Source organism: Pantoea sp., assembly GCF_028283705.1.
GTDB lineage: Bacteria > Pseudomonadota > Gammaproteobacteria > Enterobacterales > Enterobacteriaceae > Pantoea.
Genome location: NZ_JAPWKD010000032.1, coordinates 514634 through 572304, shown reverse-complemented (window position 1 = coordinate 572304; position 57671 = coordinate 514634). Strand labels below are relative to the sequence as shown.

Annotated in this window: 51 protein-coding genes, 2 tRNA genes and 1 pseudogene (2 of these 54 running past the window's edge); 30 read left to right on the top strand and 24 right to left on the bottom strand. The window is 56.1% G+C overall.

The window, feature by feature from the left end:
* The 4 genes in view from dhbA to PW844_RS25605 are tightly spaced (at most 17 nt apart) and all read right to left on the bottom strand, a layout consistent with a single transcriptional unit that may run on beyond the window.
* Positions 1-642 carry the 5' portion of a 2,3-dihydro-2,3-dihydroxybenzoate dehydrogenase gene (gene dhbA, locus PW844_RS25620; RefSeq protein ID WP_299457837.1) on the bottom strand. Its footprint begins 117 nt before the window's first position, so only the first 642 of its 759 coding nucleotides appear in the window; its start codon is at positions 640-642; the stop codon falls past the left edge of the window.
* Entirely contained in the window at positions 642-1493 is an 852-nt protein-coding gene (locus PW844_RS25615; RefSeq protein ID WP_299457834.1) for an isochorismatase family protein, read from the bottom strand. The genes dhbA and PW844_RS25615 overlap by 1 nt, the downstream gene beginning before the upstream one ends.
* 17 nt (positions 1494-1510) lie before the next feature.
* The gene (locus tag PW844_RS25610) at positions 1511-3127 is read right to left on the bottom strand and encodes a (2,3-dihydroxybenzoyl)adenylate synthase (protein ID WP_299457831.1); all 1617 of its coding nucleotides are present in this window, start codon (positions 3125-3127) and stop codon (positions 1511-1513) included.
* Between the two features lie 10 nt (positions 3128-3137).
* Positions 3138-4316 (bottom strand): isochorismate synthase, encoded by a 1179-nt coding sequence (locus PW844_RS25605; RefSeq protein WP_299457828.1) that lies wholly within the window; start codon positions 4314-4316, stop codon positions 3138-3140.
* Positions 4317-4492: 176 nt separating this feature from the next.
* Here PW844_RS25605 and fepB point away from each other — a divergent pair, with 176 nt between their 5' ends.
* Complete coding sequence (gene fepB, locus PW844_RS25600) at positions 4493-5458, top strand: Fe2+-enterobactin ABC transporter substrate-binding protein (RefSeq protein ID WP_299457825.1); 966 nt, start codon at positions 4493-4495, stop codon at positions 5456-5458.
* Here fepB and entS read toward each other — a convergent pair.
* Entirely contained in the window at positions 5453-6703 is a 1251-nt protein-coding gene (gene entS, locus PW844_RS25595) for an enterobactin transporter EntS (protein ID WP_299457822.1), read from the bottom strand. The two genes, fepB and entS, sit on opposite strands and share 6 nt — an antisense overlap.
* 182 nt (positions 6704-6885) lie before the next feature.
* On the opposite strand from entS, the gene fepD reads away from it, so the two are divergent.
* The 3 genes from fepD to PW844_RS25580 are packed head-to-tail and all read left to right on the top strand — an operon-like array spanning position 6886 to position 9601.
* Positions 6886-7842, top strand: coding sequence for a Fe(3+)-siderophore ABC transporter permease (gene fepD, locus PW844_RS25590; protein WP_299457819.1), 957 nt, complete (start codon positions 6886-6888; stop codon positions 7840-7842).
* On the top strand, positions 7839-8810 hold the full coding sequence (gene fepG, locus PW844_RS25585) for an iron-enterobactin ABC transporter permease (protein ID WP_299457816.1): 972 nt from the start codon (positions 7839-7841) through the stop codon (positions 8808-8810). The genes fepD and fepG overlap by 4 nt, the downstream gene beginning before the upstream one ends.
* Positions 8807-9601, top strand: a complete 795-nt coding sequence (locus tag PW844_RS25580; protein WP_299457813.1) for an ATP-binding cassette domain-containing protein — start codon at positions 8807-8809, stop codon at positions 9599-9601. The genes fepG and PW844_RS25580 overlap by 4 nt, the downstream gene beginning before the upstream one ends.
* A gap of 76 nt (positions 9602-9677) precedes the next feature.
* Here PW844_RS25580 and PW844_RS25575 read toward each other — a convergent pair whose 3' ends face one another.
* From PW844_RS25575 to fes, 3 genes are read right to left on the bottom strand one after another with little or no spacing between them, the layout of a single operon-like run.
* Positions 9678-13595 (bottom strand): enterobactin synthase subunit F, encoded by a 3918-nt coding sequence (locus tag PW844_RS25575; RefSeq protein WP_299457810.1) that lies wholly within the window; start codon positions 13593-13595, stop codon positions 9678-9680.
* Positions 13588-13809, bottom strand: coding sequence for an MbtH family protein (locus PW844_RS25570; protein ID WP_299457806.1), 222 nt, complete (start codon positions 13807-13809; stop codon positions 13588-13590). Before PW844_RS25570 ends, PW844_RS25575 begins: the two co-directional genes overlap by 8 nt.
* Before the next feature lie 16 nt (positions 13810-13825).
* On the bottom strand, positions 13826-15043 hold the full coding sequence (gene fes, locus PW844_RS25565) for an enterochelin esterase (RefSeq protein ID WP_299457803.1): 1218 nt from the start codon (positions 15041-15043) through the stop codon (positions 13826-13828).
* Positions 15044-15297: 254 nt separating this feature from the next.
* Here fes and PW844_RS25560 point away from each other — a divergent pair, with 254 nt between their 5' ends.
* A complete protein-coding gene (locus PW844_RS25560; protein WP_299457800.1) occupies positions 15298-17550 on the top strand; it encodes a TonB-dependent siderophore receptor in 2253 nt (750 codons plus the stop codon).
* On the opposite strand, the gene pmrB is transcribed toward PW844_RS25560, so the two are convergent.
* The 3 genes from pmrB to dacB are packed head-to-tail and all read right to left on the bottom strand — an operon-like array spanning position 17547 to position 20697.
* Positions 17547-18605 carry a two-component system sensor histidine kinase PmrB gene (gene pmrB / locus PW844_RS25555; protein WP_299457797.1) on the bottom strand — a complete coding sequence of 353 codons (1059 nt, stop codon included), beginning with the start codon at positions 18603-18605 and terminating at the stop codon, positions 17547-17549. The two genes, PW844_RS25560 and pmrB, sit on opposite strands and share 4 nt — an antisense overlap.
* Positions 18602-19264 carry a two-component system response regulator PmrA gene (gene pmrA / locus PW844_RS25550; protein ID WP_084872237.1) on the bottom strand — a complete coding sequence of 221 codons (663 nt, stop codon included), beginning with the start codon at positions 19262-19264 and terminating at the stop codon, positions 18602-18604. Before pmrA ends, pmrB begins: the two co-directional genes overlap by 4 nt.
* Complete coding sequence (dacB, locus tag PW844_RS25545; RefSeq protein WP_299457793.1) at positions 19264-20697, bottom strand: serine-type D-Ala-D-Ala carboxypeptidase; 1434 nt, start codon at positions 20695-20697, stop codon at positions 19264-19266. Before dacB ends, pmrA begins: the two co-directional genes overlap by 1 nt.
* Before the next feature lie 247 nt (positions 20698-20944).
* On the opposite strand from dacB, the gene greA reads away from it, so the two are divergent.
* Positions 20945-21421, top strand: coding sequence for a transcription elongation factor GreA (greA, locus tag PW844_RS25540; RefSeq protein WP_084872242.1), 477 nt, complete (start codon positions 20945-20947; stop codon positions 21419-21421).
* Positions 21422-21529: 108 nt separating this feature from the next.
* On the opposite strand, the gene yhbY is transcribed toward greA, so the two are convergent.
* Positions 21530-21826: a ribosome assembly RNA-binding protein YhbY gene (gene yhbY / locus PW844_RS25535; protein ID WP_208717052.1), complete on the bottom strand. Its 297-nt coding sequence runs from the start codon at positions 21824-21826 to the stop codon at positions 21530-21532.
* A gap of 126 nt (positions 21827-21952) precedes the next feature.
* Here yhbY and rlmE point away from each other — a divergent pair, with 126 nt between their 5' ends.
* From rlmE to PW844_RS25455, 17 genes are all read left to right on the top strand, one after another.
* Positions 21953-22582, top strand: a complete 630-nt coding sequence (gene rlmE, locus PW844_RS25530) for a 23S rRNA (uridine(2552)-2'-O)-methyltransferase RlmE (protein ID WP_084872247.1) — start codon at positions 21953-21955, stop codon at positions 22580-22582.
* 174 nt (positions 22583-22756) lie between these two features.
* Positions 22757-24685 (top strand): ATP-dependent zinc metalloprotease FtsH, encoded by a 1929-nt coding sequence (gene ftsH, locus PW844_RS25525; RefSeq protein WP_036627470.1) that lies wholly within the window; start codon positions 22757-22759, stop codon positions 24683-24685.
* Between the two features lie 85 nt (positions 24686-24770).
* Positions 24771-25604: a dihydropteroate synthase gene (gene folP / locus PW844_RS25520; RefSeq protein ID WP_299457787.1), complete on the top strand. Its 834-nt coding sequence runs from the start codon at positions 24771-24773 to the stop codon at positions 25602-25604.
* A gap of 6 nt (positions 25605-25610) precedes the next feature.
* Complete coding sequence (gene glmM, locus PW844_RS25515; protein ID WP_084872251.1) at positions 25611-26945, top strand: phosphoglucosamine mutase; 1335 nt, start codon at positions 25611-25613, stop codon at positions 26943-26945.
* Positions 26946-27163: 218 nt separating this feature from the next.
* Positions 27164-27496, top strand: coding sequence for a preprotein translocase subunit SecG (gene secG, locus PW844_RS25510; protein WP_013507698.1), 333 nt, complete (start codon positions 27164-27166; stop codon positions 27494-27496).
* A gap of 47 nt (positions 27497-27543) precedes the next feature.
* Positions 27544-27630: transfer RNA gene (locus PW844_RS25505), tRNA-Leu, on the top strand.
* Between the two features lie 59 nt (positions 27631-27689).
* Positions 27690-27766 (top strand) — tRNA-Met (locus PW844_RS25500).
* A gap of 213 nt (positions 27767-27979) precedes the next feature.
* Positions 27980-28432, top strand: a complete 453-nt coding sequence (gene rimP, locus PW844_RS25495) for a ribosome maturation factor RimP (RefSeq protein ID WP_031279732.1) — start codon at positions 27980-27982, stop codon at positions 28430-28432.
* Between the two features lie 24 nt (positions 28433-28456).
* Positions 28457-29944: a transcription termination factor NusA gene (nusA, locus tag PW844_RS25490; RefSeq protein ID WP_084872254.1), complete on the top strand. Its 1488-nt coding sequence runs from the start codon at positions 28457-28459 to the stop codon at positions 29942-29944.
* Between the two features lie 17 nt (positions 29945-29961).
* Positions 29962-32655: a translation initiation factor IF-2 gene (infB, locus tag PW844_RS25485; RefSeq protein WP_299457771.1), complete on the top strand. Its 2694-nt coding sequence runs from the start codon at positions 29962-29964 to the stop codon at positions 32653-32655.
* 65 nt (positions 32656-32720) lie between these two features.
* A complete protein-coding gene (gene rbfA, locus PW844_RS25480) occupies positions 32721-33128 on the top strand; it encodes a 30S ribosome-binding factor RbfA (RefSeq protein ID WP_084872258.1) in 408 nt (135 codons plus the stop codon).
* On the top strand, positions 33128-34072 hold the full coding sequence (gene truB / locus PW844_RS25475; protein ID WP_299457759.1) for a tRNA pseudouridine(55) synthase TruB: 945 nt from the start codon (positions 33128-33130) through the stop codon (positions 34070-34072). Before rbfA ends, truB begins: the two co-directional genes overlap by 1 nt.
* Before the next feature lie 126 nt (positions 34073-34198).
* The gene (gene rpsO, locus PW844_RS25470; RefSeq protein ID WP_299457756.1) at positions 34199-34468 is read left to right on the top strand and encodes a 30S ribosomal protein S15; all 270 of its coding nucleotides are present in this window, start codon (positions 34199-34201) and stop codon (positions 34466-34468) included.
* Between the two features lie 309 nt (positions 34469-34777).
* On the top strand, positions 34778-36916 hold the full coding sequence (gene pnp / locus PW844_RS25465; protein ID WP_299457753.1) for a polyribonucleotide nucleotidyltransferase: 2139 nt from the start codon (positions 34778-34780) through the stop codon (positions 36914-36916).
* 252 nt (positions 36917-37168) lie between these two features.
* Entirely contained in the window at positions 37169-38053 is an 885-nt protein-coding gene (nlpI, locus tag PW844_RS25460) for a lipoprotein NlpI (protein ID WP_084872267.1), read from the top strand.
* Between the two features lie 105 nt (positions 38054-38158).
* Positions 38159-38215, top strand: coding sequence for a protein YrbN (gene yrbN, locus PW844_RS29505; protein WP_100229640.1), 57 nt, complete (start codon positions 38159-38161; stop codon positions 38213-38215).
* Between the two features lie 16 nt (positions 38216-38231).
* A complete protein-coding gene (locus PW844_RS25455; protein WP_299457750.1) occupies positions 38232-40166 on the top strand; it encodes a DEAD/DEAH family ATP-dependent RNA helicase in 1935 nt (644 codons plus the stop codon).
* 68 nt (positions 40167-40234) lie between these two features.
* On the opposite strand, the gene PW844_RS25450 is transcribed toward PW844_RS25455, so the two are convergent.
* Entirely contained in the window at positions 40235-40981 is a 747-nt protein-coding gene (locus PW844_RS25450; protein ID WP_299457748.1) for an SDR family NAD(P)-dependent oxidoreductase, read from the bottom strand.
* A gap of 183 nt (positions 40982-41164) precedes the next feature.
* Between PW844_RS25450 and PW844_RS25445 the strand changes: the two genes are divergently transcribed.
* Positions 41165-42079 (top strand): AraC family transcriptional regulator, encoded by a 915-nt coding sequence (locus tag PW844_RS25445; protein WP_299457746.1) that lies wholly within the window; start codon positions 41165-41167, stop codon positions 42077-42079.
* A 5-nt stretch (positions 42080-42084) separates the two neighbouring features.
* On the opposite strand, the gene PW844_RS25440 is transcribed toward PW844_RS25445, so the two are convergent.
* The 3 genes from PW844_RS25440 to PW844_RS25430 all read right to left on the bottom strand — a co-directional run bounded on the left by PW844_RS25440 (position 42085) and on the right by PW844_RS25430 (position 45103).
* The gene (locus PW844_RS25440) at positions 42085-43095 is read right to left on the bottom strand and encodes a luciferase-like monooxygenase (protein WP_299457745.1); all 1011 of its coding nucleotides are present in this window, start codon (positions 43093-43095) and stop codon (positions 42085-42087) included.
* Positions 43096-43213: 118 nt separating this feature from the next.
* Positions 43214-44098: a U32 family peptidase gene (locus PW844_RS25435; protein WP_299457744.1), complete on the bottom strand. Its 885-nt coding sequence runs from the start codon at positions 44096-44098 to the stop codon at positions 43214-43216.
* A gap of 9 nt (positions 44099-44107) precedes the next feature.
* Positions 44108-45103 carry a peptidase U32 family protein gene (locus PW844_RS25430; protein WP_208713862.1) on the bottom strand — a complete coding sequence of 332 codons (996 nt, stop codon included), beginning with the start codon at positions 45101-45103 and terminating at the stop codon, positions 44108-44110.
* 205 nt (positions 45104-45308) lie between these two features.
* Between PW844_RS25430 and PW844_RS25425 the strand changes: the two genes are divergently transcribed.
* On the top strand, positions 45309-45833 hold the full coding sequence (locus tag PW844_RS25425) for an SCP2 domain-containing protein (protein ID WP_299457741.1): 525 nt from the start codon (positions 45309-45311) through the stop codon (positions 45831-45833).
* A complete protein-coding gene (locus tag PW844_RS25420; protein WP_299457739.1) occupies positions 45827-46333 on the top strand; it encodes a GNAT family N-acetyltransferase in 507 nt (168 codons plus the stop codon). The genes PW844_RS25425 and PW844_RS25420 overlap by 7 nt, the downstream gene beginning before the upstream one ends.
* Here PW844_RS25420 and PW844_RS25415 read toward each other — a convergent pair.
* Positions 46317-46604 carry a GIY-YIG nuclease family protein gene (locus tag PW844_RS25415; protein ID WP_084872293.1) on the bottom strand — a complete coding sequence of 96 codons (288 nt, stop codon included), beginning with the start codon at positions 46602-46604 and terminating at the stop codon, positions 46317-46319. The genes PW844_RS25420 and PW844_RS25415 overlap by 17 nt on opposite strands.
* A gap of 101 nt (positions 46605-46705) precedes the next feature.
* Here PW844_RS25415 and PW844_RS25410 point away from each other — a divergent pair, with 101 nt between their 5' ends.
* Positions 46706-47137, top strand: coding sequence for a YhbP family protein (locus tag PW844_RS25410; RefSeq protein ID WP_299457734.1), 432 nt, complete (start codon positions 46706-46708; stop codon positions 47135-47137).
* 89 nt (positions 47138-47226) lie between these two features.
* On the opposite strand, the gene PW844_RS25405 is transcribed toward PW844_RS25410, so the two are convergent.
* A complete protein-coding gene (locus tag PW844_RS25405) occupies positions 47227-47751 on the bottom strand; it encodes a type 1 glutamine amidotransferase domain-containing protein (RefSeq protein WP_299457732.1) in 525 nt (174 codons plus the stop codon).
* Positions 47752-47881: 130 nt separating this feature from the next.
* On the opposite strand from PW844_RS25405, the gene PW844_RS25400 reads away from it, so the two are divergent.
* On the top strand, positions 47882-48919 hold the full coding sequence (locus PW844_RS25400; RefSeq protein WP_299457730.1) for a permease: 1038 nt from the start codon (positions 47882-47884) through the stop codon (positions 48917-48919).
* Here the strand turns inward: PW844_RS25400 and nrdG are convergent.
* Together nrdG and nrdD are read right to left on the bottom strand one after the other, a co-directional pair.
* The gene (nrdG, locus tag PW844_RS25395; RefSeq protein ID WP_299457728.1) at positions 48812-49378 is read right to left on the bottom strand and encodes an anaerobic ribonucleoside-triphosphate reductase-activating protein; all 567 of its coding nucleotides are present in this window, start codon (positions 49376-49378) and stop codon (positions 48812-48814) included. The two genes, PW844_RS25400 and nrdG, sit on opposite strands and share 108 nt — an antisense overlap.
* Positions 49375-51514 (bottom strand): annotated as a pseudogene (gene nrdD / locus PW844_RS25390) (anaerobic ribonucleoside-triphosphate reductase). Before nrdD ends, nrdG begins: the two are co-directional and overlap by 4 nt.
* A gap of 268 nt (positions 51515-51782) precedes the next feature.
* Between nrdD and PW844_RS25385 the strand changes: the two are divergent.
* Entirely contained in the window at positions 51783-54167 is a 2385-nt protein-coding gene (locus PW844_RS25385; RefSeq protein WP_299457726.1) for a family 20 glycosylhydrolase, read from the top strand.
* A gap of 45 nt (positions 54168-54212) precedes the next feature.
* Here PW844_RS25385 and ridA read toward each other — a convergent pair whose 3' ends face one another.
* The 4 genes from ridA to argF form a co-directional block, all read right to left on the bottom strand.
* Entirely contained in the window at positions 54213-54599 is a 387-nt protein-coding gene (gene ridA / locus PW844_RS25380) for a 2-iminobutanoate/2-iminopropanoate deaminase (protein WP_299457724.1), read from the bottom strand.
* An 81-nt stretch (positions 54600-54680) separates the two neighbouring features.
* Positions 54681-55145: an aspartate carbamoyltransferase regulatory subunit gene (gene pyrI / locus PW844_RS25375; RefSeq protein ID WP_013507722.1), complete on the bottom strand. Its 465-nt coding sequence runs from the start codon at positions 55143-55145 to the stop codon at positions 54681-54683.
* Positions 55146-55158: 13 nt separating this feature from the next.
* Positions 55159-56094, bottom strand: a complete 936-nt coding sequence (gene pyrB, locus PW844_RS25370) for an aspartate carbamoyltransferase (RefSeq protein WP_084872316.1) — start codon at positions 56092-56094, stop codon at positions 55159-55161.
* 243 nt (positions 56095-56337) lie between these two features.
* The gene (argF, locus tag PW844_RS25365; protein WP_299457718.1) at positions 56338-57345 is read right to left on the bottom strand and encodes an ornithine carbamoyltransferase; all 1008 of its coding nucleotides are present in this window, start codon (positions 57343-57345) and stop codon (positions 56338-56340) included.
* Between the two features lie 164 nt (positions 57346-57509).
* On the opposite strand from argF, the gene rraB reads away from it, so the two are divergent.
* Positions 57510-57671, top strand: the 5' end (the start) of a protein-coding gene (gene rraB / locus PW844_RS25360; RefSeq protein WP_084872321.1) for a ribonuclease E inhibitor RraB. It continues 261 nt past the right edge of the window; 162 of the gene's 423 nt are visible here — the first part of the coding sequence; its start codon is at positions 57510-57512; the stop codon falls past the right edge of the window.

The window sequence follows — 57671 nt, the reverse complement described above, 5'->3', positions numbered from 1 at the left end:
GCGCAACGGGATCCCCAGTTTGTATTGATCCTGGAAGCCGTTGATCATTTCCTGTTCCGCTTCCGGCGTATGCCACAGGCTGCGCTGCATATCGGTATCGGTAGAACCGGGTGAAACGATATTGCAGCGTACGCCGAGCGGGGCCATCTCCAGTCCGACAGTCAGGCACAGACTACGTAGTGCGGCTTTTGATGCGCCATAGGCGGACATACCGAGGCGCGGCGCATGGGCGGCATTGGAGGCGATAGTGACAATGGCGCCAGCACGTTGCTGACGGAATACCGGCAGCGTTTGCTGGAACATATTGAATGCCCCGCCTGCATTGACGGCCAGGCACGCCTGCCAGTCCTCAAACGCCAGTTCTTCGGTGCTGCCGATGCGCAGGATCCCGGCACCGTTTACCAGCACATCGAGACGCGGCTGCTCGGCCAGTAGCCGCTGGCACACGGTTTTCACCTCGGCGGCATCAGCCACGTTCATGACCTGGCAGGAGAAGGGATAATCAGCCTGATCAAAATGCAGATCGAAGCCAACTACCTGCGCTCCCGCCTGATGGAAGGCGAGGGCTGTATGGTAGCCGATACCTTTACCGGCACCGGTTACCCAGACAATTTTCCCGCGAAAATCGAAAGGCAGACTCATTACGCACGCTCCCGTGACAGCAGCGCCCACCAGCCATCAATGCTGGGGTTTTTCGCCAGGCTGACGAAATCAATATCGCTATGTACCTGACGCCAGCGAGCGGCCAAAGCCATCACACGTACCGAATCGAGACCATAATCAATCAGGTTCTCATCATCTTCCGGCACATCATCATCTTCCAGCAGCGGCAGAATCAGCGCGCGCAGTTCATCTTTGGAGAGCGGCAGTGGCATCAGATCAGCCGTCATCACCACTTTGCCGCTGCGGCCTGCGGTATAGGTCAGAGCCATCATATGTTCTTCGCGGGTGAAGTCAGCCAGCGCATCGGCCACCATAAATGGCTGGATATTGCGCATAAAGGCATCGGTCGCGGTGGTCAGGCAGCCGATGTGGGCGTACACGCCAGTGATGATCAACTGATCACGGCCCATCTCCTGCAGGATCGACTCCAGCGGCGAACGATGGAATGCGCTATAGCGCCATTTGGTCAGTACCTGATCATCCTGATCCGGGGCCAGAGCATCGACGATCTTCTGTTGATCGGGATGTTTGTTCAGGCCCGGTCCCCACATATCGTTGAGCAGAGCGCGGTCCGCATCGCTCTGCTCATTCGGCTGCGCGGTGTAGAACACCGGAATACCTTGCGCTTTGCAGTACGCACGCAGACGCGCAATGTTTTCGACGATCTGATTCACCAGCGGGCTGTTTTCGCCCCAAAAGTTAAGGAAATAGGCCTGCATATCGTGAATCAGCAGCGCCGCGCGTTGCGGCTCCAGGCTCCACTTCACCTTGTTGGCAGGCAACTCGGTGGCGGTCGGCAGCGGATAAGAGGTCAATTTTGGAATAGCCATACAATCTCCGGAACAGGTCAGGCTTGCGCTTGTTGATCGGCAAGCTGTTGGCGCAAACGTTTTTTATCCACCTTGCCAACCGGGGTCAGCGGCAGGGCGTCTACGCAGGTAATACGGTCGGGTAATTTGAACTCGGCAACGCCCAGTTCGCGCAAATGGCGACGCAGCGCCACCGGTTTAATCGGCTGGCTGGCGACAATAAAGGCGCAGCTTTTTTCACCCATTAGCTCATCGTTCATCGACACCAGCGCGGCGTGGATGACATCCGGGTGACGTTGCAGCAGGTTTTCGATCTCTTCTGCCGCGATCTTCTCGCCGCCGCGGTTGATCTGATCTTTCTCGCGGCCCTGCACGGTGATGTAACCCTGTGGGTTGATCTCAATCAGATCGCCGGAACAGTAAAATCCATCGGCATCAAAGCTGGCAGCGTTGTGCTCCGGACTGCGGTAGTAGCCACGGAAGGTATAAGGTCCGCGCGTCATCAGACGGCCCACTTCACCGCTCGGCAGGGCATTGCCCTCGGCGTCGGCTACCCAGACTTCATCGTCGTCAGAAATCGGGCGTCCCTGGGTGGTGAGGATGGTTTTTACGTCATCGTCGAAGCGGGTGTAATTCACCAGGCCTTCAGCCATGCCGAACACCTGTTGCAGCTGGCAACCGATTTCCTGCTGAATCCGCGCGGCGAGGGTTTCACCCAGCTTGGCTCCGCCCACCTGCATACGTTCGAGCGAGGCCAGCTGTTTATTACTGCCCCATTCCTGAATCGCCTGCAACCACAGGCTTACCGCCGGTGGCACCAGGCCGGTGTCGGTGATTTGGTGTTTTTCGATCAGCGGAAAGCACAGCGTGGCGCTGGGGTCAGCAGCCAGCACCACCTGGCCCCCAGCATAAAAGACGCCGAGTGCGCCCGGCGAACTCATCGGGAAGTTATGTGCAGCGGGCAGCGCCACCAGATAACGGGTGTGCTCAGTCACGGCGCAAATCTCCACGCTGCCGCGAATGCTGTAATAGTAATCATTGTGGGTGCGTGGGATCAGTTTTGGCGTGCCGGTGCTGCCGCCCGAAAGCTGGAAGAATGCCACTTCATCGCCAGCGCTCGGCGTGGGGATGAAGTCACCGGCAGCTTCAGCCAGCAATGCGTCGAGGGTGTTTTCCGGCTGATGATCGTTGCGCAAAATCACCTGTTGTAGTGACGGATGCGAGCGGCACAGCGTATCGATAAAGCTGTCATCGGCAAACAACGCATGGCTGCGATCGGCAATCAGTAGCGCCGGTTCAATCTGCGCGGCATAGGCGGTCAGTTCGGTACGTTGATGGCTGAACAGAGCATTGACCGGCGCCACCCCGATTTTGAACAGGGCAAAAAGCATCAGGTAAAAATCCGCCACGTTGCCGAGCTGTACCAGCGCAGTATCGCCGGTTTTCAGGCCGCGGCGTTGCAGCGCCGCTGCCAGGTTGTCAGTCAGCCGATGCATTTCGCGATAGCTGATTTGACGATCGCCATCGATAACCGCGATCGCCTCATTGTGCTGCTGACGCGCCAGGATGTCGGTCATCGGCACATCGAGCCAGTAGCCTTTCTCGCGGTAACGTGCGGCCAGGTCATCCGGCCAGCGGTTGTAGGGAATACTCATGGTCTTTCCTTTATTGCAGTCCAAAGGCGCGCAGCATGGTATCCAGCTTCACGCCGGTTTCACGCCATTCTGATTCGGGTTGTGAATCGGCAACGATGCCTGCACCGGCGAACAGACGCACATGCGTATCGTGCACTGTGCCGCAGCGAATAGTGACCACCCATTCGCCATTGCCTGCCTCATCGCACCAGCCGACAATGCCGCCGAACAACTGGCGATCAAAGGGCTCCAGCGCCTGAATCAGTTGCTGAGCACGCTGATGCGGGAAACCACTCAGCGCCGGGGTTGGATGCAACAGGCAGGCCAGCGACAGCGCATTGTCGCGCTCGTCCTGCACTTCGCCGTCTATCTGGGTGGCGAGATGCCATAAGGTTGAGGTGGTAATCAGCGTCGGCACCGTCGGCACCGACAACCGGCGACTACGTGGTTGCAGTGTTCCGCGCATCGCATCGGTCACCAGCTGATGTTCGTGCCGATCTTTACCGGAGTTCATCAGGGTGTCGCCTGCGGCACGATCACGCTGGCTATCATTATCCCGGCGCGCAGAACCGGCGAGCGGGCAGGAGCTGAAGTCACGGCCGTGCTTACGCAGCATCAGTTCCGGGCTGGCACCGAGCAGTACGCCGCCTTGCGGCAAGGGCAAATGGAAATGGTAGCTGTTGGGGTTTAACGCAATCACCCGCTGCATCAGCGCAGCGCTATCCACCGGTTGTTCCGTGACAATATCCATCAGGCGCGACAGCACCACTTTGTCGAGATCGCCCCGTTGGGTAGCGGCAACAGCTTCGGCCACCATGTTGAGAAAAACATCGTGATCCGGTACGGCAGCACGGCGACGCACCTCAGGCAGCGCACCGGGTTGGGTGGGCAGCGCGGCCAGCAGATCGGCGCGGTTAAAGGTTTGATAAGATTCAGGAATAAACAAGGCCGCAGGCTGGCTGGCATCAAACGGGATGGCACCCACCAGAATCGGTTTCTCAATACCTTGCTTTTTGGCCGCAGCAAAGTGCTGACGCAGCTGCTGCTGAAAATGGCCCTGTAAATCGGCAGCATCCTGCACTGACTCAGTCAGGGTGGTGTAACAACCCTGCGTCACCAGACTCTGCCAGGGAGAGGTAAACAGGAATCCGCGGCAAAGTGCGGAAAAATCCTGCAGCCAGGCATTTTCAAACGTGGACGATTCCACCATAATTTCCACCTTTAAATGATAAGATTATTAAGAATGATTATCATTTTTATTATGGCCCAGTAACCTACGTCGAACGGGCGAAAGAGTCAATCGATTCGCGGGAGTTCCCTTATCTTTAGGCGTTTTCCGGCGCTGATGCCGGACGCCGAATTAAGCTAAACGGTGGATGAAAACTTATGAATAAATGCGGATTATGGGGCACGTTTGTCCTGTTGTTCATTTTGCAGGCTTTCAGCAGCATGGCGCGCGCTGACCAGGGCTGGCCGCGCAAGATTCAAACCGAACAGGGCATCGTCACGCTCAGCAAAGCGCCGCAGCGCATTGTCTCGACCAGCCTCACGCTGACCGGTTCGCTGCTGGCGATTGATGCCCCGGTCATCGCCTCGGGGGCTACCGCACCCAACAGCCGCCTCTCCGACGATCAAGGTTTTTTCCGTCAGTGGGGCGAGGTGGCGAAACAGCGTGGCGTGAAGCGTCTGTATATCGGTGAACCCAGTGCAGAAGCCGTTGCGGCGGAAGCGCCGGATCTGATTATCGTCAGCGCCACCGGTAATGACTCCGCCATCAAACTGGTGAGCCAGCTGTCTGCCATTGCCCCGACCCTGGTGATCAATTACGACGATAAAAGCTGGCAGGATTTAGTGACGTTGCTTGGCGATGCCACTGGCCACGAAGCGCAGGCGACACAGCGCATTAAGGCTTTCGACGATCGTGAAGCGGCACTGAAAAAAGCCATCACGCTGCCACCGCAGCCAGTTTCTGCCATGGTTTGGAATGGCGACGGGCGTGCTGTGAATCTGTGGACGGCAGAATCAGCCCAGGGCAAATTGTTGCAGCAGCTCGGTTTCACGCTGGCGATGCCCCCGGCCAATATCCAGCAGAGTCACAGCATGGGGCAGCGCAAAGATATTATTCAGCTATCGGGTGAAACCGTCGCCAGCGGCCTGACCGGCCACAGCTTCCTGCTATTTGCTGCCGATGATAAAACCGCGCAATCGGTACTGAGCAATCCATTCCTGGCACAAAACGAGGCGGTCACGCACAAGCAGGTGTATGCGCTGGGGGCGGATACCTTCCGCCTTGATTACTACAGCGCCAGCAATCTGCTGGCGCGTCTGGAAAAATTGTTCGTTAAATCATGATGCGTCTTCCGCCAGCGTGACCGCTGGCGGTTGATAACGGCGTAAGCGCCCCATCAAAAACCACATCAGCACACCCAGCACCGCCGCCGCGAAGCCAAACATCGTTGCGGCCTGCGGTGGCAGCAGCCATGACCCCATCGCGCCAATCATTACCGCCCCCAGCGCATCGCCCGTGACATTCTGTGCCGTCCACAGACTGTTGATACGACCAAGGAGTGCATCCGGCGTTAACGCCTGGATCAGGGTGTACTGCACCAGGCTGGTAATTGAACTGAAGTAGCCAAAAGCCACCAGACACAGCAGGGCGAGGGGGAATGATGGCATCAGGCCAAACAGCCCCAGCGCAACGAAAGCGGCAATCGCGCTGCTGAGAATCAGCAGCCCCGGGCGGCTGGCATGCGCCAGGCGGCCACTGGTTAATGCCCCTACTGCCGCGCCGAGTGGCACCGCGGCAAACATCAATCCCAACCGATCGGCGCTGACCTCCCAATGCGGTGCCAGGGCCGGATACAGCACGCGGATGGCACTGGCCAGCGTCACCAGCGCGCCGATCAGCGCCGCCATTCCCACCAGCGGCGTGCTAAACAGGAACTGCACACCAACGGCGAGTGATTTCAATGGGTTCTCACGCGGCTGCGCCGGTAGCGGCAATGGCGGGAGTTTGAGCAGAGTCAGCACGGTCAGCAGTGTGCCCGCCGCTGCCAGCGCGAAGTTCCACACCACACCGCCGCTGGCAATCACCATACCGGCAATTGCCGGGGAGAGAATCGAGCCGAAGCGCACGGTCAGCATGGTCAGGGCACCGGCCTGCATCAGGTTTTCGCGCCCGACCAGCGCTGGCGTCGCGGCCAGCAGTGCGGTCACGCCAATCGCACCAAAGAAGCCATCCCACAACCCCAGCAGATACACCGCCATCAGTGAGGGTTGTGGTAATGCAGCGTTAATCGCCAGCCCGACAAAGCCAAGGCCACAGGTAGAACGGGCGAATAAAATCAGCTTTTTACGTTCATAGCGATCGGCCAGCACGCCCCCGGTCAGCAAACCGATAAACATGCCGCAGGCCGCCACGGTCACCCCCAGACCGACCAGCCAGGATGACGCCGTCATTTGCTGAATTTGTACCGGTACCGCCACCGCCAGCATGCCGAGGGCGACAATCGAGATAAAACGGGCGATAAACACCGCGCGAAACGCCGGGTGGGATTTAAGCAGGGAGAGATCAATAAAGTGGGAGGGTTTGTTCATTTCTTTGCCTTTTTGCACCAATTTTCCTCATCTTCCGTGAGGCGAGTCATGATAACATAGACAAATACGAGTAATAACGATAACAAATATCATTATCATATTTCCCTTACGCACGCGAAAACGTTGTTAAGTAGAAGGTTCAGAACGCTATGCGCCAGACTCGTGCACTCGCAGGATCAGGGATGCTGCTGGTGCTCCTTATTGTTCTCAGTTTGATGCTGGGAGCAAAATCTATTTCTTTTTCCGATGTTTATCATTCGCTTATTTCAACCTGTTCTGATGCGGATTGCGTGATTGTGCGCGATGCACGTCTGCCACGTACGCTGGCCGGATTGCTGGCAGGCGTTGCGCTGGGGCTGGCGGGTGCGTTGATGCAAAGCCTGACGCGCAACCCACTGGCCGATCCGGGGATTCTGGGGGTGAACGCCGGGGCAGGTTTTGCTGTGGTGCTGGGCATTGCGCTGTTTGGTGCTGACTCACCGGTCGCATGGCTTGGTTTTGCCTTTGGCGGCGCGCTGCTGGCTTCGCTGCTGGTGGCGATGACCGGCGCGATGGGGGGCGGACGCGTGAATCCGGTGCGTCTGACTCTGGCGGGGGTGGCACTGGGGGCGGTGCTGGAAGGGTTAACCTCGGGGATTTCGCTGCTCAATCCTGACATCTACGATCATCTGCGTTTCTGGCACAGCGGTTCGCTGGATATCCGCAATTTCACCATTTTGCGTACCCTGTTTCCGGCGGTGCTGGTGGGCAGCGTGGTGGCCTTTTGCCTGTCGCAGGCGCTTAACAGCCTGAGCATGGGGGGCGATATGGCGACGGCGCTGGGAACCCGCGTGGCGCGTACCCAACTGCTTGGGCTGCTGGCGATAGCGCTGCTGAGCGGCGCGGCAACGGCAGCGGTCGGGCCGATCGCTTTTCTCGGTTTAATGACACCGCATCTGGCACGCTGGCTGGTGGGCAATGATCATCGCTGGTTGCTACCTGCCACCGCGCTGCTGACGCCGATCCTGTTATTAGCCGCAGATATTATCGGCCGCCTGCTGGTGCCTGGTGAGCTGCGGGTGTCCATCGTCACCGCGATGCTCGGCGCGCCAATGTTGATCGTGCTGGTACGACGCAAATTAGGGCGAGGTGCGGTATGACGCGGCGCGCACTGATGAATTCGCTCTGGCTGATGCTGGGATGCGGACTGCTGGCTTTTCTGGCGCTGACACGTGGCACACTGCCGATCAGCGGTGAACAGGTCTGGCAGGTGTTGCGGGGCGAAGGCGCCAGCAACGTGAAACTGATTCTGCTGGAATGGCGCTTGCCGCGCGTGCTGATGGCGTTGCTGATTGGTGCGGCGCTCGGCATCAGTGGCGCGATTTTTCAGTCGCTGCTGCGTAACCCGCTTGGCAGCCCGGACATTCTGGGTTTTAACACCGGTGCCTATAGCGGTGTGCTGGTGGCGCTGGTGCTGTTTAATCAAAATGCTTCGGCGATAACCCTTGCCGCACTGCTGGGCGGCATTATCACCGCAGCGCTGGTGTATCTGTTTGCCTGGCGTCATGGCGTAGAAACCTTTCGTTTGATTATTGTCGGCATCAGCGTGCGTGCCTTGCTGATGGCGCTCAACAGCTGGCTGATTATCAGCGCGTCGCTCGAATCTGCGGTCAGCGCCGGTTTATGGAGTGCCGGGTCGCTCAACGGCATCACCTGGGCGAAGACACCGCCGGTGATTGCCGTGTTATTGCTGAGTCTGCTGCTGGTGGCACTGCTGGCACGCCGGATGCGTTTGCTGGAGATGGGTGATGACACCGCCTGTGCGCTTGGCGTACCGGTGGAGCGCAGCCGCCTGTGGTTAATGTTGCTTGGTGTGGTGCTGACCGCGGCCTCGACCGCGCTGGTCGGACCGATTTCGTTTATCGCCTTACTGGCACCGCAGATAGCCCGTCGTCTCGGCGGCGGCATGCCGCTGACCGCGCTGTGTGGTGCGTTGCTATTGATCGCTGCAGATTTCGCCGCGCAGCATCTGTTCCTGCCTTATCAATTGCCGGTTGGTGTGATTACCGTCAGCCTCGGTGGACTTTATCTGATTGCTTTACTGGTGCGGGAGGCGCGACGCCAATGACCGAAATTCCTTCACGTCTCTATGGCGAAGGGCTGACGCTGGGTTACGACAAAAAAGTGGTGGCGGAAAATTTGTCGGTGGCGATCCCGGAAGGGGAGCTGACGGTGATTATCGGCCCCAATGCCTGTGGAAAATCGACCCTGCTGCGCACCCTGAGCCGCCTTAACGCTCCGCTGAAAGGCCAGGTTTTTCTCGATGGTGAAGCCATCAATCGTTATCCGACGAAAGAAGTGGCGCGCCGTCTCGGCCTGCTGCCGCAAAGTTCCAATGCCCCGGCGGGGATCAGCGTGACTGAGCTGGTAGCGCGTGGGCGTTATCCGCATCAGCAGCTGTTTGGCCGCTGGCGTGCCGAAGATGAAGCGGCGGTGCAGCAGGCGATGCTGGCGACCGGCGTGGCTGATCTGGCCGAGCTGCAGGTGGATACGCTCTCCGGCGGGCAGCGTCAGCGGGTGTGGATTGCGATGGTGCTGGCACAGCAGACGCCGTTATTGCTGCTGGATGAACCCACCACCTGGCTGGATATCACCCATCAAATTGAGCTGCTGGAGTTGATGCAGGATCTTAATCAGCAGCATGGACGTTCGCTGGTGGTGGTGCTGCATGATCTGAATCATGCCTGTCGTTATGCCACGCACCTGATTGCGATGCGCCATGGACGGATCATTGCCGAAGGGAAACCGGCAGAGATTGTCACCCCGGCCTTGATTGAGCAGGTGTATGGCTTGCGCTGCGTGATTGTGGAAGATCCGGTGGCGCATACGCCGATGATCGTGCCGCTGGGACGCCTGTAGCGGCGCGATTCATCGCGCAATTTCGTGCGCGATGCCAGAAAAATCCGCGTGATAAATCGCGCCGCTACATTCTGGATTACAGTTCGCTCAACAACCGCTGCAACAGGGGACCAATCTGCTCGAACATCTGCGGTGAAATGATATCAACGTGGGCACAATCCATCGGCCACACCGCCAGTTCACCAACATACGGTGCCCAGGCGCGTCGCGCGTCCTGCCCTGGTTGTTGCGTTTGCTCAGCAAGGAACAGCGTTGCGCGTCCGGTAAAGTGGGCGCTGCGGGCGGTCGCCAGCAGGCGAACCGAGCTGGCGTAATTGGCTTCGATGGTATCGAACATCGCCTGCATCTCTTCGCCCGCCTGATGACGTTGCGCAGCAATAAACTGCTCACGCTCACGGTTCACTTCTTCCAGCACCGCCGGGTCCAGTACGTTCTCGCCGCGTTTTTCATCCCAGTTCTGCGTCTCCGGCGGCCAGGTATCGAGCAGGCCAAGGAACGCCACCTCTTCTCCGGTAGCTGTCAGCCGTGCGGCAATGCCCTGCGCCAGGGTGCCACCCAGCGAATAGCCAATGAAGTAATAAGGACCGTGCGGCTGCACTTCGCGCAGGGTACGCAGATGGGCGTCACAAACCTCATCCAGATGCGCACTTTGATTCAGCGGGCTATCGGTATCCGGTGACTGAATACCCATCAGCGACCAGCGTGGATCCAGATAGCGTTGCAGGATACTGAACTGCCAGGCAAAACCGGAGGCCGGATGGAAGCAGAACAGCGTGGGTCCATTACCCTGACGCAGTGGCAGCACCGCTTCAAAACCGGCCTGTTGGTGAGATTGTTCATCACTCAGCAGTGCAGCCAGTTTTTCGACGGTGGAAGCAACCATGATCTGGCCCACGGATACCGGCTGTTGCAGCTCACGACGTAGCTGTGCAGCAAGACGCATCGCCAGCAGCGAATGGCCGCCAAGGGCAAAGAAATCATCCTGCGCGCTGATACTGTCGCACGCCAGCAACTGGCAAAACGCCGCAGCCAGCTGGCTTTCCAGCCCCGGATGAGGCGCGCGTCCGGCACTGGCCATGGCGGCCTGCGGCAGCGGTAAGGCTTTGCGATCCAGCTTGCCATTGCTGCTGAGCGGGAACGCTTCCAGCTGCACAATCGACACCGGCACCATATGGGCGGGCAATTGCTGCGCCAGCGCATGGCGTAGCGCTTCGCCATCAACCGCATGATCGGCAATCACATAACCGACCAGTTGGCGGGCATCGCCCTGCGCCGCAGCGCCACCCAGCACCACCGCGTGCGTGACTGCCTGCTCAATGCCAGGCTGCGCGCACAGCACATGATCGATTTCATTGAGTTCGATGCGCTGACCGCGAATTTTTAACTGATCGTCGCTGCGGCCAAGATATTCCACCGCACCATTTTCCAGCCAGCGTGCGACATCGCCGGTGCGGTACATACGTTCCCCGTTGCCCGCCGGATCGGCGACAAAACGGCTGGCAGTAAGGTCAGGACGCCCCAGGTAGCCGTGTGCCAGCTGAATACCGGTAAGATAGAGATCACCTGCTACACCCGGCGGCACCGGTTGCAGGCGGGCATCGAGAATGCGCAGGCCGGTGTTCCACACCGGATAACCGATGGGCACGCTGGCCCCTGCAACCGCCGCCAGCGCCTCGCCAAACGCCGGATACCAGCTGACATCCACTGCCGCTTCCGTCGGACCATACAAATTGTGCAGCGGGACTTGAGTCAGCTGTTCCCACTCGCGCGACAGATCGGTTGGCAGTGCTTCGCCGCTACAGAAGACGCGGCGCAGGCTGGTGCAGCTGCTGATGGCCGCCTCATCCTGCAATGCAGCAACAAAAGCCGCCAGCATGGAGGGAACAAAGTGGGTGGTGGTCACTTTGTGCTGTGCGAAAAGCTGTTGCAGCGCTTCCGGATCGCGATGGGCTTCCGGCGGAGCCATCACCAGCTGCGCGCCGACCAGCAGCGGCCAGAAGAATTCCCACACCGAAACGTCAAAGCTGCTCGGGGTTTTCTGAAGCACCACATCATCAGCTTGCAGCGGGTAGTGATCCTGCATCCACAACAGACGGTTGACGATGGCTTCATGGCCGACCAGTACCCCTTTGGGACGCCCGGTGGAACCCGAGGTATAGATGATATAAGCCCCGTCCTGCGGTTGTGGCGCGCTGATGGGAGCAGGGGCATTCAGCTCCGGAGAGAGCGTATCGAAATGCAACTGGCTGACCGGCGCAATGGCCGCAAAACGCGCAGCGAGCGAGGCCGAGGTCATCAGAGTTTTGGGGGCCGCGTCTTCCAGCATCAATTGCAGACGGTCGTCGGGATAACCGGTATCGAGTGGCAGATAAGCGGCACCCAGTGTAACAATCGCCTGTAACGCCAGCGACAGCTGCACTGAACGCGGTAAAGCCACCGCCACGATGTCACCGCGTTGTACGCCAGCGGCACTTAACTGCTGTGCCAGCGCAAAGACCTGCTGCTGCATCTGGCGATAGCTCAGCTGATGCTGCGCATCGGCCAGTGCCGGGGCATCCGGGGTGCGCGAGGCCTGCCGGGCCAGCAGCGATGCCAGCGTGTCCGCCGGGAGCGGATGCGCGGTGTGATTGATATCAGCCAGCTGGCGCTGTTCCTCAGCCGTCAGCAGATCCAGCTCACCGCACGGGCGCTGCGGATCTGCCGCCAGTTGTGCCAGTAACAAGGCGAAACGACGACTATGGCGTTGCAGGGTGGGCAGATTGTAGCGTGCCGCATTCGCCAGCAGCTCCAGCGTCAGTTCACCCTGCTCGCTGATGTAGATGGCAATTTCCAGATCGCGCACCGGGCCGGATGCCAGCTGATGGGTAATCCCCTCTACACCGGCGAAATCCAGCTGATAATCAAACATCTTCAGGTTGATCACCGGGCCGTAAAGCGGATCGCCATCACCGAGACGCCCGAGATCGCGCATCACCTGTTCGGCATCGTAGCGCTGGTGGCGGCGCATCTTTTTCACTTCACCGGCCAACTGATTCGCCAGCGTAGCCAGCGGTTGTGCCGGATCGTAGTGGATCGCCATCGGTAGCACGTTAATCACCGGACCAGTGGCGCACAGCGCAGCCGAACCGATACGGCGCATAAAGATAAAACCAGCGGAGAAATCGTTTTGCCCGCTCAGGCGGGCCAGCCATAGCCCCACCAGCGCGAAGGCAAGATCGGCGGCGCTATGCTGAGGATGCTGGCTCACCAGCTGCTGGAAGGTGGCGCGATCCAGTGTCAGGCTGTGACGCAGCAAATCGGTACTGGCGCTTTGTCCTGCCAGCGGCTGGGGCGACAGTGAGGCGGGTGCAGGCAGGCTGGCACCTTTTTCGCGCCAGAACTGGCTGTCACGCGTGAAGGAAGTGGATTGCTGATAGCGCTGATACTCTTCCACCACTTCGCTAAAAGGGATAAAGGGGGTGGGTTCCGCTTGCTGTTGCTGTGCCCAGGCGCTGTACAGATTGGCGATGCGGCGCGTCAGGGCGGTAAAACTGAACCCATCCACCACCAGATGGTGATAACGCTGATACCAGAACCAATGCTGCTCACCCAGCCGGAACAGGCAATGATGATACAGCGGTGCGCCGCTCAGCACGCGCAAATCGCCGTTCATATCGGCGCGCATCAGGGCGCGGGCTTTGGCGGCGGGGTCGGCTTCTGCACGCAGATCGATGAGCTGCGGCTGGCTAAAGTTCTGCGCCTGCGGCCATTGCATTGCTTCGCCGTCCACTTCGCCAAACACCATGTTTAGCGTATCGGCTTCCTGCATACCCGCAATAATCGCTTTGCACAGCAGGGCGCTATCGATATCACCCTGCAATTCAATAAAGTGCGCGACCGCATAGGCATTGTGATGGCGGGACAGCTGATCGGCAATCCAGATGCCGGGCTGGGCCGCCACCAGCGGCAGGGTTTGCTGTTCGGTGAGGTGTCGGTTCATCAGGGATTCAGACATTGTCGCTCCGGTTGGTGTCCTGCGTCAGCGGCCGGATATCCTGCCAGTTCTGTTCCAGCCAGTTCAGGCAGGCGGGTTGCGGCTGTGGGCCAAACACCGTTTGCCAGCCAGAGGGAGGAACGCTGAACGCGGGCCATAAACTGTATTGTTGCTGCGGATTGCACAGCACCAGACAATCCTGCTGCGGATCGTCAAAGGGATTGCGATGTTCCATGTCGGCTCCTGCTTGTTTAATGCGGGGTCGGATTGCGCCACAGCGCTTGCAGGCCATCCAGCAGACCACCACGCCAGCACAGCGCATCGTGTCCACCTTCCACCGGCTGGTAATCCATCTGATAACCGGCCGCCTGCAACAACTGCTGCAATTGCTGATTAGCCTGCAAAATCAGCCCTTCACGTTTGCCTGCTTCCAGCCAGAAACGCAGTGGCTGACGCGGTGCCAGACCCTGTTCCAGCTGCTGGATCAGCCAGCCGTGCGCATTACCGCGCTCCGGCCACCAGAAGGAGCCGGACAGACTGATGGCATTGCCAAACTGCTGTGGCCAGTGCAATGCGGCGAATACCGAGGCGAGTCCGCCGAAACTTTGCCCGGCCACCACGGTGCTGTCAGCGTTCTGCCGATAAGGTGCCCACTGCGCCACCTGAGGGAGCAACTCTTCCTGTAAGGCTTGCCAGAACAGGGCATTACACGGCAGCTCGCGGCTGCGATGTTCGCGGTCGATGATGTCGATAAACAGATACACCGCCGCAGGCAGCGTGCCCTGATCGGTGAGTTGTTGCAGCGGACCGGCAATCGGCATGCTGTGCGCCCAGAACTGCCCATCAAGCAAAATGGCCAGTGGTCGCTGCCGGGGTTCAGCCGCGCCGGTGCAGTACAGCCAGACGGAACGGCTGTTGCCCAGTAAGGTGCTGTCCCAGCGATATTGCTGTAAGGCGATTTCAGGGGCACGGCCTTCATCAATGGCGCGCCATACCTGTTGATTGGGGGCCTGTGGCAGATGCAGGGGAGAAACGCCCATGCCACGCCCACCAGACCAGCCACGCAGGGGATTAAGCGGATCGGCCTGGGCAGTCGGGAATTTATCGCGCCACCAGTTGCGCAGGGTATACATGTCGGCATCCCCGGCGAAATCGGTCGCTTGTTTATCAGGCATCAGACAGTAACTGCCGCGCCAGCTGGCTGGCAGGAGGGTCTGCCAGTACCAGACATCGGTATTGGCGACACGTACTAAAGATTGCGGGGGGCGGTGCTGGTGGTGATCGGTTACGCCGGTGATGTTGATCCACACCCGCTGCGTGCGCGACTGCGTTTCATTGCCCTGCGGATCGCGCCAGAAGAAAGTGACCTGACATGCGCCATCCACCTCTCCCTCGACATACGGGATGCCTTTACGTTGCTGCTCCTGCCACCAGGCTTCACTGCCGGTTATTTCGTTTAGCCAGGTCATAGGTGCTGCCAGTCGCCGTTTACTCAAGGATCTTTTCACAAAGGTTACAGATAATACTATTGATAATTATTTGCATTTGCAATAGGGTGTTTCCGCTCATAAATGAGCACGCTCGTTCCGCCTGTCACCTTTCTCATAAAGGAAGGGATGCGCGACGGATGGCACTGCCAGGTTTGGGACAGGGCGACGATAAAGGATTGTGACTTTCTCACCGGCGCGCCAGTTACGTTTGCTGGCAATCCAGGAACGAAAAAATGAAAAAATATTCGCGTTTATCATTAGCCATTCTGATTGAACTGGGGCTTCTCTCCGGTACCACCTGGGCAGCAGAGACCTCCAGCAGCACGACTACCAGCACAGACGCCGCTTCCGTGGATGGGGGCACCATGATGGTGACCGCCCAGCAGCAAACGTTGCAGGCTCCAGGCGTTTCTACCATTACCGCCGATGAAATCAAAAAGCATCCGCCAGCGCGCGATGTGTCTGAAATCATCCGCACCATGCCGGGCGTTAACCTGACCGGTAACTCCACCAGCGGCCAGCGCGGCAACAATCGCCAGATCGATATCCGTGGCATGGGCCCGGAAAATACCCTGATCATGGTTGATGGTATGCCGATCACCAGCCGTAACTCGGTACGCCTTGGCTGGCGTGGCGAGCGTGATACGCGCGGTGATACCAACTGGGTACCGCCAGAGTTGATCGACCATATCGACGTGATTCGTGGTCCGGCCGCGGTGCGCTACGGCAACGGCGCGGCGGGTGGCGTGGTGAACATCATCACCAAGAAATACACCGACCAGCAGTGGCACGGTTCCTGGAACAGCTATTTCAACGTACCGCAGCACAAAGATGAAGGCGCAACCAAACGCACCAATTTCAGCCTGCAAGGGCCGCTGGGTGATGACTTCAACTTCCGGTTGTACGGTGGCTTAGCCAAAACTCAGGCGGATGCCTACGATATCAACGAAGGCCATGCTGCAGATCGTACCGGGACTTATGCGGGCAGCTATCCGGCTGGACGCGAAGGTTCCGTCAACAAAGATATCAATGCGTTACTGAGCTGGGCGTTTGCGCCGATGCAAACCCTCGAATTGCAGGCAGGCTACAGCCGTCAGGGTAACCTTTATGCCGGTGATACGCAGAACACCAACACCAGCACGCTGGTGAAAAGCCTGTACGGTGATGAAACCAACCGCCTGTATCGCCAGAACATCTCGCTGAAATGGACCGGTGCCTGGGACAATGGTGTCAGTACCAGTACCTGGGGACGCTACGAGAAAACCCGTAACACCCGTATCAATGAAGGCCTGGCGGGCGGGACCGAAGGGATCTTCTCCAACAGCGGCTTTAACACCATCCAGCTCGACGACATTATGCTGCATAGTGAAGTCAGCATTCCGTTTGAATGGCTGATTAACCAGACCGCAACGCTGGGCACTGAGTGGAATCAGCAGCGCATGAAGGATCCTTCTTCCACCACCCAGGCAGCCAGCTACGGTAGCGTGCCGGGCATCTCGAGTACCGGACGCAGTCCGTATTCCCAGGCTGAAATCTTCTCACTGTTTGCTGAAGACAACATGGAGCTGACAGACAGCACCATGCTGACGCCGAGCCTGCGTTTCGATCATCACTCGATTGTGGGCAACAACTGGAGCCCGTCACTGAACCTGTCGCAAGGGCTGGGTGATGACTTCACGCTGAAGATGGGGATTGGTCGTGCTTATAAAGCGCCGAGCCTGTATCAGACCAACCCGAACTATCTGTTGTACAGCAACGGTCAGGGTTGTGCTGATGCGTCCAGCGCCTGTTATTTGCAGGGTAATAAAGACCTGAAAGCAGAAAACAGCATCAACAAAGAGATTGGTCTGGAGTGGAAACACGAAGGCTATCAGGCCGGTCTGACCTGGTTCCGCAACGATTATCGCAACAAAATCGAAGCGGGTATGGTCTCAACCGGTACCGCCTCTAACGGCACCACCAATATCTACAAGTGGGAAAACGTACCGAAAGCGGTGGTTGAAGGGCTGGAAGGCACCATCAACATCCCGTTCTCTGACACCGTAACGTGGAATAACAATTACACGTATATGCTGCAGAGTAAGAACAAAGAGACCGGCGACCGTTTGTCGATTATCCCGCAATATACCCTGAACTCGACGCTGAGCTGGCAGGCAACAGAGGATCTGTCGCTGCAAACCACCTTTACCTGGTATGGCAAGCAAGTGCCTAAGAAGTATGACTATCATGGCAACCCGGTTACCGGCAGCGCCACCGATCAGGTCAGCCCTTACTCTATCCTTGGTATGAGCGGTACGTATGATGTGAACAAGTACGTCAGCGTCACACTTGGTATCGATAACCTGTTCGACAAGCGCCACTGGCGTCAGGGTAATGCCCAGACCACCGGCAACGCGACGACCGGCGCGTATTTGTATGGTGCTGGTGCGAACACCTACAACGATTCAGGCCGTACTTACTACATGAGCCTCAACACGCAATTCTAATTGAGATGATGAGGCAAACGGCAGCGGGCAATCAGTCCGCTGCCGTCTTTCCGGTTAACCAGTTCCAGGCTGCCGTGATGCATCTGCACAATGCGCAGCACAATATTCAGACCCAGACCGCTGCCACCGTAGCGTTGATCGCGACGCCGGAAGGCCTTAGTCAGTTCCTCTGCCGCACTGGCTTCAATGCCTGGTCCCTGATCCCATACTTCAACGATCACCTGCTGTTCTTCTTCACGTAACAACACCTGCACTTCACTGCCTTCCGGGCTGTAGCGCGAGGCATTTTCCAGTAGGTTACGCAGCATAAGACGCAGCAAAACCGCCTCACCCTGTTGCGGTACATCCGTACCCTGCGGCCAGAACAATTGCTGCTGACGCTGCGCGTAAAGTTCGGCCATCTCCGGCTGCAATGGTTGCATGATGTCCTGTTGCCAGTGCAACTGCTGATAGTGACCGCCAGCCAGCGCCTGGCCAGCACGCGACAGCATCAATAATTGTTCAACCGTGTGCATTAGCTGATCGATACGTTCCACCAGCATTTCACTTTGCGGTACGTTTTGCTGTTGCAGCAGCTCCAGATGCAGGCGCAGCCCGGCCAGTGGCGTGCGTAATTCGTGGGCGGCGTCGGCGGTGAACAGGCGTTCCTGTTGCAGCGTATGATCGAGACGCGACAGGAGCTGATTGATCGAGGTGGTCACCGCCACGATCTCTTCCATCTCGGAATAGAGCGGCAGCGCGGACAGATTATCGGCGGAGCGATGGGCAAGGCTGCTTTGCAACAACTTCAGCGGGCGGATAATCCAGTTGATGGCCCAGAAGGAGAACAGCAACGTCAGGCACACCATCACCAGCGACGGCAACAGCAGTGAGGCAATGGCTTCGCGGATTTCGTTTTCGACGTGATCGTTACGTGCTTTGGCGGTGAGCGTTTCATTCACCAGAAAGCCAATCTGTTCGCGGCTTTCGTGCCACAGCCAGACGGCGCTCATGATCTGGCAGGTGAGCAAAATCAGCGCCAGCATAATCAGCAAGCGCTGACGCATGCTATTCATTCACGTTCTTCCAGCCGATAACCGACGCCACGCACGGTCTTGATACGATCTTTGCCGAGTTTGCGGCGCAGATTGTGAATATGGACTTCCAGCGTGTTGGAGCCGGGATCATCGTTCCAGCTGTAGAGATCCTGTTGCAGGGTTTCGCGGTGCACATTCTGCCCGACGCGCATCAGCAAACGGGTTAGCAGCGCGAACTCTTTCGGCGTGATTTCCAGCGGCTGGTTCTCCAGCAGTACCTGCTGAGAACTGAGGTTGAGAGTGAGGTCACCCTGCTGCAACAGGTTGTCGCTATGGCCTTGATAGCGGCGAATCAATGCCCGCACGCGTGCCTGCAGTTCCACCAGGGCAAAGGGCTTCACCAGATAGTCATCGGCACCGGCATCCAGCCCATCCACCCGATCTTCCAGCGCATCACGCGCGGTGAGAATCAGTACCGGTACGGCGATGCCATCGCGACGCCACTGACGCAGTAGCGCAGCGCCGTCACGATCGGGCAGACCGAGATCCAGTACGATCAGGCTGTACTGGCCACTGCGCAGCAAGGCATTGCTTTCTGCGGCGCTGGCGGCACAGTCGACGGCGTACCCCTGGGCGCTCAATGCCTGGGCCAGGCCCGATTGCAGCAGCGCATCATCCTCAACGATTAACAGTTTCATCAGTTGTTCTGGTAAATGTCCTTGTAGAGGCGGCTTTCAAAACGCACCAGCGGAATGCGGCGTGTCTTCTGGTCTTCCGGCGGAACAGCATAACCGGACAGATACTGGACAAAGGCAACGCGCGCGCCGCTGGCAGTGGTAATGAATCCTGCCAGATTATAGACGCCCTGCAGCGAACCGGTCTTCGCCGATACCTTACCATCAACGCCCGCTTCATGCAGACCACCACGATATTGTAGCGTGCCATCGTAGCCCGCTAGCGGCAGCATGGAGATGTAGTTCAGCGTTGAATCATTTTTGGCGATGTATTGCAGCACCTGCATCATGGTACTGGGCGCGACCAAATCATGACGTGACAGGCCTGAGCCGTCTACCTGAATGGTGTTGCCGAGATCGACACCGGCTTTTTCGCGCAGAATGCGGCGCACTGCATCAGAACCGGCACGGAAGGTGCCCGGGACATTGAAGTAATGATGGCCAATGGTACGGAACACGGTATCGGCAATCATATTGTCCGATTTCTTCAGCATGGTGTGCAGCAAATCGTGCAACGGTGCGGATTGCGTGGAGGCCAGCACGGTACCCGGCGACGTGACCTGCGTCTGACGCACCAGATGGCCGCTGTAATCGATATCTGCAGCGCGCAGTTCATCCTTCAGGATCTCGCCGGCCCAGGCTGCGCCATCCTGCACGGCAAAGGCCAGTGGCAGCGGTTCAGCACGCTGACGCATGCAGCCGGTCAGGGTGTAGCGGTTCAGTTCGCCTGGCACCACATCCAGCTCGCAATATTGTCCCTCGCCGCTGTTAGGGCCGAGGGTACGTACCTGGCTGAACATATGCGCCGGGTAATAGGAAGCGATGCGCACAAAGGCGGTTTCGCCCGGCTTGCTGGCGCTGTAGAGCGAAACAGAGAAACAGTTTTTATCGACGATGGCTGCCCCTGGCGGTGCGCTGAAGCATTGCGTCAGATCGTTCCACGGCCAGCCTGGTGCCATATCGTGGCTGGCGAAGACCGAGGTATCGATCACCAGGTTGCCTTTAATATGGGTAATGCCCTGCTTTTTCAGCGTGGCGACCATGTTGCGCAGATCCTGGCGGCTTAATGTCGGATCACCGGCAAAGCGTGCCACCAGATCCCCATTCAGGGTGCCATCGCTGACTGCGCCTTTGGTTTCCAGCGTGGTCTGGAAACGGAAGTCTGGCCCCAGCTCCAGCAACGCCGCCAGCGCGGTCACAACCTTCATGGTACTGGCGGGTAACGCCATTTGTTTGCCATGAAAATCGATTATCGGGGTTGATGCGCCCACTTTTTGTACCATCAGCGCCAGGTTTGCGCCGTCTGGTAAATACTGCATGTATTCCTCAACGGGGGCTGCTTGTGCCTGCAGCATAAACGCACAGGTTAATCCGGTAACAAGTCGTGAAAATCGCATAATCTCGCGGTAACTGACGGGTGAAGGCGACAATACTACGTCCCCGGACGGTGCAAAGTAAACGATGACCCACAGGGAACTCTGGGGTAAAATACGTATCAAAATGCAAAACCCATCCTGACCCGGAAACCTTTCCGGGTCAGGATTCTTTTGCTTGTGAAAATGAGGTAACGCGCCGCAGAAGCTGTTTTCTGCTGTCACCGGTCAGGATGACGCTGTTAACCAGGAAAGATGACGAGGAGCCAAAATGAAACAGATTCCGATGACTTTAAAAGGCGCTGAAAAGCTGCGCGAAGAGCTGAACGAACTGAAAACCGTTAAGCGTCCGCGCATCATCGCCTCTATCGCCGAAGCCCGTGAGCACGGCGATTTGAAAGAGAATGCCGAATACCATGCTGCCCGCGAAGAACAAGGGTTCTGCGAGGGACGCATTCAGGAGATCGAAGCGAAACTCTCCAATGCGCAAGTGATTGATGTGACTCAGATGCCGAAAACCGGTCGCGTCATTTTTGGTGCTACCGTGCAGGTGCTGAACATCGATACTGATGAAGAATCGACCTACCGTATCGTGGGCGATGACGAAGCCGACTTTAAACAAAATCTGATTTCAGTGAACTCGCCGATGGCGCGTGGTCTGGTCGGGAAAGAAGCGGATGACGTCGCGATCATCAAAACACCGGGCGGGGATGTGGAATATGAGATCCTGAAGGTGGAATACATCTAATATATTGCTACGCTTTGAAATGCGTTGCTGCATATTGTAAAGAAAGGAAAAAGGCCGCATAGCGGCCTTTTATCCCATGCAGGAGCATGGCACTTTCTCTGCCCGCCGTTACGAACGGGGGAGAGAAATCTTGCTCTCTTTTGCAGGGCGATACAGCACCAGCGTTTTGCCGATGACCTGTACGTTGCAAGCTTTGGTTTCGCGGACGATAGCGTCAACGATCAGGAGCTTAGTTTCACGATCTTCCGAGGCAATTTTTACCTTGATCAATTCGTGATGTTCTAGCGCCTGTTCGATTTCGGCGAGCACGCCTTCAGTCAGGCCATTGCCACCCAGCATAACAACGGGTTTAAGCGGATGTGCAAGGCCTTTCAGGTGCTGTTTTTGTTTGGTACTCAGATTCATCGTATTTTTTTGCTTACTTAGGGATTGAAAACGGTTCATTCTACCGCCATCTCGGGTATATCGCCAAATCAACGCAACCCATGCGTGCTGATTTATCGCTACGATGACGATTTAACTGGAAAAATTATGACGGGTAAAAAGCGTTCGGCCAGTTCCAGTCGCTGGCTTCAGGAACACTTTAGCGATAAATATGTGCAACAGGCACAGAAAAAAGGGTTGCGTTCGCGCGCCTGGTTTAAACTTGAGGAAATACAGCAGGGTGACAAGCTGTTCAAACCCGGTATGACAGTGGTCGATCTGGGGGCTGCACCCGGTGGCTGGTCGCAATATGTGGTACAACTAATTGGCTCGAATGGCCGTATCATTGCCTGTGACCTGCTGCCTATGGACCCGATTGTCGGTGTTGATTTTCTGCAAGGCGATTTTCGTGACGAAGCAGTGCTGAAGACGCTACTGGAACGCGTTGGTGACGAAAAAGTGCAGGTGGTGATGTCGGACATGGCGCCGAACATGAGCGGTACACCTGCAGTTGATATTCCGCGTTCGATGTATTTGGTAGAATTGGCGCTGGAAATGTGTCGGGATATCCTGGCCCCAGGCGGCAGTTTTGTGGTGAAAGTGTTTCAGGGAGATGGCTTCGATGAATACCTGCGGGAAATTCGCTCCCTGTTTACGAAAGTGAAAATTCGTAAGCCGGATGCTTCGCGATCACGTTCGCGCGAAGTGTACATTGTGGCGACAGGGCGCAAACTATAACCCGATTTACCGGAATCAAAGCAAGGCGAGCAATGCGTTTACACCGATGAGAATTCTGACTTTCAGGGTAAACAAGCAAAATCATCAGCGCCGCGATTCCAGGTATGAAGGATATATAGTACCCTACGCTGTCTGTTAACACCGTTGTAATATGAGGTTAATCCCTTGAGTGACATGGCGAAAAACCTGATTCTCTGGTTAGTCATCGCGGTCGTGCTGATGTCAGTATTCCAGAGCTTTGGGCCCAGCGAGTCGAATGGCCGTAGGGTTGATTATTCAACCTTCCTGTCGGAAGTGAACCAGGATCAGGTCCGCGAGGCACGTATTAACGGGCGTGAGATTAACGTTACCAAAAAAGACAGTAATAAATACACGACCTATATTCCTGTCAACGATCCCAAGTTACTCGATAACCTGTTGACCAAAAACGTCAAAGTGGTTGGCGAACCGCCGGAAGAACCGAGCCTGCTGGCTTCGATCTTCATCTCCTGGTTCCCGATGCTGCTGCTGATTGGCGTGTGGATCTTCTTTATGCGTCAGATGCAAGGTGGCGGCGGGAAGGGCGCGATGTCCTTCGGTAAGAGCAAGGCCCGCATGCTGACGGAAGATCAGATCAAAACCACTTTTGCTGATGTGGCCGGTTGTGATGAGGCCAAAGAAGAAGTGGGTGAGTTGGTCGAGTATCTGCGTGAACCGAGCCGTTTCCAGAAATTGGGCGGTAAAATTCCCAAGGGCGTCCTGATGGTGGGTCCGCCGGGTACCGGTAAAACGCTGCTGGCGAAAGCTATCGCCGGTGAAGCAAAAGTGCCTTTCTTTACTATCTCCGGTTCTGACTTCGTTGAAATGTTCGTGGGTGTTGGTGCATCTCGTGTGCGTGACATGTTCGAACAAGCGAAAAAGGCGGCACCGTGCATCATCTTTATCGATGAAATCGATGCGGTGGGTCGTCAGCGTGGTGCCGGTTTAGGCGGTGGTCACGACGAACGTGAACAAACGCTGAACCAGATGCTGGTTGAGATGGATGGTTTTGAAGGCAACGAAGGCATTATCGTTATCGCGGCAACGAACCGTCCTGACGTGCTTGACCCGGCGCTGCTGCGTCCAGGCCGTTTTGACCGCCAGGTCGTGGTTGGCCTGCCAGATGTTCGTGGTCGTGAGCAGATCCTGAAAGTGCATATGCGTCGTGTGCCGCTGGCAACCGACATCGATGCAGCCATCATCGCGCGTGGTACCCCGGGTTTCTCCGGTGCTGACCTGGCGAACCTGGTGAACGAAGCAGCTTTGTTTGCTGCGCGCTCCAACAAGCGTGTGGTATCGATGGTTGAGTTCGAGAAAGCGAAAGACAAAATCATGATGGGTGCGGAACGTCGCTCCATGGTGATGACGGAAGCGCAGAAAGAATCTACCGCCTATCACGAAGCTGGCCATGCGATTATTGGTCGTCTGGTGCCGGAACACGATCCGGTACATAAAGTGACCATCATCCCGCGCGGCCGCGCACTGGGTGTCACCTTCTTCCTGCCGGAAGGCGATGCAATTAGCGCCAGCCGTCAGAAGCTGGAAAGCCAGATTTCTACGCTGTACGGCGGTCGCCTGGCGGAAGAAATCATCTACGGTGTTGAGCACGTATCTACGGGTGCATCTAACGACATCAAAGTGGCGACTAATCTGGCGCGCAACATGGTGACCCAATGGGGCTTCTCCGAAAAACTCGGTCCGCTGCTGTATGCAGAGGAAGAGGGTGAGGTGTTCCTCGGTCGTTCTGTGGCGAAAGCTAAGCACATGTCTGATGAAACGGCGCGTATCATCGACCAGGAAGTGAAACACCTGATCGACAGCAACTATCAGCGCGCACGCCGTATCCTGGGTGAAAACATGGACATCCTTCACGCGATGAAAGACGCGCTGATGAAGTATGAAACCATCGACGCACCGCAGATTGATGACCTGATGGCGCGTCGCGAAGTGCGTCCACCAGCTGGCTGGGAAGACCCGGGCAGCAACTCTTCTGACAACAACGGTACGCCGAAGGCGCCACGTCCGGTTGATGAACCGCGTACGCCAAATCCGGGCAACACCATGTCAGAACAGCTCGACAAGTAAGAGGCACTAACCTCAATACAAACCCCGGCCGGTCCGGGGTTTTTTACATCCCGCAGTTCAGTAATTCCTCAAGGAGACTCTCACCATGAAGTTGTACGCCCGTGATTCCCATCTCGATCTGTCGTTTCCCCATGTGATGGGTATTTTGAATGTCACGCCGGACTCCTTCTCCGATGGTGGTAAGCATAACTCGCTGGTAGATGCGTTAACGCACACCAATGAGATGGTCAACGCGGGGGCGACCATCATTGATGTGGGTGGTGAATCGACGCGCCCTGGTGCGGATGAGGTCAGTGTTGAAGAAGAACTGGAACGTGTGATTCCGGTCGTGGAAGCCATCGCCCAACGTTTCGAAGTGTGGATTTCGGTCGATACTTCTAAAGCCGAAGTCATCCGTGAATCTGCGCGAGTGGGCGCTCACATCATTAACGATATTCGTTCGCTGGCTGAACCCGGTGCGTTGCAGGCGGCGGCGCAAACCGGGCTGCCGGTGTGCCTGATGCATATGCAGGGTGAACCACGCACCATGCAGCAGGCTCCGCAGTATCAAAATATCGTCAGCGAAGTTGACGCTTACTTCACTGAGCAGATTGCGCGCTGTGTGGCGGCGGGGATTAAAAAAGACAATCTGCTGCTCGACCCCGGCTTCGGTTTCGGTAAGAATCTCAGCCACAATTATGAACTGCTGGCCGAACTGGGCCATTTCCACCATTTCGGTTTGCCGCTGTTAGTGGGAATGTCACGTAAGTCGATGATTGGCCAGCTGTTAAATGTCGGTCCAGCGCAGCGTCTGACCGGCAGCCTGACGTGTGCGGTGATTGCCGCCATGCAGGGTGCACACATCATTCGCGTGCATGACGTGAAAGAAACCGTTGAGGCGATGCGCGTTGTGGAAGCAACACGCAGAGCAAAAGGATAAAAAGGCATGAGTGATCGTAAATATTTCGGTACGGATGGTATTCGCGGCAAAGTGGGTGAAGCGCCGATCACCCCTGATTTCGTACTAAAGCTGGGTTGGGCGGCAGGTAAAGTACTGGCGCGTCACGGTTCCAGAAAAGTACTGATTGGCAAAGACACGCGTATTTCAGGTTATATGCTGGAATCGGCGCTGGAAGCCGGACTGGCGGCGGCTGGCCTGTCTGCTGCGTTTACCGGACCGATGCCAACACCGGCGATTGCCTATCTGACGCGCACTTTCCGCGCGGAAGCCGGGATTGTGATTTCAGCCTCACATAACCCGTTCGACGATAACGGCATCAAATTTTTCTCTGCTGAAGGCACCAAGTTGCCGGACGAAGTGGAAGAAGCCATTGAGCTGGAGATGGAAAAGCCGATTACCTGCGTTGAATCGGCAGAGCTGGGCCGTGCCAGCCGAATTGTCGATGCGGCCGGTCGTTACATCGAATTCTGTAAAGGCACCTTCCCCAGTGAGCTAAGCCTGAACGGGTTAAAAATTGTGGTGGATTGCGCCAATGGGGCGACTTACCACATCGCACCGAATGTGCTGCGTGAGCTGGGGGCGACGGTCATTGCCATTGCGACCCAACCTGATGGCATGAACATCAATAAAGAATGTGGTGCCACCGATCTGCGCATGTTGCAGCAGCGGGTGCTGGCCGAGAAGGCGGATCTGGGGCTGGCCTACGATGGTGATGGCGACCGCATCATGATGGTTGACCACCTGGGTAATAAGGTCGATGGCGACCAGATCCTCTACATCATCGCCCGTGAAGGTTTACGCCAGGGGCAGCTGCGCGGTGGCGTAGTGGGTACGTTGATGAGCAATATGGGGCTTGAGCTGGCGCTGAAACAACTCGGTATTCCGTTTGTGCGCGCCAAAGTCGGCGACCGCTATGTCCTGGAAAAAATGCAGGAGAAAGGCTGGCGACTCGGTGCAGAAAACTCTGGTCATGTCATTTTGCTGGATAAAACCACCACGGGTGACGGTATCGTTGCAAGTTTGCAAGTGCTTACTGCGATTGTACAAAATCATATGAGTCTGCACGATTTGTGCAGCGGTATGAAGATGCTGCCGCAGGTACTGGTGAATGTGCGCTTTAGCGGCGACAGTGATCCTTTGCAGACCGATGCCGTCAAGGCGGCCAGCGCTGAGGTGGAAAAAATCCTCGCCGGACGTGGGCGCGTATTGTTGCGTAAATCCGGTACCGAGCCACTGATTCGTGTGATGGTTGAGGGCGAGGATGAAGCCCAGGTCACCGCGCTGGCGCATCAAATTGCCGACGCAGTGAAGGCCGTTTAATCAGGCCACAGGCGGCAGGATTTTTCCCTTTCCGCCTGTAAAATCACCGTGATGGCGCTTTTTTCCGCAATCAGTCAGGTTCGTGAAAATTGCGCTTGCAGAGGTATGCGCCTTTGGTTAGTATTCACACCCGCTTCTGGTGGGTGATGACGAGACTCCCCATCGATACTGGTTGAAGCTTTAACTGTGCGGGTTACGCGCAAGGAAACAGGTTGATTATGTACGAAGCTCTTTTGGTAGTTTTCCTTATTGTGGCACTGGGCCTTGTCGGTCTGATCATGCTGCAGCAAGGTAAAGGCGCTGATATGGGAGCATCATTTGGTGCAGGCGCTTCTGCGACGCTGTTTGGTTCTACCGGGTCTGGTAACTTTATGACTCGCATGACCGCAGTGCTGGCAACGCTGTTCTTCATCATCAGCCTGATTCTGGGTAACCTGAACACGAATAAAACTTCCAAAGGAAGCGAATGGGAAAATCTGACTGCGCCGGCGAAATCTGAACAGACTCAGCCAGCGAAACCGGCAACCCCGGGTAACGATATCCCGCAGTAAGATCGTCAGCTTGCAATGCGACAACCTATCGTCGCTGTCAGTGAAGTGCCGAGGTGGTGGAATTGGTAGACACGCTACCTTGAGGTGGTAGTGCCCGATTGGGCTTACGGGTTCAAGTCCCGTCCTCGGTACCAAATCTCAGTATGACTTGCATTTTTCGCAAGTTCGGCGTAACATTCGCCACGTTTTCGGACGCGGGGTGGAGCAGCCTGGTAGCTCGTCGGGCTCATAACCCGAAGGTCGTCGGTTCAAATCCGGCCCCCGCAACCACTTTCCCTTAGAGTTCTTTTTCAAATATACTGTATGCATCGACGGACGCATTCCACAGTGGACTTTGAAAAAAATTCTTCTGGATTGTGCTCCGAGCCGCATCGCGGCATACAGGGTCCAGTCACAAAAAGCCCCGATTTTTCGGGGTTTTTTGTTATCAGGAAATCGCAACACTGGGCTATTAGGCCCTTTTTTTATGTCTTGGGGGTGGGCTTGTCCACATTAGAGCAAAAATTGACAGAGTTGATCTCTGCTCCAGTAGAAGCGCTTGGCTACGAATTGGTCGGTATCGAGTTTATTCGTGGTCGCACATCAACCTTGCGCATCTATATTGATAGTGAAGAGGGTATCAATGTTGATGATTGCGCCGATGTCAGCCACCAGGTCAGCGCTGTGATGGATGTGGAAGATCCCATCACGGTGGCTTACAACCTTGAAGTTTCCTCACCGGGTCTTGACCGTCCTCTTTTTACCGCTGAACATTATGCGCGTTTCGCCGGTGAAGAGGTGAGTCTGGTACTGCGTATGGCCGTGCAGAACCGCCGTAAATGGCAGGGTATCATCAAGTCTGTCGAAGGCGAGATGATCACGGTAACCGTTGAGGGCAACGATGAAGTGTTCGCGCTGAGCAACATTCAGAAAGCGAACCTGGTCCCCCACTTTTAAAAGTCCGGATTGAGGCTAACCAGGATGAACAAAGAGATCTTAGCTGTAGTAGAAGCCGTTTCTAACGAAAAAGCCCTGCCGCGCGAGAAAATCTTCGAAGCGCTGGAAAGCGCTTTGGCCACTGCGACCAAGAAGAAGTATGAGCAGGAAATCGACGTGCGCGTCAGCATTGACCGCAAAAGCGGCGATTTCGATACTTTCCGTCGCTGGCAGATTGTTGAAGAAGTCACGCAGCCAACTCGCGAGATCACGCTGGACGCAGCCCGCTTCGAAGATGAAGCATTCAATCTGGGCGAATATGTTGAAGATCAGATTGAATCGGTCACCTTTGACCGTATCACTACCCAGACGGCGAAGCAGGTCATCGTACAGAAAGTACGTGAGGCTGAACGCGCAATGGTCGTGGATCAGTTCCGCGAGCAGGAAGGCGAAATCATCACTGGCGTGGTGAAGAAAGTGAACCGCGATAACATCTCGCTGGATCTCGGCAGCAATGCTGAAGCGGTGATCGTACGCGAAGATATGCTGCCGCGTGAAAACTTCCGCCCGGGTGACCGTATTCGCGGCGTGCTGTATGCCGTGCGTCCGGAAGCGCGTGGTGCGCAGCTGTTCGTTACCCGTTCCAAACCGGAAATGCTGATCGAACTGTTCCGCATTGAGGTACCGGAAATTGGCGAAGAAGTTATCGAGATTAAAGCGGCAGCGCGTGATCCAGGTTCTCGTGCCAAAATCGCAGTGAAAACCAATGACAAACGTATCGATCCTGTGGGTGCCTGCGTAGGTATGCGCGGCGCACGCGTTCAGGCGGTTTCCAGTGAACTGGGCGGCGAACGTATCGATATCGTGCTGTGGGACGATAACCCGGCACAGTTTGTGATTAACGCCATGGCTCCGGCTGATGTGGCGTCAATTGTGGTGGATGAAGACAATCACACCATGGATATCGCTGTTGAAGCTGGCAATCTGGCTCAGGCGATCGGCCGTAACGGCCAAAACGTGCGTCTGGCTTCCCAGCTGAGCGGTTGGGAACTGAACGTTATGACCGTCGATGACCTGCAGGCTAAACATCAGGCCGAAGCCCATGCAGCCATCGATATGTTCACCAAACATCTCGACATCGACGAAGACTTCGCCACCGTACTGGTGGAAGAGGGCTTCTCTTCTTTGGAAGAGCTGGCATATGTACCGATCAACGAGTTGCTGGAAGTTGACGGCCTCGATGAAGACACGGTAGAAGCCCTGCGTGAACGAGCAAAAAATGCGTTAACTACCCTGGCACTGGCGAAAGAAGAGAGCCTTGGTAATCAGGAACCTGCTGAAGATCTTCTGAATCTCGACGGTTTGGACCGTGCTCTGGCTTACCGCCTGGCGGCAAAAGGCGTTTGTACGCTGGAAGATCTTGCCGAGCAAGGTGTCGACGATCTGACAGATATCGAAGGGCTGGATGATGAGAAGGCCGGCGCGCTGATCATGGCCGCGCGTAATATCTGCTGGTTCGGCGATGACGCATAATTACAGGAAGGAACAGCATGACAGATGTAACCGTAAAATCGCTGGCCGCCGAAATTCAGACTCCGGTAGATCGCCTGGTACAGCAATTTGCTGATGCGGGGATCCGTAAGTCTGAAGACGACGCGGTGAGCCAGCAAGAGAAAGAGACCTTACTTTCCCACCTGAATCGTGAACATGGTCAGGCAGGTTCAGGTAAACTGACGCTGCAACGCAAAACTCGCAGCACCTTGAATATTCCTGGCACCGGGGGTAAAAGTAAATCGGTGCAAATCGAAGTCCGCAAAAAGCGCACCTATGTGAAGGGTGATGCAGAAGCTGAGCAACAGGCTCAGGCTGAAGCAGAAGCCGAGGCGCAGCGTGAAGCGGAAGAGAAGGCGCGTCGCGAGGCGGAAGAACAAGCCCGTCGCGAAGCTGAACAAAAAGCGCAACGTGAAGCCGAAGAAAAAGCCAAGCGCGAAGCCGCTGACAAGGCGAAGCGTGAAGCAGCGGAAAATGAGAAAGTGACTAATCAACCAACCGACGAAATGACCAAGGCTACGCAGTCTGACAAAGCCCGTCGTGAAGCTGAAGCCGCAGAACTGAAGCGTAAAGCTGAAGAAGAAGCGCGCCGTAAACTCGAAGAGAACGCGCGCCGTGTGGCCGAAGAAGCCCGCCGTCTGGCAGAAGAAAAATCTGCTGAGTGGGAAAAACCCGACGAAGAAGACACCAGTGACTATCACGTCACCACCTCAACCCATGCCCGCCAGGCAGAAGATGAGAACGATCGTGAGGTAGAAGGTGGTCGCAGCCGTACGCGCACCACTAAAGCTGCTCGCCCGGCTAAAAAAGGCAACAAGCATTCTGAAGCCAAAACCGACCGTGAAGAAGCGCGTGCCGCTGTTCGTGGTGGTAAAGGTGGTAAGAACCGTAAGCCGAGCGCATTGCAGCAGGGCTTTAACAAGCCGGCTCAGGCCGTTAACCGCGACGTTATCATTGGCGAAACCATCACTGTTTCCGAACTGGCCAACAAAATGGCGGTGAAAGGTTCTCTGGTCATCAAAGCGATGATGAAGATGGGTGCAATGGCAACCATCAACCAGGTAATCGATCAGGAAACGGCTCAGTTGGTAGCGGAAGAAATGGGTCACAAAGTGATCCTGCGCCGTGAGAATGAGCTGGAAGAAGCGGTGATGGACGATCGTGATACCGACGCTGCGCAGGAAAGCCGCGCACCGGTTGTGACCATCATGGGTCACGTTGACCACGGTAAAACCTCACTGCTGGACTACATCCGTTCAACCAAAGTCGCTTCAGGCGAGGCTGGCGGTATTACTCAGCATATCGGCGCATACCACGTTGAAACCGATAACGGCATGATCACCTTCCTGGATACCCCGGGCCACGCCGCGTTTACCGCGATGCGTGCACGTGGTGCGCAGGCAACGGATATCGTTATCCTGGTGGTGGCTGCGGATGATGGCGTAATGCCCCAGACTATCGAAGCAATCCAGCATGCTAAAGCCGCGAAAGTGCCGGTCGTTGTTGCTGTGAACAAAATCGATAAACCGGAAGCCGATCCCGATCGCGTTAAGAACGAGCTGACTCAGTACGGTATCATCCCGGAAGAGTGGGGCGGCGAAAACATGTTCGTCAACGTTTCTGCGAAAGCAGGTACCGGTATCGACGATCTGCTGAACGCCATTCTGCTGCAGGCGGAAGTTCTGGAACTGACCGCTATCCGTGAAGGTATGGCAAGCGGCGTGGTGATTGAATCGTTCCTCGATAAAGGTCGTGGTCCGGTTGCTACCGTGCTGGTGCGTGAAGGTACCCTGAACAAAGGCGACATCGTGCTGTGCGGCTTTGAATATGGCCGTGTGCGTGCGATGCGTGATGAGCTGGGCCGTGAAGTTCTGGCTGCAGGTCCGTCTATTCCAGTTGAAATCCTCGGTCTGTCTGGTGTTCCGGCGGCTGGTGACGAAGCCACTGTGGTTCGTGATGAGAAGAAAGCGCGTGAAGTCGCACTGTATCGTCAGGGTAAATTCCGCGAAGTGAAACTGGCGCGTCAGCAGAAGTCGAAGCTGGAGAACATGTTCGCCAACATGACCGAAGGCGAAGTGTCCGAACTGAACATCGTACTGAAATCCGACGTACAGGGTTCTGTGGAAGCGATCTCCGACTCCCTGCTGAAACTCTCCACCGACGAAGTGAAGGTGAAGATTATCGGTTCGGGTGTGGGTGGTATCACCGAAACCGACGCCACGCTGGCAGCGGCTTCCAACGCGATTATCCTTGGCTTCAACGTGCGTGCTGATGCGTCTGCGCGTCGCGTGATCGAAGCGGAAAGCGTGGATCTGCGTTACTATTCCGTCATCTATAACCTGATCGACGAAGTAAAAGCAGCGATGAGCGGCATGCTGGCTCCGGAATATAAACAGCAGATCATTGGTCTGGCTGAAGTCCGTGATGTGTTCAAGTCACCGAAATTCGGCGCTATCGCAGGCTGTATGGTCACCGAAGGCAACATCAAACGTCACAACCCGATCCGCGTTCTGCGCGACAACGTTGTTATCTATGAAGGCGAGCTGGAATCTCTGCGCCGCTTCAAAGACGATGTCAACGAAGTGCGTAATGGCATGGAATGTGGTATCGGCGTGAAGAACTACAACGACGTTCGTGTTGGCGATATGATCGAAGTCTTTGAAGTGATTGAAGTTAAACGCACCATCGATTGATCATCATCTGATGTGTTGCAATTTGGGAGGCCATTGGCCTCCCGAATTATTTGGGAGAAATAATCATGGCGAAAGAATTTGGTCGCCCGCAGCGCGTTTCTCAGGAGCTGCAGAAAGAGATTGCCATTATTCTGCAACGCGAAATTAAAGATCCGCGCCTCGGTATGATGGTGACGGTTTCTGGCGTTGAAGTGTCACGCGATCTGGCTTATGCCAAAGTGTTTGTCACTTTTCTGAACGATAAAGATGAAGAAGCGGTGAAAAACGGTCTGAAGGCGCTGAAAGAAGCTTCCGGCTATATCCGTACTTTGCTGGGTAAAGCGATGCGTCTGCGCATTGTGCCTGAGCTGACCTTCTTCTATGACAACTCGTTGATCGAAGGTATGCGCATGTCAAACCTGGTCACCAACGTTGTCAAAAATGATGCTGAACGCCGTGGCGATCATGCAGCGGACGACGACAAGGAGGATTGATGAGTCGTCCTCGTCGTCGCGGTCGCGATGTGCATGGTGTATTGCTGCTGGATAAGCATCAGGGCGCGTCTTCCAATGACGTGCTGCAAAAAGTAAAACGCATCTTCAATGCGAACAAAGCGGGCCACACGGGTGCGCTGGATCCTCTGGCGACGGGCATGTTGCCCATTTGCCTCGGCGAAGCGACCAAGTTCTCGCAATTTCTGCTGGATTCAGACAAGCGTTATCGCGTGATTGCCCGCCTCGGCGAGCGTACCGATACCTCCGATGCTGACGGCAACGTGGTTGAAACGCGTGCGGTGACCTTTACTCAGGCGGATCTTGACGCCGCGCTGGAAAGTTTTCGTGGCGACACCCAACAGGTGCCGACCATGTTTTCGGCGCTGAAGCATCAGGGGCGCCCGTTGTATGAGTACGCGCGTCAGGGAATCACCGTCGAGCGCGAACCCCGTCCCATCACCGTATATGAACTGCGGTTTATTCGCTGGGAAGGGGACGAGCTGGAGCTGGAGATTCACTGCTCCAAAGGCACCTACATTCGTACCATCATTGACGATTTGGGTGAAAAGCTGGGCTGTGGTGCGCATGTGACCATGCTGCGTCGCTTGCAGGTTTCCCGCTATCCGGCAGAAAAAATGGTGACGCTTGAGCAGTTGCAGGCTTTGCTGGAGCAGGCCAATGCGGCAGAAATTGCGCCCGCGGATTTGCTTGACCCTCTGCTGCTACCGATGGATAGCCCGGCGGCGGATTTCCCGGAAGTGAATCTCCCCGATGCCATCGCGGTTTACTTCAAGCTGGGGCAACCGGTAGAGGCCGTTGACGTACCTGCTGCTGGCCTGGTGCGTGTCACCGAAGGTGAGGCGCGTAAATTTATTGGTATGGCAGAGATTGATGACCGGCAGCGCGTTGCCCCGCGCCGTCTGGTGGTGGAGTTTCCACAATAATGCGCCTTGTATAAAGGGGCATTTGCGTTGCTGTTGTACGAAGAGTAGAATAGCGCGGCTTTAAAGCGGGCTGCTGAATTAGAGATCGGCACCCATACATACATTCATTGATAACTGGAGTTTATTATGTCTCTAAGCGCAGAAGCTAAAGCAGAGATCGTTGCCAAATACGGTCGTGGCACCAACGACAGCGGTTCAACTGAAGTTCAGGTTGCTCTGCTGACTGCTCAGATTAACCACCTGCAGGGTCACTTCTCTGAGCACAAAAAAGACCACCACAGCCGTCGCGGTCTGCTGCGCATGGTATCCCAGCGTCGTAAGCTGCTGGACTACCTGAAGCGTAAAGACGTTGCACGCTACACCAGCCTGATCGAAAACCTGGGTCTGCGTCGCTAAGTCTGAAGAATCTGATCAAGGGTGTAGCGCAGACAGTATGCGAAAAAACGCATCTGGCGATCAGATTTGTGCGAGTTTCGCGAAAAGGGGGCCTTTATGGCCCCTTTTTTCGAGCAATCGGCAGCAATCCGGTCCAAACTCATGTATTGTTGCTGAGAGTGATCTTCGCTTGCAGAGGTTCGCGCGGCTAATGAGAGGCTTTACCGCAAGGGCGGTTAAAGGTTGTCATTAGTCGCGAGGATGCAGCTGAAGATCGGTAATCCCCGGCGGGCCTGAGATGGGTCTGCCCCGACGTTAAGGACTTTTATTTTGCTGAACCCGATCGTACGCAAATTCCAATATGGTCAGCATACCGTCACGCTGGAAACCGGCATGATGGCACGCCAGGCTACTGCCGCTGTGATGGTGAGCATGGACGACACCGCGGTTTTCGTAACCGTTGTTGGCCAGAAAAAAGCGAAAGCTGGTCAGGATTTCTTCCCGCTGACCGTTAACTACCAGGAGCGTACCTACGCTGCTGGCCGTATCCCGGGTAGCTTCTTCCGTCGTGAAGGCCGTCCGAGCGAAGGCGAAACCCTGATTGCGCGTCTGATTGACCGCCCGGTTCGCCCGCTGTTCCCGGAAGGCTTCGTTAACGAAGTTCAGGTTATCGCTACCGTTGTTTCTGTTAACCCGCAGGTTAACCCGGACATCGTGGCAATGATTGGTGCATCTGCTGCACTGTCACTGTCTGGTATCCCGTTCAATGGCCCGATTGGCGCGGCACGTGTTGGCTATATCAACGATCAGTACGTCCTGAACCCAACCGCTGACGAAGTCAAACAATCTCGTCTGGACCTGGTGGTTGCCGGTACCCAGAACGCAGTGTTGATGGTTGAATCAGAAGCTGACATCCTGACTGAAGATCAGATGCTGGGCGCAGTGGTATTCGGCCACGACCAGCAGCAGGTTGTTATTGAGAACATCAATGCACTGGTGGCTGAAGCTGGCAAACCGCGTTGGGACTGGCAGCCAGAAGCGGCTAATGATGCCCTGATTGCACGTGTTGCTGCCCTGGCAGAAGCACGTATCAGCGATGCTTACCGCATCACCGACAAGCAGGAGCGTTATACTCAGGTTGGCGTCATCAAAGATGAAACCATCGCTGCACTGCTGGCTGAAGATGAAACTCTGGATAGCGCTGAAATCGGCGATATCGTGCACAGCCTTGAGAAGAACGTTGTTCGTACCCGTATTCTGAACGGTGAACCGCGTATCGATGGCCGTGAAAAAGACATGATCCGTGGTCTGGACGTGCGTACTGGCGTGCTGCCGCGTACCCACGGTTCAGCTCTGTTCACCCGTGGTGAAACTCAGGCGTTGGTTGCTGCGACCCTGGGTACCGCACGCGATGCGCAGAACCTGGACGAGCTGATGGGTGAGCGCACCGACAGCTTCCTGTTCCACTACAACTTCCCTCCGTACTCGGTGGGTGAGACTGGTATGGTCGGTTCGCCAAAGCGTCGTGAAATTGGTCACGGTCGTCTGGCGAAACGCGGCGTGCTGGCAGTGATGCCGAAGCAGGAAGACTTCCCGTACACCGTGCGTGTGGTATCTGAAATCACTGAATCGAACGGTTCTTCTTCTATGGCTTCCGTCTGCGGTGCTTCTCTGGCACTGATGGATGCAGGTGTACCGATCAAAGCGGCCGTTGCCGGTATCGCGATGGGTCTGGTGAAAGAAGACGAGAAATTTGTTGTTCTGTCTGACATCCTGGGTGACGAAGATCACCTCGGCGACATGGACTTCAAAGTAGCCGGTAGCCGTGAAGGTATTACCGCGCTGCAGATGGATATCAAAATTGAAGGGATCACCCGCGAGATCATGCAGGTTGCTCTGAATCAGGCTAAGGGTGCGCGTCTGCATATCCTGAGCGTGATGGAACAGGCAATCAGCACGCCGCGTCAGGAGATCTCTGAGTTCGCACCGCGCATTTACACCATCAAGATCAATTCTGACAAGATCAAAGATGTTATCGGTAAAGGCGGTTCTGTCATCCGTGCGCTGACTGAAGAAACCGGCACCACCATCGAAATCGAAGATGATGGCACCGTGAAGATCGCAGCGACCGATGGTCTGAAAGCGAAAGAAGCAATCCGTCGTATCGAAGAAATCACTGCAGAAATTGAAGTGGGCCGTATTTACACTGGTAAAGTGACCCGTATCGTTGATTTCGGTGCCTTCGTTGCGATTGGCGGCGGCAAAGAGGGTCTGGTTCATATTTCGCAAATCGCTGATAAGCGCGTTGAGAAAGTGACCGACTACCTGCAGATGGGCCAGGAAGTTCCGGTTAAAGTACTGGAAGTGGACCGTCAGGGCCGTGTGCGTCTGAGCATCAAAGAAGCGACAGAGCAGAAACCGCAGGCGATCGAGACCACCGCTGCGACCGACGCACCTGAAGCTGAATAAGTATTTCCTGATTAACCTCTCCCTGCCTGGCTGGGAGAGGTGTTTGTATACCGCAGGTAATTCAGGTAGCAGTAAGGTGGCAAGCGAGTGAATCCCAGGAAACTTACTCAGGTAAGCGACCAGGGTGAATGAGTACAGCCAACGTAGCTGCAATCTGAAGTATGACGGGTATCATCGCGAGGGCGGGAACCCTTGTGCATAGCAGGCGGATGACAGGATGGTTATCCCAATGTTTGTATTCGGGAGTGGGAAATGAAGCCTTTTTTGCGCTGGTGTTTTGTTGCGACAGCTTTGACGCTGGCAGGATGCAGCAACTCCAATTGGCGTAAGAACGAAGTTCTGGCAGTACCTTTGCAGCCCACACTGCAGCAGGAAGTGATTCTGGCGCGAATGGAACAAATTCTTGCCAGTCGTGCCCTGACCGATGATGAACGCGCACAGCTATTATATGAGCGTGGAGTGTTGTATGATAGCTTAGGTCTGAGAGCATTAGCGCGGAACGATTTTTCGCAAGCGCTGTCTATCAGACCGGATATGCCAGAGGTGTTTAACTATCTCGGCATATATTTAACGCAGGCAGGCAATTTTGATGCTGCCTATGAAGCGTTTGATTCTGTACTTGAGCTTGATCCAACTTACAATTATGCGCATTTAAACCGTGGTATCGCCCTCTATTACGGCGGTCGATACAAGTTAGCGCAAGATGATCTGCTGGCGTTTTATCAAGACGATCCTAATGATCCATTCCGCAGTCTGTGGCTCTACCTCGTTGAACACGAGATGGATGCCAGCAAGGCCAAAGTAACGCTTAAACAACGTTACGATAAAGCGGTCCGGGACCAATGGGGATGGAATATTGTCGAGTTCTACCTGGGCGACATCAGTGAAAAAACATTGATGGAACGTCTCAAGGCGGACGCAACGGATAACACCTCGCTCGCTGAACATCTCAGTGAAACCAACTTCTATTTAGGTAAGTACTACCTAAGTCTGGGGGAGAAGGACGACGCGAAAGCGTTGTTCAAACTGGCGGTGGCCAACAACGTCAACAACTTTGTTGAACACCGATACGCATTGTTGGAACTGGCGCAACTCGGCCAGGCACAAGACGATTTATCAGAATCTGACCAGCAATAGCTGACGAACTTTTATTGCCTGAATTACCCGTTAAGTCATCATCTTCCGGGATGAGGGCTTTTCTGTTCGTCGAAACTTCTAATTTGAGCCGGTTCACACTTTTCGATGAAAATGACTGAAAATTTTCATGACGAGTTATGTAGACTGGCCGCCGCAATCTAAGAGGCACGTGTACTACATGACTGATATTCAAACCACTTTTGCTGATCTGGGCCTTAACGAATCCATCCTGTCTGCTCTTAACGACATGGGTTACGTCAAGCCGTCACCGATCCAGGCCGAGTGCATTCCGCACCTGCTGGCTGGCCGTGACGTGCTGGGTATGGCACAGACCGGTAGTGGTAAAACTGCAGCGTTCTCTCTGCCGCTGCTGAACAACATTGACCCGTCGCTGAAGGCACCGCAGATTCTGGTGCTGGCACCCACCCGCGAACTGGCGGTGCAGGTAGCTGAAGCAGCGACTGAATTCTCTAAACATATGCGTGGCGTCAACGTATTGGCCCTGTACGGCGGCCAGCGTTATGACGTGCAGCTGCGCGCACTGCGTCAGGGCCCACAAATTGTGGTGGGCACCCCGGGTCGTCTGCTCGACCACCTGAAACGCGGTACTCTTGATCTGTCTAATCTGCGTGGTCTGGTGCTGGACGAAGCCGACGAAATGCTGCGTATGGGCTTTATTGAAGACGTTGAAACCATCATGGCGCAGATCCCGGAAGGTCATCAGACCGCTCTGTTCTCTGCCACCATGCCGGAAGCGATCCGTCGTATCACCAAGCGTTTCATGAAAGATCCGCAGGAAGTGCGCATTCAGTCCAGCGTTACGACTCGCCCGGACATCTCTCAGTCTTACTGGACCGCTTATGGCCGTAAAACTGATGCGCTGGTACGTTTCCTCGAAGCAGAAGACTTCGATGCTGCGATCATCTTTGTGCGTACCAAAAACGCAACGCTGGAAGTGGCTGAAGCGCTGGAGCGCAGCGGCTATAACAGCGCAGCACTGAACGGTGACATGAACCAGGCACTGCGTGAGCAGACGCTGGAGCGCCTGAAAGATGGTCGTCTGGACATCCTGATCGCGACCGATGTTGCGGCACGTGGTCTGGACGTTGAGCGTATCAGCCTGGTTGTTAACTACGACATTCCGATGGACGCAGAATCTTACGTTCACCGTATCGGCCGTACCGGTCGTGCGGGTCGTGCAGGCCGTGCGCTGCTGTTCGTTGAGAACCGCGAGCGTCGTCTGCTGCGCAACATTGAACGCACCATGAAGCTGACCATTCCGGAAGTTGAACTGCCGAATGCCGAGCTGCTGGGTGAGCGTCGTCTGGCTAAATTTGCTGCGAAAGTACAGCAGCAACTGGAAAGCAGCGATCTGGATATGTACCGCGCGCTGCTCAGCAAAATGCAGCCGGAAGAAGAGCTGGATATGGAAACCCTGGCTGCCGCACTGCTGAAAATGGCACAGGGCGAACGTCCGCTGATTCTGCCAGCAGATGCACCGCGTCCGCAGCGTCGTGAATTCCGCGATCGTGATGATCGTCGTGACAGCCGTGATTCACGTGACTCACGCGGTCCGCGTGAAAGCCGTGATGGCGACCGTCCGCGTCGTGAGCGTCGTGACGTTGGCGAAATGCAGCTGTACCGCATTGAAGTAGGCCGTGATGATGGCGTTGAAGTTCGTCATATCGTGGGCGCAATTGCTAACGAAGGTGATATCAGCAGCCGTTACATCGGTAACATCAAACTGTTTGGTACTCACTCCACCATCGAGCTGCCGAAAGGCATGCCGGGTGAAGTTCTGCAGCATTTCACCCGTACGCGTATTCTCAACAAGCCGATGAATATGCAGCTGCTGGGCGATGCACAGCCGCACGAACGTGGTGGTGAGCGCAGCGGCGAACGCCGTAGCGGTGGTCGTGATTTCGGTGGTGAGCGTCGTGGTAACCGTGAAGGCGGTGCTGGTGCACGTGGTGAAGGTCGTGAAGGCGGTCGTCGCTTCTCCTCTGAGCGTCGTGAAGGTGGCCGTGAAGGCGGACGCTTCAGCCGTGAAGGTGGGCGTGGTCCGCGTCGTGAAGAAGCAGGTGCTGCTGCACCGCGTCGTCGTGACATCTAAGCGACAAAGCTAAATAGCAAAATGGGACGCCTTGGCGTCCCATTTTTTTATCCAGTGTCAGCTAAAGTTTACACCCCGCCAGCAATCAGTACTCGTTCACCACTGACATAGGCCGACTCCTCTGATGCCAGAAACAGCGCAACCTGCGCGACATCTTCCGGCAAACCAAAACGTCCCAGCGGTGTCGCCGCAATTAACTGTGCTTTCAGTTCCGGATGCATCTTCTTCGCTGCCAGTAAACCTTCGGTCAGGATGATGCCGGGTGCCAGCGCATTAACGCGGATATTACGGGGACCCAGTTCTCGTGCCAGTCCCTGGGTGAGGGTATCAATCGCGCCTTTGGTCGCCGCCCACAGCACCGAGCCTGGGGTGCTACGCTGGCTATTTAGCGCGCTGAGGTTAATGATGCAACCGCCACGCGTGGGGAAATGCCGGGCTGCCTGCTGGCAAACCAGCAACGTACCCAGCAGATTTACATTCAACTGCTGCTGCATTTCAACAACGCTGAGCGCCACAAAATCGCCGTGATGAAAAATGCCTGCGTTGTTGACCACAATATCTGGTGCGCCAAATTGCTCAATACAGGTAGCGAACAACCGCGCCACATCATCTTCACGTGAGATATCGGCCTGAACGGCGATGGCATCGCTGCCCAGACCACGAATATCCGTGACGACATCAGCCGCGCCAACTTCGTCCTGACGATAATTCACCACAACCCGGGCACCGGCCGCCGCGAAAGTCATGGCGATAGCGGCACCGATGCCTTTCGAAGCGCCCGTCACCAGCGCAATTTTGCCTTCAAGTGCTTTCATCGTGTCTCTCCACCTGAGGTTTCGGGGAAGCATAAGAATGCGCTGTCCATACAATTAACAGGTAGCGCAATCCTGCAAGCTTTTTGCCCGATCCTGCAAATCTCAGCACCAGAGGCCAGGCGCAACGGCAATGCCAGGTTAGAATAAAAACTCAATGATCCCTCATTGCGGAGCGCTCAACGCATGATTCATCAGGAACAGTGGCAACAGCTGGTTGCTATGATTGCCCGTCACGCCCCGGACGATGGTCGCCATCATAGCGCCATCGATTTTCTCTCTTTTGGTCGCAGCTCCAGGCCAAGCAGTCTGTCACACGTGGCTACCTGGGCCAGTTTTGCGCTGGTGGCACAGGGGCAGAAAGCGTTACGCATGGGTGACGATGTGATGCATTACGGCGCAGGGGATCTGCTGCTGGTGACGCTGGATATGGCGGTACAATCCTGCGTGGTCATGGCGACGCCGGAGAAGCCTAACCTGGGTGTGGGTATCACCATCAATGAAACGCGCCTGATGCGCTATCTTGAGCACTTCCCTATGCAGCAGGTAGGAGCCGCAGCAACCAATGAGCGCGGCATCACGGTACACAAGGTGGCACCTCCGCTGGTAGATGCGGTGATTCGCCTGATCGAGTTGCTGGATCAACCACAGGATATTCCGGCGCTGGCGCCGTTAATTGAACAGGAAATTTTCTATCGACTGCTCACCGGCCCGGAAGGCCCACGCATTCTGAATATGGCGCTGGCGGAGCGTCCGGGCAACAAAGTGGCGCGTGCGGCCCGCTGGCTGCGGGAAAATTTTCATCAGCCCCTGAAGATGGATCAACTGGCAAGCAACGTGGGTATGAGCATTTCGTCACTGCATCACCACTTCAAAGCAGTTACCGCGATGACGCCGATGCAGTATCAAAAGCAATTGCGTCTCAACGAAGCGCGCCGACTGATGTTGATGGAAAAGCTGGACGCCGGAACGGCAGGTTATCGGGTGGGGTATCAGAGCGCTTCACAATTCAGCCGCGAATACAGTCGCTTTTATGGTCAGTCGCCGGGACGTGATGTGCGGCAGAATGCGGTGGGGGCCGAAGCCTGGCCACCGCAATAACCCGGTTACAGCGAGCGGGCGGCTTCCATCGCCAGTGCAAAGGAGCGCAGACGCGCTTGTGGATCGAATATCTGGCCGTTTACCATGATTTCATCCGCCTGGGTTTCACGCAGCAAGGCCGCAAGTCCATGGCGTACTTTATCGCTATCACCCACAATCGACATACTCAGCGCCTGCTGGACGCCATATTGTTCTGACGGCGACCACAGGTTATCCATGTTCTCCACCGGTGCCGGTAGCGGGCCGGGTTTGCCGCGACGCAGGTTGATAAACTGCTGCTGCATCGAGGTGAACAGGAAACGCGCATCGCGCTCGCTGTCGGCGGCAACCACGTTCACGCATACCATGGCGTAAGGTTTTGCCAGACGCGCGGATGGCTGGAATTTCTCGCGGTACACATGCAGCGCCTGGAACAGCAGGTCAGGGGCGAAGTGTGAGGCAAAGGCGAACGGTAAGCCCAGTTGAGCCGCCAGCTGCGCGCTGTAGAGACTGGAACCCAGCAGCCATACCGGAATTTTCGAGCACAGGCCCGGTACTGGCTGTACCGGTGGGCATTCACCGGCTTCGGCGTCAAACCAGCTAATCAGTTCGGCAACATCGTCCGGGAAGCTGTCAGCCTGCGCGCCGGAAAGATGGCGACGCAGCGCCATCATGGTGCGTTGATCGGAACCCGGCGCACGGCCCAGACCGAGATCAATACGTCCGGGATAGAGCGATTCCAGGGTGCCAAACTGCTCTGCAATCACCAGTGGTGAATGGTTAGGCAGCATAATGCCGCCTGAACCGAGGCGTAGGGTTTCGGTGTTGGCAGCCAGATAGCCAATCAGCACCGAGGTGGCTGCGCTGGCAATGCCGGTCATGTTGTGGTGTTCAGCTAACCAATAGCGGTAAAAGCCGAGGGCTTCAGCCTGACGGGCCAGGGCCAGCGAATTGTGGAACGCATCACGCGGCGTTGCGCCCTGTGGAATGGGGGCCAGGTCCAGCACGGACAGGCGAACAGTTTTTTTCTCAGACATGGGCACTCCAGAATAAGTATGGCGCAGGTGTTCATTAAGCCTGCGCCATCCAGTATTACGCATCAGTATCCATATTAAAACTGCTAATAAGGGCAGGAATATAGCCGGAACGTGCCTTTCAGCGGCCACTATCCAGCGCCATTCCTGCCAGACGTCGCCAGTAGCCGTTACTGTCGCTGCCGCGGGCCACCATCATCGGCGCTTCACCTGCTTCGTTGGCGCGGAAGCGATCCACATCCTCCAGCGTACTGTCGTCCTGCGGTGATAAACGTACGATATCGACCCAGTTATGCATGCCGACCAGATCATTGCCAAGGTTGTAGCAGTAGCCACTCATAGTCTGGATACCATTCAGCACAAACACCTGCTGTCCTTCCTGGGACAACACGCGTCGTCCGTTGGGATAGTCGATGCAGCAGGTCTGACAATCGTCTTTGGCGCGATTTTCCGAACGTGCGGTGAAACAGCGCGCGGACAAGGCCAGCGGCAGATAGCCGTAACCCAGCACTTCTACCTCGAAGCGATCGCGTATGCCTGCGGTATCGCACTGCTGCAACAGCTGAATCAGCCAGTCGCGAGACATCTCAACCGGCATGCACCAGCGCGTCATGCCTTCTTTCAGCAACAGCTGCAAGGTTTGCGCGTTGTAGACGTTAAGCGTCGGGCCAGCGACAAACGGCAACTGGCGTTCGGCCGCCATATTCACCGTACCGATGTCATTAGCTTCAATCAGAAACTCGCCGTTTTCCACATAGCGGCGCAGTTCTTTCAGTTCCGATGGCGATTGCAGTAGCGCCAGCGTGCTGATCACCACCTGTTTGCCGTGCTGTGCCAGTGCGCGGCCCATTTCCATCCATTGGGCGAAAGGCGTGGCGCGGCGCTTGCTGCACACTGCCTCACCCAGATAGACGATTTCCGCGCTGGATTGCGCGGCACGCTGATAAAAGTTTTCCAGTTTGTCACTGGGCCAGTACCACAGTACCGGGCCGATTGCGTATTTCATGCTGACTCCTTACTGCCAGTCGCGATGGTAAGCGCCGAGCGTGGTCTGGCTACCTTCAGAAAGTTCGCCCAGCGCCTGCATCCAGGGTTCCTGAACGGCATACTGCTCTGGCGCTGCCATACAACGGTCAATCGCCTGACGCCACACTTTCGCCACCTGCGCCACATAGGCCGGGCTGCGCTGGCGACCCTCAATCTTCACCGATGCCACTCCGGCACGCAGCAGTTCCGGCAGCAGCGACAGGGTGTTGAGGCTGGTGGGTTCTTCCAGCACGTGATAACGCTGGTTATCAACCTCGTAGCGTCCTTTACACAGGGTGGGATAACCGGCACTTTCATCCGGCCCATAGCGGTCAATCAGCACCTCATTCAGGCGTGATTCCATGCCCTGCGGCGTCTGTTGCCAGCGCACGAATTTGGCGGGTGAACAGGCTCCGGCGCTGTTCGGTGATTCCCCGGTCAGCCATGAAGAGAGGTAGCAGCGGCCTTCGGCCATGATGCACAGGCTACCGAAAGCAAACACTTCCAGCGGCACCGGTGTTTCTCGTGCCAGCTGCTTCACCTGGTGCAGCGACAATACGCGCGGCAGCACCACGCGATGCAGCTGAAAATGGCGGTGATAAAAGCGGATCGCTTCCAGATTGGTGGCCGACGCCTGTACTGAAAGGTGGCGTTCAACCTGCGGATAGTGCTTTGCCGCATATTCCAGCGTGGCGATATCGGCGAGAATCAGCGCGTCTGCGCCATTTTGCGCCGCGATATCAATCGCCTGTTGCCAGCGATTCATGCCGTCAGGATGGGCAAAGGTGTTAATCGCGACGTGCAGCTTGCGCCGATGCTGGTGCACAAAGCGCGCCGCTTCGGCCAGTTTTTTGTCGGTAAAATTAAGACCAGCAAAGTGGCGGGCATTGGTATCGTCTTTCAGGCCGACGTAGACGGCGTCGGCGCCATGCTCCACCGCCGATTTCAGCGCGGGTAAATTCCCCGCCGGGCACAGCAGTTCCATACATTTTCCTCCCCCGGGTTCTGGACGGCGTTGAGTGTAGGTAAGCGCTCGTCACAGAATGTTGATTTAAGGCAGTGAAACGGCCAATGGTGATGCAGATTGAAGATTTTTCACACAACCAGAGTGCGAATTCCTTGATCTCAGTGGAGGCGAAGCCAAACGGATGTGGCAGAATAGGTAAAATTTTCTGAAGGGAGTGCAGCTGGTGTTTACTCGCTTACGCGGTTTGATTGTTGAAAAAGGGCCAGAATTCTTAGCCTTACCGGTGTCATTAACCCCTTTCGCGCTGAAAAAAGCCGTTTTGCAACAACTCCTAAACTGGCAATTTCGCCATGCTTTGGCTGAAGGTGAGTTAGACTTTCTGGAAGGGCGCTCCCTGGGAATCGAAATCAGCGACATCAATTTGCGCTGGATGACCACGTTACAGGCCGGGCGTCTGGCTGTTTCGCGCGACACCGAAGCTGATGTCTGGTTTCGCGGCGAAGCCAACGATCTGTTGCTGGTGGCAGCACGCAAAGCGGACCCCGATATGTTGTTCTTTCAACGCCGTCTGGTGATTGAAGGTGACACGGAGCTGGGGCTGGAGGTGAAGAACCTGATGGATGCCATTGAACTGGATGCCATGCCCACGCCATTGCGAACGGGATTGCAGCAGCTGGCTGCTTTTGTTGAGGCTGGACTGAAACAGGACGCGAAGGCCACTGAGTCGCGCGCGGGGATCTCATGTTGATTCGTACTGAAATTGGCGTCGATGCGGCCAGCATCGACAGTCTGTTAAAGCGCTGTTTTGCCAGCGCCGCCGAAGCGGAACTGGTGCAGCAGTTGCGTGAAGATGGTTTGCTGACCCTTGGCGTGGTTGCGACCGATGATGAAGGACAGGTTTTGGGGTATGCCGCGTTCAGCCCGGTGACGTTGCAGGGCGAAGACCGTAACTGGGTCGCTCTGGCACCGCTGGCGGTGGATGAGACGGTACGCAAACAGGGCATCGGTAAACAACTGGTGTACGAAGGGCTGGATGCGCTGAACGAATTTGGTTACAGCGCAGTGGTGGTGCTGGGCGATCCGGCTTACTACCATGACTTCGGCTTTGAACCGGCAGCGCGTCACGGGCTACATTGCCGCTGGCCTGGCTCAGAAGCCGCGTTTCAGGTGTATAAGCTGGCTGACGACGCATTTGCTGGCGCGGAAGGGCAGATCGAGTTCGCTGCACCTTTCAATCGTTTTGCGTAAACCAGTTGTTCAGGCTGGGCGGCTGTTGCGCCACCAGTTGCAGCTTCTGTGCCCGGCTTAACTGCTTCACCTGATACTCAAGCCGTGATGCGGCAGACCGATCGCCCGCATCACAATGAAACACCAGCGTCAGTGGACCTTTTCCGCGCAATGATCGCGCTCCACGTCCCTGCTGATGCTGCTGTAAACGCCGGTTCACGTCTGTGGTGATGCCGGTGTAGAGTTGGCCTGCGGCGGTTTGCAGCATATAAAGCTGCCAGCCCTGCTCCATGATGATTAACCTCGGAAAAATCGCTGACAGGCAGTGTAGCGCGCATCAGGCGTTGCCGCTATCCGTTAGCACAGGCCTCCGGCCTGCAAGGGAGTTCGATTGTGTCCGACCATTCCCATCTGATTCGCTACCTGAAAAAACAGCATGCGCTGTCGCTGTGCGCGACAGACGGCGACGATCTATGGTGCGCCAACTGTTTTTATGTCTTCGATGAATCCCGCATGGTTTTCTGGCTGATGACCGAGCCAGACACCCGACATGGTCAGCTGATGCAGGCTAATCCCCGCGTGGCGGGCACCGTCAATGGCCAGCCGAAAACGGTGCTGCTGATCAAAGGTGTACAGTATCGCGGTCATATTCAGCGTTTAAGCGATGAAGCTGAACAACAGGCGCGTCACGCCTATCAGCGTCGCTTCCCGATCTCACGTGCTGTCACGGCACCGCTGTGGGAGATTGTGCTGGAAGAAGTGAAGATGACAGATAACGCGCTGGGTTTCGGAAAAAAAATTGTCTGGCAGCGCGATGGTTCGTAGCGGCGCGATTTATCGCGCAATGCCGTGCATGCTGGCGGAGAAAAACGCGCGATTTATCGCGCCGCTACGGGTTGTGCAGGCTTAAACTATCAGGCCGTAGTGTTGAGAATCCGCAGGGATTCGCGGTTAAAGGCGGGCAGATCATCCGGGGTGCGGCTGGTGACCAGTTTGTCATCATCCACCACCACTTCTTTGTCGTAGAAGTCCGCACCGGCGTTGCGCAGATCAATGGCGATGGCTTTCACGCAGGTCATTTTGCGGCCGCGCACGCCATTGGCACTGATTAATAGCTGCGGCCCGTGGCAGATGGCAAACACCGGTTTCCCGCTTGCAACAAATGCTTTGGTGAAGTTGACGAAACGATCGTCACCGCGCAACGTATCGGGTGAATGTCCGCCCGGCAGTAGCAGGGCATCGAACTCTGCCGCGTCCACATGATCAATATCCTTATCGATTTTTACCTCGGCTTTGCCTTGTTTGCCTTTGACCGTTTTACCGGCTTTCATCTCAATGGTGACCACTTCATGGCCCGCTTTGGTGTAAGCCTCCGCGGGTGAGGTAAATTCTGAGTCTTCAAATTCATCGGTAATCAATACCGCAATCTTCTTGCTCATCTTTCTCCTCCTTCATTAATTACCTTGCTGCCTAAAACAGTAGCAGCTCAATTTTAGAGCACATCAATATGGAAAAATTCCTTAACCTGATAAACACTCTGGTTAATCAGTCTGGATACGGGACCCTGCCATGAATCAACTCACTTCTGCTGCTCCGGCAACGCGTTTTGCCTGGTGGAAACCGCTGTTGTTTTTGCTGGTGGTGGTCGTTGGCCTCTGGTACGTCAAATGGCAGCCGTACTACGGCAAAGCCTTTACGGCGGCGGAAACGCATTCCATTGGCAAATCGATTCTCGCGGGCGCTGATGCCTCACCCTTGCGTGCCGCGCTGGATTACGCAATGGTGTATTTTCTGGCGGTGTGGAAAGCGGCGGTGCTGGGCGTGCTGCTGGGTTCGCTGGTACAGGTACTGATCCCGCGCAACTGGCTGCTACGGCTGATGGGGCAAAACCGCTTCGGCTCAGCGCTGGTGGGCACCGGCCTCGGGCTGCCCGGGATGATGTGTAGCTGCTGTGCAGCACCGGTTGCGGCCGGGCTGCGCCAGTCACAGGTATCCAGCGGGGCGGCGATGGCCTTCTGGCTGGCGAATCCGGTGCTCAATCCGGCTACGCTGATTTTTATGGGGTTTGTGCTTGGCTGGCAGTTTGCCGCCATCCGGCTGGTGGCAGGGGTCATCATGGTGCTGGGCATTGCCTGGCTGGTGCAGCGCAGCGTGCCAGAGCGCATCGCCTCCCCGGTGGCCATTCAGGACACCGGGCCGGAAGAGCCTTTCCTGCAACGCTGGTTGCGTGTGCTGTGGCGACTGTTCTGGAACACCATCCCGTTGTATATCGTGGCGGTGCTGCTGCTGGGGGCGGCGCGTGTCTGGTTGTTCCCGCACGCCGATGGTGCCGTGGGCAATACGTTGTTTTGGGTGGTGGTGATGGCGCTGGCGGGATGCCTGTTTGTGATCCCAACGGCAGCCGAGATCCCGATCGTTCAAACCATGATGCTGGCGGGAATGGGCATCGCGCCAGCCCTGGCGCTGTTGCTGACATTACCCGCCGTTAGCGTACCTTCGTTACTGATGCTGCACCGGGCTTTTCCGACTCGCGCCTTGTGGATAGCCCTGTTGGGTGTGGCCTTCAGTGGGATGTTGGTCGGGGTGCTCGCCCTGGGGCTGGCGTAAATACCAGATTTTCTGATTGCGGCTGCCACGCCACAGCAGCCGCGCATCTTTCTCTTCTTCGATAAAACGCCCGTCGATTAGCACGTCAATTTCCGCGATCACCGCGCGCTGGGCATCGCTCAGTTCCGCCAGCTGATAGCCGGTCCACAACCAGATATCTTTGTCCGGACATTCGCGCCGTACGCGTTTCACCAGGCGACGTATATGCGGCACGTTATGCGGATGCAGCGGATCGCCGCCGCTCAGCGACAATCCCTGACGCGGAATGCGACGATCCTGCAAATCGGCGATCAATTTTTCTTCCATCGCCAGCGTAAACGGCACACCGGAATCGAGTCGCCAGGTGCTCTGGTTGTAGCAGCCACGGCACCGGTGCTCGCAACCGGCGACAAACAGCGTGCAGCGCGTACCTGGTCCGTTAACGATATCGACGTCATAATAGCGATGGATATGCATCATCCCAGTTGTCCCGTATCCAGGTGTTTAACCCGACGCTGCACCTCTTCCTGCTTACCGGCGTTAAACGGACGCGCATCCGGGCTGCCGAGATAGCCACACAACGCGCCGCGTCACCGAAACGCGTGCCGGATCGTGGTTACCACAGCTGGGGCAGGTAAAGCCCTTGCTGGTGCAGCTGAATTCACCGCTAAAACCACATTCGTAGCATTCATCAATCGGCGTATTGGTGCCGTAATAGGGCACGCGGTCGTAGCTGTAATCCCAGACATCTTCCAGCGCTTTGAGGTTGTGCTGGATATTGGGATATTCGCCGTAACAGATAAAACCGCCGCTGGCGAGGGGCGGGTAGGGTGCCTCAAAATCAATTTTGTCGTACGGATTAACCTTCTTCTCGACATCAAGATGGAAGCTGTTGGTGTAATACCCTTTGTCGGTGACACCGGGTACCACGCCAAATTCGGCGGCATCGAGGCGGCAGAAGCGGTCGCACAGATTCTCGCTCGGCGTACTGTACAGGCTAAAGCCGTAGCCGGTTTCGGCTTTCCACGCATCGACGGCCTGGCGCAGATGCTCGACAATCGCCACTCCTTTGGCGCGCAGATAATCGGCATCATAGGGATGGACCTCGTTGCCACTCAGGGCATTGAGGGTTTCATGCAGGCCGATATAGCCGAGGGAGATGGACGCGCGGCCATTGCGGAAAATCGGCCCGATATCGTCATCCGCGTTGAGACGCACGCCACAGGCTCCTTCCATATACAGAATCGGCGCGACGCGCGCTTTGGTTTTTTCCAGCCGGGCGATACGTGTCATCAGCGCGCGTTTTGCCAGCGCCAGACGCTCATCCAGCAGCGACCAGAAACGTGCTTCATCGCCCTGCGCTTCCAGCGCAATACGCGGCAGGTTGAGGCTGATGACGCCAAGATTATTGCGTCCTTCATGAATCTGCTGACCATTTTCCTTGTACACGCCAAGGAAGCTGCGGCAACCCATCGGGGTTTTAAACGATCCAGTGACTTTCACCACTTGATCATAATTCAGGATATCCGGGTACATGCGCTTACTGGCGCACTCCAGCGCCAGTTGTTTGATGTCGTAGTTCATATCGCCTGCGCGACGGTTGATGCCTTCGCGAATGGCAAACACCAGTTTTGGGAATACCGCAGTTTTATGGTTTTTGCCCAGTCCGGCTATGCGATTGCGCAGAATCGATTGCTGTATCAGGCGCGCGGCCCAGTCGGTGCCGAGGCCAAAACCAAAGGTCACAAACGGCGTTTGCCCGTTAGCGGTATGCAGCGTGTTGACCTCATATTCCAGCGACTGGAAGGCGTCGTAGCACTCTTTTTCTGTACGCGCGCGGGCATAAGCCTCGGCATCGTCAATCTGCCATTCAAGTGCGACGGCCCGGTGTTTTTCCAGGCTCAGGGTGACAAAGGGGGCCAGCACTTCGTCAATGCGGTTGATAGTGGTGCCACCGTAAATATGGCTGGCGACCTGGGCAATGATCTGGGCGGTGACGGCGGTGGCGGTGGCGATCGATTTTGGCGGTTCGATCTCTGCATTGCCCATTTTGAAGCCGTTGGTCAGCATGCCGCGCAGATCGATCAGCATGCAGTTAAACATCGGGAAGAAGGGCGAATAATCGAGATCGTGGTAGTGGATTTCGCCGCGCTCGTGCGCCAGCACCACATCACGCGGCAGGATTTGTTGCTGTGCGTAGTGTTTAGCCACGATGCCAGCCAGCAAATCGCGCTGGGTAGGGATCACTTTGCTGTCTTTGTTGGCGTTTTCATTCAGCAGGGCGGCGTTGGTTTGTTCAACCAGGCCACGAATCGCGTGATGCAGTTTCCCGCGCTGCTCGCGTGCCAGATCGCGATCGTGACGATATTCAATATAGGCGCGTGCCAGTTGGGGCCAGGGGCCGCTCATCAGCGTCTCTTCTACCGCGCACTGAATGTCGCGAATATCCACTTCGTCGCGGCTAGCCAGCTGCTGGCTTACCTCAGTCGCCACCTGGGTGCACCAGGCGTTATCGTTCACCTGGGCAGCGCGTGCTGCAGCCTGCACCGCACTGGCAATGCGCTGTTCATCAAAAGGCACTTTGCAGCCATCACGCTTAATCACTACCGTTGCCATTTAGCCTCCATGAAACTATATGTTGTGGTTTTATTGAAGTGTAATATCTACATATGGTGTTTGCGCGGAAATTAATTAGGCCGTTATTGACCAGGCGCAAAGAAGTTCCTGCAAAGCATGAAAGGCGTGCAATCCGCCATCTGACTAAACTGAAAAAGTTTTAACACGCCCATACTTCTGGTTTGCGTGGCTTGATTTGCGTCGCGAAGCAGGTTTAATGGGCTTTTTGCCGGTTTTGGTCCGTCAATTTTCCACAAGGATGCCCTTCATGCCTCTGCCCCGAACGCTGCTTGCCTGTTGTTTAGCAATGAGTTTTTCTGCTTTTGCGACACCTGCGGGTGACCTGCCGCTCATGCCCTGGCCGCAACAGGTTGAACAGCCACACAGCGGCGGAGCGTATCAGCTGACACCACAGCTCACGCTGCAAATCTCAGGCGATCATCTGGAGGGGGCGGAGGCGCGCTGGCTGGCACGCATCGCACGGCAAACTGGCTGGCCGTTGTTACCGTCCGCTGCGTCAGACGAAAAGGCCACCATTCGCATCCAGATTGCGGATGCGGTTGATCCGGTCCCCCAGCCGGACAGCGATGAAAGCTATCATCTGGTGGTCAACAGTGACGGCGTGCTGCTGGAGGCCAGGACTCGCTTTGGGGCGATGCGCGGCATGGAGACGCTATTGCAGCTGATTGAAAACAGCGAAAGTGGCACGGTGATCCCTTATGTCACCATCGACGATCGACCGCGCTTTGCGTGGCGCGGATTGCTGATCGATTCTGCCCGCCACTTTATGCCGGTGGAGACCCTCAAACGTCAGATTGATGGCATCGCGGCGGCACGCATGAATGTTTTCCACTGGCATCTGACCGACGATCAGGGCTGGCGCTTTGCCTCCAGCCATTATCCCCAGTTGCAGGAGAAAGCCAGCGATGGTCGCTACTACACGCAGCAGGATATGCGCGATGTGGTGCAATACGCCACGCAACGCGGCATCCGCGTGGTGCCGGAAATCGATCTGCCTGGCCATGCGTCGGCCATTGCGGTGGCGATGCCAGAGCTGATGAGCGCACCGGGACCCTATACGATGGAGCGCGGCTGGGGGGTGTTTAAGCCGCTGCTCGATCCGAGTAATGAAGAAGTCTTCAACTTTATTAATACGCTGGTGGGGGAGGTAGCGGCGATCTTCCCGGATCCTTACCTGCATATTGGCGGCGATGAAGTTGATCCCACGCAGTGGAATGATTCCCCAAAAATTCAGCAGTTTATGCGCGATCATGGCTTGAAAGACGCCCAGGCTTTGCAGGCATGGTTTAATCAGCGGGTGGAAAAAATCCTCGAAGCCCACCAGCGGCAGATGGTGGGCTGGGACGAAATCTATCATCCCTCCCTGCCGCATAGCATTCTGATCCAGTCATGGCAGGGGCAGGATGCGCTGGGAGAGGTGGTGAAAAATGGCTATCGCGGTATCCTCTCGACCGGCTTCTATCTTGACCAGCCGCAGCCTGCGGCTTATCACTACCGCAACGAACCTTTCCCCCAGGGGTTAAATGGGCAGGATCAGCTGCAACCGGGTGAACAGGCGCAGAGCTGGCAATTCACCCTGCCGCGTCTGAAGGGCAGTGCAGTGCAGGGCAGCTTCACCCTGATTGACGGCAAAGAGGGCTGGCGTGGGTTTATCGACTTCAACGGCAAAGCACGGCGTCTGGTCAGCCAGGTTGACTGGTTATCGCCCGGGCAGGTGACGTTCCGTGTCGATAGCTGGATGGGAGAAGTGCAGCCGGTGGTGACGCTGACGGAAAATAACCTGACCGGTTATATGCTGGTGGGTAACGTGCGTTATCCCACGGAAGGTAGCCGCCTTGCGCAGGTACCGGCGGGCATCGCTCCGTCGCTGCCGACAACCCAGCAGCTCAGCGAAAATCTGCTGGGCGGCGAAGCGGCGTTATGGGCAGAAAACGTCAACAGCCAGATTATTGATACCAAACTGTGGCCACGTACTTTTGTCGTGGCCGAGCGGCTGTGGTCTGCCGCTGATGTGAACGACAGCGACAATATGTACCAGCGTCTGCGTGCTATCGATCGCTGGAGCACCGTGTCGGTAGGGTTACAACAATACCGGCAGGCGGAAGTGCAGATGATGCGTTTGGCCAACAGTACCGATATCACCCCGCTGCGCGTGCTGAGCGAAGTGCTGGAACCGGCGCAATATTACACGCGCCAGCATCTGAAATTCCAGGCGGGGCACTACAACTATTTCGAACCACTGAACCGGCTGGCCGACGTGCTACCTGCGGAAAGTGAGGCGATACGTTTGCTGGATCAACAGGTCGATGCGTTGATTGCCAATCGCGAAAACCATCAGGCCGCCAACGCCATTCGCCAGCAGTTACAACGCTGGTTGAGCAATTGCGACCGGGTAATGCCCCTGACGCTGCATAACTATCAGTTACACGCGTTGCAACCGCAGGTGCAGCAGGTGGCTGAGCTGAGTCGTCTCGGGCTGGATTTAGTGGCGACGTTGCAGCGTAATCAGGCGTATGGCGCAGGCGAAGTGGCGCAGATGCAGGCAAAATTGGATGCGGCTGCGCAGGTGCAGGATGAAACGGTACTGGCTTTAGTGAGACCGTTGGAAAAACTGCTACGTTCTTTCAAATAGCAACGGATGTAGCGGCGCGATAAATCGCGCCGCTACGACAAGGGATCAACGACGAATCGCGATCGCTTCGATCTCAATCTTCACGTCTTTCGGCAGACGAGCGACTTCTACGCAGGAGCGTGCCGGGAAGCTGGCGTTGTGTTCGGTGAAAAAGGCTTCATAGGTGGCGTTAACGGTGGCGAAATCGTTCAGATCTTTCACGAACACCGTGGTTTTTACGATATCGCCCACTTTCAGGCCAGCGGCTTCAACAATCGCCTTCACGTTGTCCAGCGACTGACGCGCCTGAGCGGAAACATCTTCCGCGACTGCGCCGGTTTGCGGATCCACCGGAATCTGGCCGGAGGTGATGATCATGCTGCCGAGATCCACGCCCTGTACATACGGACCAATCGCTGCCGGTGCTTTTTCAGTACTGATTTCGCGAGACATTGTTTCTCCTTAAGAAAGTGCGCCGCCAGCCACTGCCCGCGACGTGAAAATATCGACCCATTATAGGGACGCAGCCGACGATTACCAGTGACCGAGCACCACGTGGTGCGCGAACTCTTTCTCGCAATATTTGCACTTCAGATGTACTTCATTGTCGCGCTTTTTCACCGCAAAGCTGGAGAACACCGGTTCACTGCGGCTGATGCAGTTGCCGTTCGGGCAGGTGAGCACGCGCTCGATACGATCCGGTAAAGTCGGGGCGATCTTCGCCACCACTTCATACTCGTCGATGCGGTTGACGGTGGCATGCGGCGCATACACCGCCAGCTGGTTGATCTGATCGTCGGTCAGGAAGGTGTTTTCGATCTTGATCAGATCCTTACGTCCCATTTCGCCGGAAGGCAGATTCAAACCGATGGTGATGCGTTGATCGGTTTCCGTCAGGCGAAACAGCGACAGTAACTTAAAGCCAACCTGCGCCGGGATATGGTCAATCACCGTGCCGCGTTTGATGGCTTCAACCTGCAATTTGTTATCGTGTGTCATGCTGTTTTCCTCCTTACAGGGCCAGGTCGCGATTCAGGACCAGCGCCAGCAGCGCCTGGCGGGCGAAGATGCCGTTACCAGCCTGCTGGAAATACCAGGCGTGTGGTGTGCTATCGACGTCGGTGGTGATCTCATCAATGCGGGGCAGTGGATGCAGCACCTTCATATTGTCGCGTGCCCCTACCAGGTCGCTGGCGCGCAGGATGAACTGGGCCTTAACGTTGGCGTATTCCGACGGGTCAAGACGCTCTTTCTGCACGCGCGTCATGTACAGGATATCCAGCTGAGGCAGCACTTCTTCGATACTGTCATGACGTGACCAGCTGATGTTCCGCTCATCCAGCATATCGGTGATGTAAGACGGCATTGCCAGCGCATCAGGGGCGATAAAGAAGAAGCGGTTGCCGTCGAATTTCGCCAGTGCCTGAGTCAGGGAATGCACGGTACGGCCATATTTCAGGTCACCGACCATCGCCACATTCAGGTTATCCAGGCGACTCTGAGTTTCACGGATAGTGAACAGGTCGAGCAGGGTTTGGGTCGGATGCTGGTTGGCACCGTCACCGGCATTAAGAATTGGCACGCCGCCGGAAAACTCGGTCGCAAGGCGAGCAGCCCCTTCCTGTGGATGGCGCATCACGATGGCATCAACATAGGTGCCAATCACCGAGATGGTATCGGCGAGGGTTTCGCCCTTTTTACCGAGCGAGGTGTTGCTGCCATCAGCAAAACCCACCACCGAGGCACCGAGGCGATGGATGGCGGTTTCGAACGACAGGCGGGTGCGGGTCGAGGCTTCAAAGAAGCAGCTGGCAATCACGTTGTGCTTCAGTAGTTCTGGCTGTGGGTGCGCTTTTAACTGCGCAGCGGTATGCAGTACCAGCTCAAGCTCGTCGCGGCTGAGATCGTTGATAGAAATAATGTGCTTACGATATAGCGGGTTGGCCATAGCTCTCTCCTCTGCGCTGCCGGATGACGGACAAAAAAAAGCCCCTGTTTAAGGGGCTTTTTTTGCGATCGATTGATGACGGAAAGAAACAGGTGCGCCGCCAGCTTTCTGGCGTAATGGAGCGTCAAATTGTGCGCTGCGCTGTTGCATGCTTCCTCCCGGCAAATTGTGGCGCATTATACGCATTCACTGATTTGCATCAAGCAAAAATCGCGGTGAGGTAAACGTTTGCCCTGACGGCTGTTACGGCTGCCCCAGCGTGGCGACCATCACCGCTTTGATGGTGTGCATACGGTTCTCTGCCTGATCAAATACGATGCTGTGGTCCGACTCAAACACGTCATTGCTGACTTCCATGCCGTCATGCAGACCGTACTGCTCGGCCATCTGGTGTCCGAGGGTGGTTTGATCGTCGTGGAAGGCGGGCAGGCAGTGCAGGAATTTGACCTGCGGATTACCGGTCAGCGCCAGCATCGCGCTGTTGACCTGATACGGGCGCAGCAGGGCGATACGATCGGCCCATACTGATTTGTCTTCACCCATCGATACCCATACGTCAGTGTAGATGAAATCGGCACCCTGTACGCCGTCGGCGATATCTTCCGTCAGGGTAATTTTGCCACCGGTTTTCTGTGCCGCCACACGACATTGCTCCACCAGTTGTTCTTCTGGCCAGCAGCCTTTTGGTGCGACCAGACGCAGATCGAGACCGACCAACGCTGCCGCTTCCAGCATGCTGTTACCCATGTTGTTGCGTGCGTCACCGACGTACACCAGCGTCATTTCGCTCAGGGATTTCTGCGGCAAATGTTCCTGCATGGTGAGGAGATCGGCCAGCAGCTGTGTTGGGTGGAATTCGGTGGTCAGCCCGTTCCATACCGGTACGCCGGCGTATTCGGCAAGGGTTTCCACCAGCGCCTGGCCGTAGCCACGATACTGGATGCCGTCATACATGCGGCCCAGCACGCGCGCGGTATCTTTCATCGACTCTTTATGGCCGATCTGGCTGCCGCTCGGGCCGAGGTAAGTGACGTTAGCACCCTGGTCGTAAGCGGCAACTTCGAAAGAGCAACGGGTACGGGTCGAGTCTTTTTCGAAGATGAGCGCGATGTTTTTACCTTTCAGGTACTGCGTTTCGCTGGCGTTTTTCTTTGCGTTTTTTAATTCACCGGCAAGGCTTAACAGGTAATCAATTTCTGCTGGGGTGAAATCCAGCAATCTCAGGAAATGACGTTGATTCAGCTGACTCATACAGCTCTCCGTGTGATCATCATAAATGAATTAAAATTCAATCTAACCGGATGAATATGCATTTTCAACCCCGGCGTTAAGAAACTTTGTGTTTTGAGTAGTGGCGCGCGAGGCAGTGTGGGAAAATAATTGCATTCATTGCCGAACATTTTGAGGACATCACCATGGCATACGAAGCATTGCTGGAAGAACAACGCGAAGAGACGCGGTTGATCATTGATGAATTACTGGAAGATGGCAGCGATCCGGATGCGCTCTACACCATCGAGCATCATCTCTCCTGCAACAATTTTGACTCGCTGGAAAAAGCGGCGGTTGATGCCTTC

Excerpts from the sequence above, each read along its gene's own strand:
- truB (WP_299457759.1), top strand. The coding sequence starts at position 33,128 with ATGAGTCGTCCTCGTCGTCGCGGTCGCGATGTGCATGGTGTATTGCTG.
- PW844_RS25415 (WP_084872293.1), bottom strand. The coding sequence starts at position 46,604 with ATGGAGCAGGGCTGGCAGCTTTATATGCTGCAAACCGCCGCAGGCCAA.
- rlmE (WP_084872247.1), top strand. The coding sequence starts at position 21,953 with ATGACGGGTAAAAAGCGTTCGGCCAGTTCCAGTCGCTGGCTTCAGGAA.
- PW844_RS25615 (WP_299457834.1), bottom strand. The coding sequence starts at position 1,493 with ATGGCTATTCCAAAATTGACCTCTTATCCGCTGCCGACCGCCACCGAG.
- folP (WP_299457787.1), top strand. The coding sequence starts at position 24,771 with ATGAAGTTGTACGCCCGTGATTCCCATCTCGATCTGTCGTTTCCCCAT.
- fepB (WP_299457825.1), top strand. The coding sequence starts at position 4,493 with ATGAATAAATGCGGATTATGGGGCACGTTTGTCCTGTTGTTCATTTTG.
- argF (WP_299457718.1), bottom strand. The coding sequence starts at position 57,345 with ATGAGTCAGCTGAATCAACGTCATTTCCTGAGATTGCTGGATTTCACC.
- PW844_RS25580 (WP_299457813.1), top strand. The coding sequence starts at position 8,807 with ATGACCGAAATTCCTTCACGTCTCTATGGCGAAGGGCTGACGCTGGGT.
- pmrA (WP_084872237.1), bottom strand. The coding sequence starts at position 19,264 with ATGAAACTGTTAATCGTTGAGGATGATGCGCTGCTGCAATCGGGCCTG.
- dacB (WP_299457793.1), bottom strand. The coding sequence starts at position 20,697 with ATGCGATTTTCACGACTTGTTACCGGATTAACCTGTGCGTTTATGCTG.
- PW844_RS25455 (WP_299457750.1), top strand. The coding sequence starts at position 38,232 with ATGACTGATATTCAAACCACTTTTGCTGATCTGGGCCTTAACGAATCC.
- PW844_RS25385 (WP_299457726.1), top strand. The coding sequence starts at position 51,783 with ATGCCTCTGCCCCGAACGCTGCTTGCCTGTTGTTTAGCAATGAGTTTT.
- pyrB (WP_084872316.1), bottom strand. The coding sequence starts at position 56,094 with ATGGCCAACCCGCTATATCGTAAGCACATTATTTCTATCAACGATCTC.
- fepG (WP_299457816.1), top strand. The coding sequence starts at position 7,839 with ATGACGCGGCGCGCACTGATGAATTCGCTCTGGCTGATGCTGGGATGC.
- greA (WP_084872242.1), top strand. The coding sequence starts at position 20,945 with ATGAAACAGATTCCGATGACTTTAAAAGGCGCTGAAAAGCTGCGCGAA.
- infB (WP_299457771.1), top strand. The coding sequence starts at position 29,962 with ATGACAGATGTAACCGTAAAATCGCTGGCCGCCGAAATTCAGACTCCG.
- ridA (WP_299457724.1), bottom strand. The coding sequence starts at position 54,599 with ATGTCTCGCGAAATCAGTACTGAAAAAGCACCGGCAGCGATTGGTCCG.
- yhbY (WP_208717052.1), bottom strand. The coding sequence starts at position 21,826 with ATGAATCTGAGTACCAAACAAAAACAGCACCTGAAAGGCCTTGCACAT.
- ftsH (WP_036627470.1), top strand. The coding sequence starts at position 22,757 with ATGGCGAAAAACCTGATTCTCTGGTTAGTCATCGCGGTCGTGCTGATG.
- PW844_RS25560 (WP_299457800.1), top strand. The coding sequence starts at position 15,298 with ATGAAAAAATATTCGCGTTTATCATTAGCCATTCTGATTGAACTGGGG.
- secG (WP_013507698.1), top strand. The coding sequence starts at position 27,164 with ATGTACGAAGCTCTTTTGGTAGTTTTCCTTATTGTGGCACTGGGCCTT.
- PW844_RS25405 (WP_299457732.1), bottom strand. The coding sequence starts at position 47,751 with ATGAGCAAGAAGATTGCGGTATTGATTACCGATGAATTTGAAGACTCA.
- fepD (WP_299457819.1), top strand. The coding sequence starts at position 6,886 with ATGCTGCTGGTGCTCCTTATTGTTCTCAGTTTGATGCTGGGAGCAAAA.
- nusA (WP_084872254.1), top strand. The coding sequence starts at position 28,457 with ATGAACAAAGAGATCTTAGCTGTAGTAGAAGCCGTTTCTAACGAAAAA.
- PW844_RS25450 (WP_299457748.1), bottom strand. The coding sequence starts at position 40,981 with ATGAAAGCACTTGAAGGCAAAATTGCGCTGGTGACGGGCGCTTCGAAA.
- PW844_RS25435 (WP_299457744.1), bottom strand. The coding sequence starts at position 44,098 with ATGAAATACGCAATCGGCCCGGTACTGTGGTACTGGCCCAGTGACAAA.
- glmM (WP_084872251.1), top strand. The coding sequence starts at position 25,611 with ATGAGTGATCGTAAATATTTCGGTACGGATGGTATTCGCGGCAAAGTG.
- fes (WP_299457803.1), bottom strand. The coding sequence starts at position 15,043 with ATGACCTGGCTAAACGAAATAACCGGCAGTGAAGCCTGGTGGCAGGAG.
- PW844_RS25400 (WP_299457730.1), top strand. The coding sequence starts at position 47,882 with ATGAATCAACTCACTTCTGCTGCTCCGGCAACGCGTTTTGCCTGGTGG.
- PW844_RS25570 (WP_299457806.1), bottom strand. The coding sequence starts at position 13,809 with ATGGAACATCGCAATCCCTTTGACGATCCGCAGCAGGATTGTCTGGTG.
- nlpI (WP_084872267.1), top strand. The coding sequence starts at position 37,169 with ATGAAGCCTTTTTTGCGCTGGTGTTTTGTTGCGACAGCTTTGACGCTG.
- PW844_RS25430 (WP_208713862.1), bottom strand. The coding sequence starts at position 45,103 with ATGGAACTGCTGTGCCCGGCGGGGAATTTACCCGCGCTGAAATCGGCG.
- rbfA (WP_084872258.1), top strand. The coding sequence starts at position 32,721 with ATGGCGAAAGAATTTGGTCGCCCGCAGCGCGTTTCTCAGGAGCTGCAG.
- PW844_RS25445 (WP_299457746.1), top strand. The coding sequence starts at position 41,165 with ATGATTCATCAGGAACAGTGGCAACAGCTGGTTGCTATGATTGCCCGT.
- PW844_RS25575 (WP_299457810.1), bottom strand. The coding sequence starts at position 13,595 with ATGTCTGAATCCCTGATGAACCGACACCTCACCGAACAGCAAACCCTG.
- pyrI (WP_013507722.1), bottom strand. The coding sequence starts at position 55,145 with ATGACACACGATAACAAATTGCAGGTTGAAGCCATCAAACGCGGCACG.
- entS (WP_299457822.1), bottom strand. The coding sequence starts at position 6,703 with ATGAACAAACCCTCCCACTTTATTGATCTCTCCCTGCTTAAATCCCAC.
- PW844_RS25440 (WP_299457745.1), bottom strand. The coding sequence starts at position 43,095 with ATGTCTGAGAAAAAAACTGTTCGCCTGTCCGTGCTGGACCTGGCCCCC.
- nrdG (WP_299457728.1), bottom strand. The coding sequence starts at position 49,378 with ATGATGCATATCCATCGCTATTATGACGTCGATATCGTTAACGGACCA.
- pmrB (WP_299457797.1), bottom strand. The coding sequence starts at position 18,605 with ATGAATAGCATGCGTCAGCGCTTGCTGATTATGCTGGCGCTGATTTTG.
- rpsO (WP_299457756.1), top strand. The coding sequence starts at position 34,199 with ATGTCTCTAAGCGCAGAAGCTAAAGCAGAGATCGTTGCCAAATACGGT.
- PW844_RS25605 (WP_299457828.1), bottom strand. The coding sequence starts at position 4,316 with ATGGTGGAATCGTCCACGTTTGAAAATGCCTGGCTGCAGGATTTTTCC.
- PW844_RS25420 (WP_299457739.1), top strand. The coding sequence starts at position 45,827 with ATGTTGATTCGTACTGAAATTGGCGTCGATGCGGCCAGCATCGACAGT.
- PW844_RS25610 (WP_299457831.1), bottom strand. The coding sequence starts at position 3,127 with ATGAGTATTCCCTACAACCGCTGGCCGGATGACCTGGCCGCACGTTAC.